Source organism: Bacteriovorax sp. BSW11_IV (assembly GCF_000447755.1).
Taxonomy (GTDB): Bacteria; Bdellovibrionota; Bacteriovoracia; order Bacteriovoracales; family Bacteriovoracaceae; genus BSW11-IV.
In genome coordinates this window covers 57672-114617 of the sequence record NZ_AUNE01000043.1, presented here as the reverse complement: position 1 = coordinate 114617, position 56946 = coordinate 57672, and the positions used below count along the sequence as shown (strand labels likewise).

Annotated in this window: 64 protein-coding genes (2 of these 64 running past the window's edge); 21 read left to right on the top strand and 43 right to left on the bottom strand. The window is 37.2% G+C overall.

What is annotated here, in order from left to right:
• The 4 genes in view from M899_RS11845 to glpX are tightly spaced (at most 9 nt apart) and all read right to left on the bottom strand, a layout consistent with a single transcriptional unit that may run on beyond the window.
• Positions 1-187 carry the start of a YggS family pyridoxal phosphate-dependent enzyme gene (locus M899_RS11845; protein ID WP_021271659.1) on the bottom strand. It extends 521 nt beyond the left edge of the window, so the window shows 187 of its 708 coding nt (coding positions 1-187); it begins with the start codon at positions 185-187; its stop codon lies off the left edge, out of view.
• Between the two features lie 5 nt (positions 188-192).
• Positions 193-519, bottom strand: coding sequence for a hypothetical protein (locus tag M899_RS11840; RefSeq protein ID WP_021271669.1), 327 nt, complete (start codon positions 517-519; stop codon positions 193-195).
• Positions 520-528: 9 nt separating this feature from the next.
• Positions 529-954 (bottom strand): type II toxin-antitoxin system RatA family toxin, encoded by a 426-nt coding sequence (locus tag M899_RS11835; RefSeq protein WP_021271597.1) that lies wholly within the window; start codon positions 952-954, stop codon positions 529-531.
• A 9-nt stretch (positions 955-963) separates the two neighbouring features.
• Entirely contained in the window at positions 964-1917 is a 954-nt protein-coding gene (gene glpX, locus M899_RS11830; RefSeq protein ID WP_021271616.1) for a class II fructose-bisphosphatase, read from the bottom strand.
• A 150-nt stretch (positions 1918-2067) separates the two neighbouring features.
• Here glpX and M899_RS11825 point away from each other — a divergent pair, with 150 nt between their 5' ends.
• Positions 2068-2511, top strand: a complete 444-nt coding sequence (locus M899_RS11825) for a hypothetical protein (protein ID WP_021271590.1) — start codon at positions 2068-2070, stop codon at positions 2509-2511.
• Positions 2512-2527: 16 nt separating this feature from the next.
• Here M899_RS11825 and M899_RS11820 read toward each other — a convergent pair whose 3' ends face one another.
• Entirely contained in the window at positions 2528-3262 is a 735-nt protein-coding gene (locus M899_RS11820) for a PilZ domain-containing protein (protein WP_021271598.1), read from the bottom strand.
• Positions 3263-3428: 166 nt separating this feature from the next.
• On the opposite strand from M899_RS11820, the gene pgsA reads away from it, so the two are divergent.
• Genes pgsA through panD form a run of 3 tightly spaced genes read left to right on the top strand, consistent with a single transcriptional unit; the run spans position 3429 to position 5672 of the window.
• A complete protein-coding gene (gene pgsA, locus M899_RS11815; RefSeq protein ID WP_021271601.1) occupies positions 3429-4094 on the top strand; it encodes a CDP-diacylglycerol--glycerol-3-phosphate 3-phosphatidyltransferase in 666 nt (221 codons plus the stop codon).
• Positions 4075-5280 carry a phosphoserine phosphatase SerB gene (serB, locus tag M899_RS11810; protein ID WP_155897201.1) on the top strand — a complete coding sequence of 402 codons (1206 nt, stop codon included), beginning with the start codon at positions 4075-4077 and terminating at the stop codon, positions 5278-5280. Before pgsA ends, serB begins: the two co-directional genes overlap by 20 nt.
• A gap of 50 nt (positions 5281-5330) precedes the next feature.
• Positions 5331-5672, top strand: a complete 342-nt coding sequence (panD, locus tag M899_RS11805) for an aspartate 1-decarboxylase (protein WP_021271668.1) — start codon at positions 5331-5333, stop codon at positions 5670-5672.
• On the opposite strand, the gene M899_RS11800 is transcribed toward panD, so the two are convergent.
• On the bottom strand, positions 5667-6092 hold the full coding sequence (locus M899_RS11800; RefSeq protein ID WP_021271695.1) for a hypothetical protein: 426 nt from the start codon (positions 6090-6092) through the stop codon (positions 5667-5669). The two genes, panD and M899_RS11800, sit on opposite strands and share 6 nt — an antisense overlap.
• 289 nt (positions 6093-6381) lie before the next feature.
• Here M899_RS11800 and M899_RS11795 point away from each other — a divergent pair, with 289 nt between their 5' ends.
• Both M899_RS11795 and M899_RS11790 read left to right on the top strand, forming a co-directional pair.
• The gene (locus M899_RS11795; RefSeq protein WP_021271582.1) at positions 6382-9789 is read left to right on the top strand and encodes a hypothetical protein; all 3408 of its coding nucleotides are present in this window, start codon (positions 6382-6384) and stop codon (positions 9787-9789) included.
• Positions 9790-9791: 2 nt separating this feature from the next.
• Positions 9792-10340, top strand: a complete 549-nt coding sequence (locus tag M899_RS11790; protein ID WP_021271647.1) for a leucine-rich repeat domain-containing protein — start codon at positions 9792-9794, stop codon at positions 10338-10340.
• Here M899_RS11790 and M899_RS11785 read toward each other — a convergent pair.
• The 3 genes from M899_RS11785 to M899_RS11775 form a co-directional block, all read right to left on the bottom strand.
• Positions 10337-10696, bottom strand: a complete 360-nt coding sequence (locus tag M899_RS11785) for a Crp/Fnr family transcriptional regulator (protein WP_034729058.1) — start codon at positions 10694-10696, stop codon at positions 10337-10339. The two genes, M899_RS11790 and M899_RS11785, sit on opposite strands and share 4 nt — an antisense overlap.
• Before the next feature lie 74 nt (positions 10697-10770).
• Positions 10771-13140: an ATP-dependent Clp protease ATP-binding subunit gene (locus tag M899_RS11780; RefSeq protein WP_021271680.1), complete on the bottom strand. Its 2370-nt coding sequence runs from the start codon at positions 13138-13140 to the stop codon at positions 10771-10773.
• Between the two features lie 72 nt (positions 13141-13212).
• On the bottom strand, positions 13213-14619 hold the full coding sequence (locus tag M899_RS11775) for a hypothetical protein (protein ID WP_021271697.1): 1407 nt from the start codon (positions 14617-14619) through the stop codon (positions 13213-13215).
• A gap of 85 nt (positions 14620-14704) precedes the next feature.
• Here M899_RS11775 and M899_RS11770 point away from each other — a divergent pair, with 85 nt between their 5' ends.
• Both M899_RS11770 and M899_RS18425 read left to right on the top strand, forming a co-directional pair.
• Positions 14705-15007: a (2Fe-2S) ferredoxin domain-containing protein gene (locus tag M899_RS11770; RefSeq protein ID WP_034729055.1), complete on the top strand. Its 303-nt coding sequence runs from the start codon at positions 14705-14707 to the stop codon at positions 15005-15007.
• Between the two features lie 114 nt (positions 15008-15121).
• On the top strand, positions 15122-15259 hold the full coding sequence (locus M899_RS18425; RefSeq protein ID WP_021271588.1) for a hypothetical protein: 138 nt from the start codon (positions 15122-15124) through the stop codon (positions 15257-15259).
• Between the two features lie 38 nt (positions 15260-15297).
• Here the strand turns inward: M899_RS18425 and hemB are convergent, their stop codons facing one another.
• The gene (gene hemB, locus M899_RS11765; protein WP_021271587.1) at positions 15298-16278 is read right to left on the bottom strand and encodes a porphobilinogen synthase; all 981 of its coding nucleotides are present in this window, start codon (positions 16276-16278) and stop codon (positions 15298-15300) included.
• Between the two features lies 1 nt (position 16279).
• Positions 16280-16714, bottom strand: coding sequence for a SufE family protein (locus M899_RS11760; RefSeq protein ID WP_021271674.1), 435 nt, complete (start codon positions 16712-16714; stop codon positions 16280-16282).
• Positions 16715-16843: 129 nt separating this feature from the next.
• Here M899_RS11760 and M899_RS11755 point away from each other — a divergent pair, with 129 nt between their 5' ends.
• Both M899_RS11755 and M899_RS11750 read left to right on the top strand, forming a co-directional pair.
• Positions 16844-17092: a hypothetical protein gene (locus M899_RS11755; RefSeq protein ID WP_021271684.1), complete on the top strand. Its 249-nt coding sequence runs from the start codon at positions 16844-16846 to the stop codon at positions 17090-17092.
• 168 nt (positions 17093-17260) lie between these two features.
• On the top strand, positions 17261-18565 hold the full coding sequence (locus M899_RS11750; RefSeq protein ID WP_021271619.1) for a PKD domain-containing protein: 1305 nt from the start codon (positions 17261-17263) through the stop codon (positions 18563-18565).
• A 41-nt stretch (positions 18566-18606) separates the two neighbouring features.
• Here the strand turns inward: M899_RS11750 and M899_RS11745 are convergent, their stop codons facing one another.
• Both M899_RS11745 and M899_RS11740 read right to left on the bottom strand, forming a co-directional pair.
• Positions 18607-19740, bottom strand: coding sequence for a CpaF family protein (locus tag M899_RS11745; protein WP_021271623.1), 1134 nt, complete (start codon positions 19738-19740; stop codon positions 18607-18609).
• An 18-nt stretch (positions 19741-19758) separates the two neighbouring features.
• Positions 19759-20208: a hypothetical protein gene (locus M899_RS11740; RefSeq protein WP_021271613.1), complete on the bottom strand. Its 450-nt coding sequence runs from the start codon at positions 20206-20208 to the stop codon at positions 19759-19761.
• 166 nt (positions 20209-20374) lie between these two features.
• Here M899_RS11740 and M899_RS11735 point away from each other — a divergent pair, with 166 nt between their 5' ends.
• Together M899_RS11735 and M899_RS11730 are read left to right on the top strand one after the other, a co-directional pair.
• Positions 20375-20794 (top strand): CBS domain-containing protein, encoded by a 420-nt coding sequence (locus M899_RS11735; protein ID WP_021271630.1) that lies wholly within the window; start codon positions 20375-20377, stop codon positions 20792-20794.
• A 23-nt stretch (positions 20795-20817) separates the two neighbouring features.
• Positions 20818-21207, top strand: a complete 390-nt coding sequence (locus M899_RS11730; RefSeq protein ID WP_021271705.1) for a response regulator — start codon at positions 20818-20820, stop codon at positions 21205-21207.
• Positions 21208-21220: 13 nt separating this feature from the next.
• On the opposite strand, the gene M899_RS11725 is transcribed toward M899_RS11730, so the two are convergent.
• From M899_RS11725 to M899_RS11690, 8 genes are all read right to left on the bottom strand, one after another.
• Positions 21221-21877, bottom strand: coding sequence for an Hsp20/alpha crystallin family protein (locus M899_RS11725; protein ID WP_034729051.1), 657 nt, complete (start codon positions 21875-21877; stop codon positions 21221-21223).
• Between the two features lie 93 nt (positions 21878-21970).
• Positions 21971-22372 carry a hypothetical protein gene (locus tag M899_RS11720; protein ID WP_021271625.1) on the bottom strand — a complete coding sequence of 134 codons (402 nt, stop codon included), beginning with the start codon at positions 22370-22372 and terminating at the stop codon, positions 21971-21973.
• Positions 22373-22374: 2 nt separating this feature from the next.
• Complete coding sequence (locus tag M899_RS11715) at positions 22375-23139, bottom strand: hypothetical protein (protein WP_155897200.1); 765 nt, start codon at positions 23137-23139, stop codon at positions 22375-22377.
• A gap of 205 nt (positions 23140-23344) precedes the next feature.
• Entirely contained in the window at positions 23345-24637 is a 1293-nt protein-coding gene (locus M899_RS11710; protein WP_155897199.1) for a hypothetical protein, read from the bottom strand.
• A gap of 87 nt (positions 24638-24724) precedes the next feature.
• Entirely contained in the window at positions 24725-25729 is a 1005-nt protein-coding gene (locus tag M899_RS11705; RefSeq protein WP_021271606.1) for an amino acid ABC transporter substrate-binding protein, read from the bottom strand.
• 56 nt (positions 25730-25785) lie between these two features.
• Positions 25786-26160, bottom strand: coding sequence for a methionine-R-sulfoxide reductase (locus M899_RS11700; RefSeq protein ID WP_021271692.1), 375 nt, complete (start codon positions 26158-26160; stop codon positions 25786-25788).
• A 20-nt stretch (positions 26161-26180) separates the two neighbouring features.
• A complete protein-coding gene (locus M899_RS17830) occupies positions 26181-26897 on the bottom strand; it encodes a class I SAM-dependent methyltransferase (RefSeq protein WP_021271655.1) in 717 nt (238 codons plus the stop codon).
• Positions 26898-26957: 60 nt separating this feature from the next.
• Positions 26958-27944, bottom strand: a complete 987-nt coding sequence (locus tag M899_RS11690) for a malate dehydrogenase (protein WP_021271661.1) — start codon at positions 27942-27944, stop codon at positions 26958-26960.
• A gap of 178 nt (positions 27945-28122) precedes the next feature.
• Between M899_RS11690 and M899_RS11685 the strand changes: the two genes are divergently transcribed.
• Positions 28123-28749: a hypothetical protein gene (locus M899_RS11685; protein WP_021271665.1), complete on the top strand. Its 627-nt coding sequence runs from the start codon at positions 28123-28125 to the stop codon at positions 28747-28749.
• A gap of 31 nt (positions 28750-28780) precedes the next feature.
• Here the strand turns inward: M899_RS11685 and M899_RS11680 are convergent, their stop codons facing one another.
• A complete protein-coding gene (locus M899_RS11680; protein WP_021271636.1) occupies positions 28781-29098 on the bottom strand; it encodes a helix-turn-helix domain-containing protein in 318 nt (105 codons plus the stop codon).
• Between the two features lie 561 nt (positions 29099-29659).
• On the opposite strand from M899_RS11680, the gene M899_RS11675 reads away from it, so the two are divergent.
• Positions 29660-30964, top strand: coding sequence for an NfeD family protein (locus M899_RS11675; protein ID WP_021271698.1), 1305 nt, complete (start codon positions 29660-29662; stop codon positions 30962-30964).
• A gap of 39 nt (positions 30965-31003) precedes the next feature.
• Positions 31004-31153: a hypothetical protein gene (locus M899_RS18420; protein ID WP_021271685.1), complete on the top strand. Its 150-nt coding sequence runs from the start codon at positions 31004-31006 to the stop codon at positions 31151-31153.
• A 30-nt stretch (positions 31154-31183) separates the two neighbouring features.
• Here the strand turns inward: M899_RS18420 and M899_RS11670 are convergent, their stop codons facing one another.
• The 3 genes from M899_RS11670 to M899_RS11660 form a co-directional block, all read right to left on the bottom strand.
• Entirely contained in the window at positions 31184-31459 is a 276-nt protein-coding gene (locus tag M899_RS11670; protein ID WP_021271608.1) for an HPF/RaiA family ribosome-associated protein, read from the bottom strand.
• An 81-nt stretch (positions 31460-31540) separates the two neighbouring features.
• Complete coding sequence (locus M899_RS11665) at positions 31541-31924, bottom strand: nuclear transport factor 2 family protein (RefSeq protein WP_021271603.1); 384 nt, start codon at positions 31922-31924, stop codon at positions 31541-31543.
• Positions 31917-32348, bottom strand: a complete 432-nt coding sequence (locus M899_RS11660; RefSeq protein ID WP_021271644.1) for a MauE/DoxX family redox-associated membrane protein — start codon at positions 32346-32348, stop codon at positions 31917-31919. Before M899_RS11660 ends, M899_RS11665 begins: the two co-directional genes overlap by 8 nt.
• A gap of 87 nt (positions 32349-32435) precedes the next feature.
• Here M899_RS11660 and M899_RS11655 point away from each other — a divergent pair, with 87 nt between their 5' ends.
• Positions 32436-33335, top strand: a complete 900-nt coding sequence (locus M899_RS11655) for a LysR family transcriptional regulator (RefSeq protein WP_021271648.1) — start codon at positions 32436-32438, stop codon at positions 33333-33335.
• Positions 33336-33356: 21 nt separating this feature from the next.
• Here M899_RS11655 and M899_RS11650 read toward each other — a convergent pair whose 3' ends face one another.
• The 3 genes from M899_RS11650 to M899_RS11640 all read right to left on the bottom strand — a co-directional run bounded on the left by M899_RS11650 (position 33357) and on the right by M899_RS11640 (position 36223).
• Positions 33357-33749 carry a nucleoside triphosphate pyrophosphohydrolase family protein gene (locus tag M899_RS11650; RefSeq protein ID WP_021271670.1) on the bottom strand — a complete coding sequence of 131 codons (393 nt, stop codon included), beginning with the start codon at positions 33747-33749 and terminating at the stop codon, positions 33357-33359.
• A gap of 289 nt (positions 33750-34038) precedes the next feature.
• A complete protein-coding gene (locus M899_RS11645; RefSeq protein WP_021271595.1) occupies positions 34039-35367 on the bottom strand; it encodes an MBL fold metallo-hydrolase in 1329 nt (442 codons plus the stop codon).
• A 19-nt stretch (positions 35368-35386) separates the two neighbouring features.
• Positions 35387-36223: a restriction endonuclease gene (locus tag M899_RS11640; protein WP_021271627.1), complete on the bottom strand. Its 837-nt coding sequence runs from the start codon at positions 36221-36223 to the stop codon at positions 35387-35389.
• Positions 36224-36309: 86 nt separating this feature from the next.
• Between M899_RS11640 and M899_RS11635 the strand changes: the two genes are divergently transcribed.
• Together M899_RS11635 and M899_RS17825 are read left to right on the top strand one after the other, a co-directional pair.
• On the top strand, positions 36310-37065 hold the full coding sequence (locus M899_RS11635; protein WP_021271658.1) for a slipin family protein: 756 nt from the start codon (positions 36310-36312) through the stop codon (positions 37063-37065).
• Entirely contained in the window at positions 37065-37547 is a 483-nt protein-coding gene (locus M899_RS17825; protein ID WP_021271620.1) for a hypothetical protein, read from the top strand. The genes M899_RS11635 and M899_RS17825 overlap by 1 nt, the downstream gene beginning before the upstream one ends.
• A gap of 41 nt (positions 37548-37588) precedes the next feature.
• Here M899_RS17825 and M899_RS11625 read toward each other — a convergent pair whose 3' ends face one another.
• Entirely contained in the window at positions 37589-38068 is a 480-nt protein-coding gene (locus tag M899_RS11625) for a hypothetical protein (protein ID WP_021271652.1), read from the bottom strand.
• A 157-nt stretch (positions 38069-38225) separates the two neighbouring features.
• Between M899_RS11625 and M899_RS11620 the strand changes: the two genes are divergently transcribed.
• Positions 38226-39047: a TIGR02147 family protein gene (locus M899_RS11620; RefSeq protein ID WP_021271693.1), complete on the top strand. Its 822-nt coding sequence runs from the start codon at positions 38226-38228 to the stop codon at positions 39045-39047.
• On the opposite strand, the gene M899_RS11615 is transcribed toward M899_RS11620, so the two are convergent.
• Genes M899_RS11615 through M899_RS11605 form a run of 3 tightly spaced genes read right to left on the bottom strand, consistent with a single transcriptional unit; the run spans position 39044 to position 42026 of the window.
• Entirely contained in the window at positions 39044-39595 is a 552-nt protein-coding gene (locus M899_RS11615; protein WP_021271687.1) for a DUF2799 domain-containing protein, read from the bottom strand. The two genes, M899_RS11620 and M899_RS11615, sit on opposite strands and share 4 nt — an antisense overlap.
• Before the next feature lie 15 nt (positions 39596-39610).
• Positions 39611-40756, bottom strand: a complete 1146-nt coding sequence (locus M899_RS11610) for a DNA alkylation repair protein (protein WP_021271681.1) — start codon at positions 40754-40756, stop codon at positions 39611-39613.
• A complete protein-coding gene (locus M899_RS11605) occupies positions 40743-42026 on the bottom strand; it encodes an aldo/keto reductase (RefSeq protein WP_021271656.1) in 1284 nt (427 codons plus the stop codon). The genes M899_RS11610 and M899_RS11605 overlap by 14 nt, the downstream gene beginning before the upstream one ends.
• Before the next feature lie 186 nt (positions 42027-42212).
• Between M899_RS11605 and M899_RS18580 the strand changes: the two genes are divergently transcribed.
• Entirely contained in the window at positions 42213-42623 is a 411-nt protein-coding gene (locus tag M899_RS18580; protein ID WP_021271657.1) for an RNA recognition motif domain-containing protein, read from the top strand.
• A gap of 30 nt (positions 42624-42653) precedes the next feature.
• Here M899_RS18580 and M899_RS11595 read toward each other — a convergent pair whose 3' ends face one another.
• The 9 genes from M899_RS11595 to M899_RS11555 all read right to left on the bottom strand — a co-directional run bounded on the left by M899_RS11595 (position 42654) and on the right by M899_RS11555 (position 51962).
• Positions 42654-43862: a hypothetical protein gene (locus M899_RS11595; RefSeq protein ID WP_021271592.1), complete on the bottom strand. Its 1209-nt coding sequence runs from the start codon at positions 43860-43862 to the stop codon at positions 42654-42656.
• A gap of 103 nt (positions 43863-43965) precedes the next feature.
• On the bottom strand, positions 43966-44718 hold the full coding sequence (locus M899_RS11590) for a DUF3050 domain-containing protein (RefSeq protein WP_021271605.1): 753 nt from the start codon (positions 44716-44718) through the stop codon (positions 43966-43968).
• Positions 44719-44770: 52 nt separating this feature from the next.
• Positions 44771-46549: a hypothetical protein gene (locus M899_RS11585; protein WP_021271637.1), complete on the bottom strand. Its 1779-nt coding sequence runs from the start codon at positions 46547-46549 to the stop codon at positions 44771-44773.
• Positions 46550-46705: 156 nt separating this feature from the next.
• A complete protein-coding gene (locus M899_RS11580; protein WP_021271671.1) occupies positions 46706-47128 on the bottom strand; it encodes a hypothetical protein in 423 nt (140 codons plus the stop codon).
• A gap of 82 nt (positions 47129-47210) precedes the next feature.
• The gene (locus M899_RS11575; RefSeq protein ID WP_021271585.1) at positions 47211-48401 is read right to left on the bottom strand and encodes a tRNA nucleotidyltransferase/poly(A) polymerase; all 1191 of its coding nucleotides are present in this window, start codon (positions 48399-48401) and stop codon (positions 47211-47213) included.
• A gap of 16 nt (positions 48402-48417) precedes the next feature.
• A complete protein-coding gene (locus tag M899_RS11570) occupies positions 48418-49317 on the bottom strand; it encodes a LysR family transcriptional regulator (RefSeq protein ID WP_021271662.1) in 900 nt (299 codons plus the stop codon).
• Positions 49318-49405: 88 nt separating this feature from the next.
• Positions 49406-50191, bottom strand: a complete 786-nt coding sequence (locus tag M899_RS11565) for a lipoprotein (RefSeq protein ID WP_021271618.1) — start codon at positions 50189-50191, stop codon at positions 49406-49408.
• A 34-nt stretch (positions 50192-50225) separates the two neighbouring features.
• The gene (locus tag M899_RS11560; RefSeq protein ID WP_021271610.1) at positions 50226-51173 is read right to left on the bottom strand and encodes a hypothetical protein; all 948 of its coding nucleotides are present in this window, start codon (positions 51171-51173) and stop codon (positions 50226-50228) included.
• The gene (locus M899_RS11555) at positions 51174-51962 is read right to left on the bottom strand and encodes a DUF4423 domain-containing protein (RefSeq protein ID WP_155897197.1); all 789 of its coding nucleotides are present in this window, start codon (positions 51960-51962) and stop codon (positions 51174-51176) included.
• Between the two features lie 227 nt (positions 51963-52189).
• On the opposite strand from M899_RS11555, the gene M899_RS11550 reads away from it, so the two are divergent.
• Positions 52190-53782 carry a cache domain-containing protein gene (locus M899_RS11550; RefSeq protein WP_021271586.1) on the top strand — a complete coding sequence of 531 codons (1593 nt, stop codon included), beginning with the start codon at positions 52190-52192 and terminating at the stop codon, positions 53780-53782.
• A 28-nt stretch (positions 53783-53810) separates the two neighbouring features.
• Here the strand turns inward: M899_RS11550 and M899_RS11545 are convergent, their stop codons facing one another.
• Both M899_RS11545 and M899_RS11540 read right to left on the bottom strand, forming a co-directional pair.
• On the bottom strand, positions 53811-56792 hold the full coding sequence (locus M899_RS11545; protein WP_021271596.1) for an alpha-1,6-glucosidase domain-containing protein: 2982 nt from the start codon (positions 56790-56792) through the stop codon (positions 53811-53813).
• A gap of 108 nt (positions 56793-56900) precedes the next feature.
• Positions 56901-56946, bottom strand: the 3' portion of a protein-coding gene (locus tag M899_RS11540) for a hypothetical protein (RefSeq protein ID WP_021271702.1). Its footprint extends 410 nt past the window's final position; only the last 46 of its 456 coding nucleotides appear in the window; the start codon falls outside the window, past its right edge; it ends in the stop codon at positions 56901-56903.

Here is a 56946-nt window from a genome sequence, read left to right as displayed (position 1 = left end):
CTAAAAGTTCGGCCACACGATTTTCACCGAAATCGCGATGACCGACATCATAACTCAATTCAATATCAGAAAAAGGTGAATACTTAGTAACAGCGACAAGATGAACATCTTTGGTCGTGCTCTTATGAGAGTCGATCTCGTTATAAACCTCTTGAAATTGAGATTTAAGCTGCGCCTTTCTGTCCATTAGGATTACTCTGAGTCTTTTGGATTTTTCTTTGTGAATTTAAACTTAGCTTCGACTTGAATATCGTATTTATCAATCAAATCTTCCACAAGCTTACTCGGATCAACCTTAGACATTTGCTTAGATAGTTCTTCTCTAATAGATTTAGAAAAATCTTCTTTGGCCGTCTTCGCATTTTGAGTAAGCCCATTGATAATATCTTTTGGAAGAGGCAAATCAGCGAGGATACCTTTGACAGATTCTTCAGTCATAAAAGCGGCCCCAATTCCAATTGAAACAACTTTTTTGATTACATCAGAAATACCACTGTCTTTTTTATTATCCTCGCTCATACTCACCTCTTAAGCTTCTTTAGCTCTTTTATTATAAGACTTCATCATTGCAGGCAAAGAGCTTTCTGTTAGTTTGTTAACGATTGCTCCAGGAACGAAACCTTTTACATCTACTTCAAGAGAGTATGTGACTTCAGTTGTTCCATTACCATTGTCTTTTAAATCCCATGAACCATTATTTAATTTAAATAGATCACCTGATTCAAAAGTCCAGCTAACACGATTTGGTTTTTCGTGCTTTAGCTTTAGGATATAAGAAAATTTCTTAATGAGATTCAGAGAATATTTTACCCTTGCCCCCGCTTCGTTTTGTTCAAGAACTTCAATAGAGCTCACGCCATCAACGAACTCTGGGTAAGATTTATAATTAACGATAACATCGTATATTTTATCAATAGCAACATCAAATGTTTCTGTTCTTTGTGCCTTTGCCATAACTAATCCTTAGTAACGTGGTTTTGTATCAAAGTGGTGTTCAGCTTCAATATGGCGAATCGTTCCCGACTGACTTCTCATAACAAGTGAGTGAGTGATAGCTCCCCAAGGCTTGAATTGAACTCCTCTTAGGAAACTTCCAGATGTAACACCTGTCGCAACAAACATAACGTGACCAGAAGCAAGCTCTTCGATAGAGAATACTTTGTTCATGTCTTTAATACCCATTTTTAGGGCCCTTTCAACTTCTTCTTCATTTCTTGGCTTTAAAACACCTTGAAAGTCCCCGCCCATACAACGAAGAGCAGCAGCAGCGATGACACCCTCAGGAGCACCACCGATACCAAAAAGAATATCAACACCAGAATTTGGGTTACAACAAGCGATAGCAGCAGATACGTCTCCATCACCAATTAACTGTATACGAGCGCCAGCACGTCTTACTTCTTCAATAAGATCTTTGTGACGAGGACGATCAAGAATTACGGCCGTTAGATCTTGAACGCGACATTTTTTTGCTTCAGCTAGACGACGAAGGTTTTCAGAAGCTGAATCATTGATATTAATACAGCCCTTACCTTCCTTACCTACAGCAATTTTTTGCATATATGTATCAGGAGCATTTAAAAGACATCCCTTCTCTGCAATGGCCATTACTGAAATAGAGTTGTAACCACCAACAGCACAAACTGTCGTACCTTCTAGCGGATCAAGCGCAATTTCAAGTTCAGGACCGTTACCAGAACCTACTTTTTCACCAATATAAAGCATTGGCGCTTCGTCTCTTTCACCTTCACCGATAACTACTGTGGCATCACAGTCTACAGAATCGAGCATTGCTCTCATGGCATCAACAGCTGCCTGGTCAGCGGCCTTCTCATCGCCTCTTCCCATTAAACGAGCAGAAGCAATAGCGGCCATCTCAGTTACGCGGACAAATTCCAAAGCTAAATTGCGGTTCATAAAACCATCCTTTTTATCTAGATAAATTGCGAAAAATATTCAAAATCAGTATACGTCTCTGATGACCTATCGAAAAGGGAGAAAGCAAAAAAAGTTGCTTTTAATGCCCCGCTATAGTATCCCCTAACAAAATCATAAAAGAGGAAATCAATGAAAGCTTTAATTCTTATGCTAACACTTTGCACAAGCACATGGGCCCAAAGTGATCTGCGCCAAATGGTCGCACGCTTTGAAGGTCTAACGGGAACAGGTTATGTGACGAAGGCCGATTTTGAAGATCAAAATAAAGGTGAGTGTTTTTTACAAGTGGATGATGGCAAAACATATTCTACATTTTGGCTTAAATTTAAGCGTGATTATGGTTACTTTGTTTTTTCAAATATGATCGACAGTATCAAAGAAAAGCGTGGGGAGACTGTTGTCACTTACCAGGCCACAGAAGATTTTGGCGGACAAATTTGTGGAAAGTGGGCACCTGCAAAAAAAGTTGTCTCGCGCATGATTCTCTCAGAAGATTCAATCACACTTGAAAGAACATATCGATGCCCTTATTTTATTTTCAAATCAACAGATCGTTGGATCTGTAAATTCTAAAAGACAATTAGAGGGCCTATTTGGCCCCTAATTTCATAAGAATAAATTCTTTAACTTCAGCTGTTAAATAATGTCCAGGAACGTTTTCAACAACCTTCGTTGCAAAGGAGAGCTTGTCTTTATCGAATCCTTCATCAATTTGAAAAACACACTCATCTTCTTGAAATAGAGGTGTGTCCAAATCTCTTTTAGAAAGAACGCGACCAGACTTTAGTCCTTTACCATCTTCCCATTCAATAAAGTTTTCCATTGTGATAACTTGAAATTTAGAAAGTTCGTGATCAGTGTGACTCCAGACAAACACTTCAAAAGGTCCATCTGCTCTTAACCAATAACGAAGATTGGCCGGTAGCTCAATACCCATATGTCCACCGTGGATTGGACGCATACAACTGATGGCATTTTCCACAGAAAGAAATTTCTTTAACGCCATTGAAAAAGTATCATTGAGTTCAAACTTTACACCAAGGCGCTGTTCGTTAATCCACTTAACAGTGCCCTTAACATTGATCGTTGCCCCTTTCCAGTGAACTGTGCCAGAGAGTTGAGAGTCTGTAGTATAATTATGGGCACCAAATTTAAGAAGCATTTGCATACCAGTATAAGAAATGTCGACAACTTCAAAAACATGATCTGTTTGCGCATCGCTTGCGTCACTTTTGAAAGTCAAAAAACTAAAAGGAAAGCGTGGGAAAATTCTTTTTTCCGTTGGCAATGTTTCGTTTTTAATTAAGTTTAAATGTCTTTCCATGTCAAAATTTCCTTTTTTACAGTACTTGGCAGCACAACTTTTACCCTATTAGGATAATACGAGATGCGCCCTGCCTTATAGAGGGAAAATTCGGTCAAAGTTTAACTTCACAAATGCCACCAACAAGCGCAAAATATTATAAACTCAATCAAAAAGAGGACTACTCATGTCAACTAATGACCACGAATGGGAAATCGATAACCTTCCCAATCGCCTCACTATATTTCGCATGATTCTTATCCCGATTATTATCGGGGCCCTATTTATCTGCTCTACAGATTTACTCGTTCCCTATCATAAAACTCTTGGTTATGTTGCTGCTTGGACTTTTGTTGTGGCATCGATTACAGATTTTTTTGATGGTTATATTGCCCGTAAAAGAAAAATTGTAACAGTATTTGGCTCTTTCCTAGATCCAATCGCTGACAAATTTCTCGTAGTCTCTAGTCTTATTCTTCTCGAAGCATTGGGACGCGTACACTCAATTATTGTTGTTATTCTTGTGTTGCGTGAAATGTATATTACAAGTTTAAGACTTCTAGCGACTGAAAGAGGACTGAGTGTTCCCGTTGGAAGTTTAGGTAAATGGAAAACAACTTTCCAAATGCTCGCCATTCCTTTTCTTATGGCCAATGACCATCCATTCGGTATCCCGATGCCGATCATTGGAACGATTTTTATTTTCCTGGCATCGTTTTTTAGCTTATACTCGGCCTTAGAGTACTCAAGTTCTACTATAAAGAAACTTGCCTCTGCTAGAAAACAAACTAAGCTTGCAAAGAAAGAAAAAGTTGCAGCAAAAGTGATGGAAAGTGAACAAAACGATGAATGAAAAAAAAATACTTTTTACAGTAAGTGGTGGTGACCACCCTGGTATTACAAGTGCGCTTATGAAAATCATTTCGCGCTCTAGTGTTCCAATTCTTGATATGGGACAGTCAGTAACCTACGGCCTCCTGTCCCTAAGCTTTGTCCTTTTGATTCAGGACACAGAACTTGAAGATAAAGACGATCACGTCATTAAAGACCTTCTTTTTCAATGCCACAAGATGGGCCTCAAGCTCTCGTACAAAATTCTTTCACCAGAAGATGACAAGCATGCAAGCTATGGGGAAAAGTTTATATTAAATTGTGTTTCAACTGAACCCATCACATCACATTTTGTCCGTGATGTCGCAAGTCTTCTGGCCGATAGAAATATCAATATCCATCGCATTGATCGCGTTTCACCAAAAGACTTTTCATCGTTAGAAATTTTGACGACTGTTCCAAAATCAATTGATTGGAATGAAACAAAATCTGAACTTTTAAAAATTAGTACTGATCATCAAATTGATGTGGCCTTTTTGAAAGACAATATTTTTAGAAGAAGCAAAAGACTTATTGTTTTTGATATGGATTCAACTCTTATTCAAGCAGAAGTCATTGATGAGATGGGTAAAGTTCATGGGGTTGGTGAGCAAATTGCTGAAGTCACAGAAAAGGCCATGAATGGTGAAATTGACTTCAATGAGGCCCTAAAAGAGCGCGTCTCAAAACTGAAGGGACTTGAAGTTGAGAAGATGAAAGAAATTCTCGACACTCTTCCCCTCACTCCGGGAGTAGAAGAATTTATCGCCACAATTAAATCCCTTGGATATAAAGTTGCGGTGATCTCAGGTGGGTTTAGCTTCTTTGCTAATGCCTTAAAAGACAAGCTCGGTCTCGACTACGCCTTTGCCAATGAATTAAAAATTATTGATGGAAAACTGACTGGCGAATTAGAGGGAACGATCGTTAATGCTGAACAGAAGGCCATGTTAACAAAACTTATTGCCCAGCAAGAGGGTATCAATATGGAACAAGTCGTGGCCATCGGTGATGGGGCCAATGATCTGCCGATGCTCGCTGCAGCAGGTCTAGGAATAGCCTTCCATGCTAAGGAAATTGTTAAAAAGAAGGCCTCACAACATATGTCTCACGGACCAATGACTTCAATTCTCTACTTCCTTGGAATTCCTGGGCCAGTCGTAGAATAAAGTTCAGAAAGTATTGCCAAAAAAAAGCGAAGGGGCCATAATCGGCCCCCATGAGAGAACTATTACAAAGTAAAATTCACAAGGCCACTGTAACTCAAGCTGATGTTAGCTACGTTGGAAGTGTCACAATTGATCAAGACCTTCTTGATAAATGTGATCTTTGGGTTGGTCAAAAAGTTTTGATCGTAAGTAATACATCAGGCGCCCGTCTTGAAACTTACGTCATTGCTGGGGCCCGTGGAAGTGGTGTTATTTGTATCAACGGCGCGGCCGCTCACCTTATTAAAAAAGGCGAAGAAGTTATCATCATTGGTTTTGAATTTTCTGAAAAACTAGTTGAACCAAAATGTATTTTGGTTGATGGCGATAATAGATTTGTTCGTTATCTATAGATTCATTTTTTCACGACATCGCGCTGGTAACTTACTGGCGCTCTCTTTGAGACATTGCTGATAGACTTCAGATTGTTTTTGTAAATAAGCGTTTAATTTTTTGGTATCTTTAAGTAGTGCTGGATCAAGCGCATTCATCTTACTCTTTTCTTCACAACCTGTATTTTTCAAAAATTCCATACACTCATATACTGGTTCTTTTTTAGAGATCTCATCTTGTTCACGCATAATATTGAAGCAGTCACTGCCAACACCTTGTTTGAAATCCACATTGCGAGACATTTCAGTGAAAGAACAGTCTTTAAGGCCTTTTTCTTTACAATAGGATTCTATTTTAGAAAAACAGCCATATACATCTTTGTCAGCGGCAAAAGTAAAAGGACCTACACTAAAGGCCAATGTCAAAAGGAGTGTTTTCATAAACTCACCTGTTACGTTCAATTTCCTATCTCTATTGAAACAGCTTTTCGTCTTAAATCAAAGATCCCTTAAAAAAATCAACTCATTTTCACTACTTATAAGCACTTGGCCTCATTTCACTAGCGCCTCAGGTTGTTGGCAAAAGAATTAAAGAAAATTGCTATGATTCACGATAAGTAACTAAGGGAAATTACAGAGTTTATTAAATGTTTTACGTCATTGAACTTAACAGTGAAGGCCCCAATAGCGCCGTTCATTTACAATGACTGTATATAAGGTAGAGGTCTTTATGAAAGATTTCATTAAAAAGTTACATTGTTTATTTATCACCACATGTTTGTTGTTTGCTTCAAACACAATGGTTATGGCCCAGGATAATATTGAGTACAATCAACAACTCAATTCTGACCGTATCGAAAATGCTGTTGATAATAACAAAGAGAATATTGAAAGGGCAAACCACGGCCTTGAACAGCTTAGAGTGATAAAACTAGAAGCTGGAAAAAATGTTTTGGATCAGTGGAATAAATTAAGCGAACAAGAAAGAGATGCTCTCTATCAAGAAACAGAATCAATTATCAAAACGAGTGGCTGTGATGCCCTAAGTGTTGAAGCTGAGAAAATTAAAAAAGATAAAGAGCTCTTTGAGCAAAGACTGGCCAATCAAAACTATAATGCTGAAACAGGACTCTTTAACCCAATTGAAAATCTGAGACTAGAACTTGATAGAAGAACTGGCGTGATGCAATCAGCGACTTCTGGAATTGGACCTCTTGCTCAGGATCAAGGAAGTATCATTAAGAAGCGCGAAGAAATGCAAAAAGAGCTGCAGCAAAAAGAACAAGAACTTCCTAAAAAAGAAAAAGATTATGAAGATGCTAAAGACTCACTTGCCTCTTGCTATAACGATGACAGTGGAAGCTATTCTCGTTGTAATAATGAAGAGAGACGAAAAAGAGAGCAAAGAGTAGCTGAAACCAAAAAGATCTATGAAGATCATATGGCCCGTATCAACTTCTTAAAAAATCGTATTTGGTCAATTGTTAACGTCGATGGTCGTCAAGCAACGGCCGGGGCAACTGCGGCCGTAAGTAAGGCCAATGCAAGAGGAGCAGAGGCCGAGCAAGTATACGAACAAATGATTAAAGAAATCACTCGTCAAACAAAAGAAAATGAACAGGCCCTAATCGATGCCATGAAGCGCTTAGAAGAAGCAAAAGAAAGATCGGCCAAGGAACTAGCGAATCTACAATTATCTAATAACGCAGATTTTAGACTTTGGGATCAAATTAAAAACTCTTACGGTGGAACAAGTGACTTTGATAAGAACAATCAAAAAAGAACAGAAAACGATATTGATGTTCTAGCAATGTCGAGTTCGGCCCTAAGTTCACTTCGTTGTGAAGATGTTTCTGATGTTAAAACTAAGTCATACAATCTTTTTAGAGCAGCTTCGGCCAACTATATGGCCGCACTCATTAATGAGAGAACTGAGTTTACACGTGTTAATCAAGGATGTTTTTTAGCTTGTGTAAGTATTGATGATCTAAAGCTCGATCAAAAAGATGGTTCAAAGCAATACCCTGCTTTTGCTAAAAAAGACTTCGGTACAACAAATCCAAATTGTAAAACATTTGAAGGCAAAGATGGAATGCTTGTCAACGATCCAAATCCAGATGATGACAAAGATGAACAAATTAAATCATTCGAGCGTGTGGCAAATGCTCAACATCAACTCGTAACAAATATTGAACTGAAAAAAGCACACAGAGAAGATGGTAAGAAGATGTTCCAAGATGCATTTAATGCTGCAATGATGGAATACACGACAAAAGTCTCTCGTGTTGCAGCCGCAAACGCCCAACTTCAAAGAGCAAAAGCATGGCAAAAGAAAGCTGAAAATTCAATTATCATCTATGTGGCCATTGTTGCAGGTCTAGCAGGTTGTGCTTGGGGTCCATGTGCAGGTGCATTTGCGGTGGCCGTTGCATTGTTGATGTGGCACCGAGGGGATAAATCAAAGGCCGATCAAGACGTTGCCAAATGGGAAGAAAAATTAAAGCACGCGAAGCTTCACGGTCATCTTGCTTGTAATTATCCAGGGGAAGTTGTTGACGATATCCCAGAAGTTAAAGGAAATAATGAACTTAATCTTTTCTTAGATGAAAATACTCCACTCATCTATCCTTATAGCGAGCTTTTACCTCTTACAAGTTCACCGCCTCCAATGAAAGGTGAAAAACAAATTACTAAAAAAGAAGATATGGCCGCTCACATGAGAAAGGTTGAAGGGCTAAAAAAGAAATATGATAACAATGCTCTTTTCTATCAAGAAGTTGAAAAAGATAGTGAAAGTATAGGTTTAAATCAAGGAACAAAATCGTTTCAAGATTATTTGAAAAAGAAACTTGGAGCATGGAGACTTCAATCATTCAACGCGAGTAAAATGATTGATTATTCTAAAGTAACTTTTACAACAGACCACCTTAATCCAATGTACCAAAACAATGAACTTGAGTACCGCTGGAATGATTCAAATTATATGAAGTCTGGTCAAAAGATGATTGTACAAAATACAGGTTACCCAGCTCCAGAGACGAGAATTGTCTATATGCAGGCCGTGATTAATCTACTAAATGGAAATCTTGATAATTTAGGAGATGCTCTTGCCATGTCGAAGATCTATGCGAACCAATACGCACAACTACTTTCGCGTGCTAGAAATCACTTAACTATGGATATGCAAGGTCTTGAACAAGACACTTCAAAACTCGATCAGTTCAATAAAAACGGCTGTCTAAAACAAAGTGAAAATGGAGAATTTGTACAAGACCCGACATGTGCTTGTCGCGAAACAAATTCTTGTTCGAAATACACTGCTGAAGGTTTTGGTTTTAAAGCTCCGTATATGAACCTTAATAGTAAAAATATTAAAAAGAAAGAGTATGCCCTAGACTCTGGAAGCTCTACAGAAAGTGCGAACACTGAGGGGCTAGAATTAGCAGGAAGTAAAAATGCTCTTGGGGGTCCAAGAACAACTCAGTTAAAACTGGATACATCTAATAGAACGCGTTTTAAAAGTGTTGGCGGTTCTGACGATGGTAGCAATGGAATTTTTGGAAAAAATGGCGCCAATGGAATTAATGGTGCTAATGCAAATGGTAGTGCCAACGGTTCGGGCCCAGGTAGTGGAAATGGCCTTAACCTTAATAATGAAAATGGAACTGGCGATAAAGTTCGTTATGTCATAGGAAATAATGAAAACAACGGGAAAAAAGATGGTAAAACAAGCGATACCAACACTGTTGCTGCAAGCTCACCTTCTTTGACACCTTCACAGGCCATTCAACTTGAAAGTTCTAAGCAAAAGGCCCTTGCTAGAAAGAAAAATGGCGAAGTTAATTCAATTGATTTCAGTCAATTTAACAATTCAAGCTTCGCTGATGTCCAAGGTGACTACATTGAAAAAGATGGTCAAAAATTTATCGCAAAGAAAAATAGTGATGGAACAATCTCTTACTACACAGAACAAGGTGTTTTAGTATCAAATCCAAATGACTACCAAAATCTTGATGCTAAATATAAGGACTATAAGTATATTCACCCTACCCGTGGACCTTCACTATTTAACATCGTGAGTCGTCGCTACAAAAATACGGCCTTTAAAATCTTCTTCCCTAAAGACGAGGCCCAGTAGTAATGAATCAGTTGATTAGTTTGAAACTAAAAAAAAATGAAGCTCCCAGTGAGGAGCTTCTTTTAAATACATTGGGCGTGGAATTCATATCGAAGAGTTCAAACGATCGCATTACTTCACTGCCAGAACATTTAAAAAAAGTTATTTTCAATATTGTGGATTTTAATTTTCAAAAAGAAATCCTAATTAATTGTCACAATCTTGAATACTTAAGAATTACATGTGCCAATTGTCCATTACTCGAACTTCCCGTTTTATCTCAATTAAAGACACTCATTGTGAGCAAAAGTAAAATTAACGACCTTGATAAATCAGTCTATACTCTTGAGAAACTTGAAGTACTCGATCTAAGTGGAAACCAATTGACAGAGCTTTTCCCAGTGGCCCATTTGCCAAATTTAAGAAGAATCAATCTTGATGGCAATAAACTTGAAGCACTTCCCGAATGGATTTATGAACTAGAAAATTTGAATCATTTAAGCTTGGATGAAAACCCTCTCACAGATTTTACCAAACAAAAACTCTACGATCGTTTTAAAATCGTCTTTTAAATTCGTATACGTTTGTTGGCCGTACGTAGCCTATCGAGAAGCGTGGTTATTAATATTTTATACCAACGCGGTTGAGAATCGTATATGCGCTGAAATTTCTCACGTGGAATGACTTGCAATACACATTTAGTCATGGCCTTTACGGATGCACTTCTTGGGTTCTTATCCAAAAAACTCATCTCACCAACAAGCTCACCTTCATAAATTGTGCCTATTTGAACTTCTTTTGCACTACTTTTCCCCGAGCGAGTATCAAAAACGGCAAGCATCCCCTCTTGTACGTAGAACATCGTACAAGATTCTTCCTTATGACGGATTAAATACTCACCTTCATTTAATACTAAAATATCACTCATAAATATATTTTATACGAAAAAGGCCCATCTTCAAATGGGCCTTTTGTAATAATCTTATTAAAAGCTAGAGGAAATTAATCAAACTTAATATGCTCATTGGCATTATCAGTCCAAGTACCATGAATTACACCCTCTTTGAGATTGCCTGTTAAAAGCTGCTTTGAAAGAGGTCGAGTTACAAGCTTGTTAAACACACTTTGTAAGGGTCTTGCCCCAAAGCGAGGATCATATCCACGTTTAGCAATTTCCTCAACAGACTGAACATCAAGGGACACATGTAATTTCTTGGCCTCAAGCCTTTTATTAAGAAGACGAACTTGCTTCTCAATAAGATTTTTCATAATAGAATCATCTAGTGAGTTAAACTCTAGCACAGCATCTAGGCGACCAAGAACTTCTGGTTTGAAGTCCTCCTCAATATTTTTTGAGTTCGTCGTTAAAAGAATAATTGTATTTTTAAAATCAATTGTTCTTCCTTTATTATCAGTTAAACGACCATCATCTAAAATCTGTAACAAGATATCACTAAAGTCATAATGGGCCTTTTCAATTTCATCAAAAAGAAGAACTGAGTACGGATGATTTCTCACGGCCTCTGTTAAAACTCCGCCCTCATCATATCCAATATAACCTGCAGGAGCACCGATCAACTTCGAAACAGAATGTTTCTCTGAGTACTCACTTAGATCGAAGCGAATCAAGTTTCTTTCGCTATCAAAGAGAAATTCTGAGAGAGCTTTTGCTGTTTCAGTTTTACCAACACCGCTTGGTCCCTTTAATAAGAATGATCCTAAGGGACGAGATTCGTCGCTCAAACCAGCATGTGAAGTTATTAATGTTTCAGTAATTTCATGAAGAACACTATCTTGTCCAAAAACACGGGATTTAAGATGATCTTCAAGTTTTAAAATATTGTCCTGTTTCGATTTTAAAATCTTCTCAACAGGAATTCCTTTTTGCCTAGAAATCACTGCGGCAATATGTTTTTTACCAAGTACCCAGTCATGAGTACTCTCGTTTAACTTGGCCTGAACTTCTGGCATTAGAGAATATTTAATCTTCGATGCCTCTTCATAATCAGCTTTCCTTTCGGCCTGTTCAAGTTCAAACTTCAAACGATCCATTTGATTTTTCAACTCACTAACTCTTTTTAGGGACATTACTTCTTGTTCCCACTGCGCCTTACCTTCATTAAATTTTGCTTCGAGATCTTCAATTTCTTTCTTCTCTTTATCCGTTGTATTTCCGACTTGTGCATAAATTTTCTTAGAGCGAATCTCTCCTTGCAGTTCTACAAGTTTTGCTGGCATGGCCTCAGCTGAAAGTTTGAGGGCACTGGCCGCTTCATCCACAAGGTCAATGGCCTTGTCAGGCAAGTTCTTGTCAGTGATATACTGATCAGAGAGAAAGACTGAGTTAAAAATTGCATCATCAGAAATTTTAATTCCATGATGAATTTCTAATTTTTCTTTGAGACCCATTAAAATCTCAATAGCATCTTCTTTACTAGGTTCATTAACAGGAACTGCTCTAAATCTGCGATCAAGGGCCGAGTCACCAAGAATATATTTTTGATATTCTTCGTTAGTAGTCGCACCAATACAGTTAAGCTCTCCGCGAGCAAGGGCCGGTTTTAGGAGATTGGCCGCATCCATAGCGCCATCAGTTTTTCCAGCACCAACGAGTTGGTGCATTTCATCGATGAAGAGAATTGTGTCTGCGGCATGGTTTTTAATATATTTTAAAAGCTTTTGTAGTCGCTCTTCAAACTCTCCTCGATATTTTGTACCGGCCATCAATGAGCCCATATCTAATGAGTAAACTGTCTTTCCTTCAAGAACATCCGGAACACGCCCTTTTACGATGGCCTCAGCAAGGCCTTCAACGATGGCCGTTTTACCGACACCTGCAGGACCTACAAGAACAGGGTTATTCTTTCCCCTACGACCTAATATCTCCATCACTGCACGAATTTCTTTTGTGCGCCCAATGACAGGATCAAGCTTTCCTTGCTCGGCCATTTCATTAAGGTTCACGAGAAAACTTGGAACTTCTTCATCCTCGTTTTCTGCTTCAAGTGAAAGATTATTGTAATCAATATTTAATTGAGAAAGAACTTGCGGCATAAATTTAAGAAGATCCTTTTCAGTGACTTCTTGTCTCCCATTTTGTGCCACATGTCCTGATGCTAAAGTCAGCCATTCGGAGAATTTTCCCGAAGGGCGAAGATTATCCATTGATATATTTCCTACAGTAGGAAGTGCATCAATTTTTGTTTCAATTTCTTTCTTATATTTTTTCAGTGCTCTTGCACTAAAAGAAGATGGGTTGCTAATTAGCCCATAGGCCAAATGCAGAGCATCCAGTTCTGAATTTTTCTTTTTCAGGGCGTGGGCCTGAGCGATATCAAGAGCGCCCGTCACGATTGAATCAAACTTATTCATAGAACCTCCTCACTTGTTCTAATAACAAGATGGAGGCCCTAGAATAAATGTCAATGTTTGGAATTTATTTTTTTATTTCAAGAATAGTTTCTTAGACTTAACCGTTTTGGCAACGATTTCGGGAACCATTTTTTCCCAGCCTTTTTCACCTTTTTGGATCATTGAAAGAACTGTTCTTGACCAAATTTGTGAGTATTCAGGATTGTAGTTATCAATATTTTCAATCAATCCATTTTCATAAAGATAAAGGAATAAGAAGCTCAAACTATCATCGTAATTTATAGTATCAAGAGTCTTCAACTCCCCTTCACGCTCATCATCTTGAACAGGGTAAACGTATAACTTAGAACTGTGGCCAAAAAGTTGCCCTAATCCACCAAGGATACCAGCTGGATTACTTTCATATTTCTTAAGATCAAGAATTTCCTGAACATTATAAACACCTGTGACAAAAGCGATGTTCTTTTTTGAATATTTTGTTAAGTATTCATTCAATGGAGCATAATCATCAAAACTAGTAATTAAAACTTTTTGTCCCATGGCAGAGAGAAGTTCTATACGTGCAAGAAAATCATCGTGATCCACTTCACCTCTTTCAATAAGCTTAGACATCGAAATCTCTGGAAGGACCATTATGCTATTATGTTCTTCTTTTGGAAGCTGTTCTTTAAATTTTTCTAGACCTGTTTTTAACATATCTAAATTAACATGAGTAAGCGGTCTGAACGAGCCTCTAAGAACAAGGAGATTCTTCTTGTAGATATAATCTGTGGCCTGCAAAATATCGCCATTTTCATCAAACATAATGGCCTTGCAAAATTTTCTTTTTACAAGTTCAAGCGATAAGATACGTGAATCAACATGTTTGAATGCAGGACCTTTTACTCGAATCATATCGATACGAATTCTTCTCGTTGTAAGACCATCCATTAAGCTTGAAATAAAGGCCTGTCTATTCTCAGTAAGTCTAAAACAAGCATAAATGAGATTCACACCAATAATCCCAAGGGCCTCTTGTTGTTGAACATTTTCTTGGTCACGCATTCTTACGTGGATAATGGCCTCGGAATACTCAGCACCAGGCTTATCTTGGAATCGTACTCCAAGCCAACCGTGACAATCTCCTTTACCACTATATGATTTTGCCGCAACTGTATCGGCAAAAGCAAAGAACTGCGTATTGTCTCTAACTTTTGAAAGTCTGGTAATATTTTGTTCGTATTCGCGAGATAACATTTTTTCAAGTCGAGCATCACAAACGTAACGACCACTTTTTTCTTTGCCGTAAATATCATCACTTACAACCATGTCGTATGCAGATATAGTTTTAGCAATTGTTCCGGCGGCACCACCGGCCTGAAAGAAGTTTCTTGCTACTTCTTGTCCGGCCCCAATTTCGGCAAATGTACCGTAAATATGGTGGTCTAAATTTATTTCTAGGGCCTTCTGTTTTGCTGTTAGAATTTGGCAAAAACTCATATATGATTCCTCTAAGTCTTATTTTCAATTTATGATATGAAAATATACTATCAAACACTTAGTAATTCGTAAAAGGTCTGAAACAATGAGCGATAAAAAAAATCCAAACTATGAATGTCATTTATTTATATGCACATCATGTCGGTATTCTACGGGAAATAATGAGTACTGCGCCCCTGAAGTGGCGGCCGATATGCGAAAATCCCTCAAAGGTCGCCTAGGCGAGCACTACCCAAAAGATCGCCTAAGAGTCAATTCTGCCGGCTGTTTAGGGCACTGTCAGCGTGGCATCAACGCTGTAATCTATCCCAGTGGGCAATGGTTTCACGACCTCACAGAGAAAGACGAAGATTCGCTATTTGAAAAAGTTAAAGAAATCATGGGTTAAGACGCAAAGCTTTAGAATGTGAACTTTACGTCAATTCTCGCTAATTTAATTGAATGAATCCTCCGATAAGCACTATAATAGTCCTAGGGACAAAACACTTTGGAGGATTGCCCTATGATCGCACAAGAATACCTACCATACATTATTGCAGGGCTTTTAATGGCCGCCTTTGGATTCGTTCTCGGGCAACCAAAAATGAAAAAACAGAGGATTCCAGTAAGAGTAAAAAAGAATGATGAAAATCGTAGATAAATAAGAAGGCACTCAAAAGAGTGCCTTTTTTATAGATTCTATTTTGAGTAAAGCCTCGCCATTTCTTCGGCAAAGTAAGTTAGGATCATATCTGCACCTGCACGCTTGAAGCTTGTGAGCATTTCCACCATAACCTTTTCACCATCTAGCCAGCCTTTTTCATGGGCGGCCTTAACCATGGCATACTCCCCAGAAACGTTATAGGCCGCAATTGGCAGAGCTGAATTGATGCGTAATTCTTTGATGACATCAAGGTAGCTCAACCCAGGTTTAACCATTAAGATATCGGCCCCTTCTGATTCATCGAGACTTGCCTCTAAGAGAGCTTCACGAACATTGGCATAATCCATTTGATACGTTTTCTTATCCCCTGCTTTAGGAGCACTGTCGAGTGCATTTCTAAATGGACCATAGAAAGCAGAAGCATATTTTGCGGTATAACTCATGATAAGAGTATTAGTGAATCCTTCATCATCGAGGGCATCGCGAATATAACCTACGCGGCCATCCATCATATCACTTGGACCAACGATATCTGAACCGGCCTTTGCTTGGGCAACGGCCATATTTGCAAGGATCTCTAATGTTTGGTCATTTAGAATCTCCCCTGATTTATCATCTACAAGACCATCGTGACCATCACTCGAGTAAGGGTCCATAGCAACATCTGTCATGACAAGCATTTCAGGAAGTGCGTCTTTGAGGGCCTTTACTGTATTTTGAAGAAGGCCGTTATCATTACACGATTCAGTGGCGTACTTATCTTTTTTGGCCTCGGCAATCGCTGGAAAAAGTGAGACACAAGGAACGCCTAGGTCCCAAAGCTCTTTCGCTTTTTTAACGATGAGATCACTTGAAAGCCTTGCTTGACCTGGCATCGAAGCGATAGGAATAATTTCATTTTTCCCTTCAACGATAAAAAGAGGAGCAATTAAATCTTTTGGAGTAATTAAATTTTCACGAACAAGACTTCTAATGGCCTCGTTCTTTCTGTTTCTTCTTGGTCTTATTGTCATCATATTATGCTAATCCCATTTTTAATTTTGTATCGTATGCAAGAGCATACATTGAAATTTGTTTCACCATACTCGTTAAACCATTCGCTCGAGACATAGAGAGGTGTTGTCTAAGTCCAATGTCATCGAGAAAATCAGGTTTTGTCGCAAGAATTTCTGCAGGTGTTGAACCCGAGTAAATGCGAACAAGAATGCTGACAATTCCCTTAACGATAGCGGCATCACTATCAGCTTCAAAAGTGATCACGCCATTATTTAAATGAGCAAAGAGCCAAACTTGTGACTGACAACCTTTAACCTTATTGGCCTCAACTTTATGAGTCTCATCCATAGGAGCGAGATCCTTTCCAAGTTGAATGATATATTTGTAGCGTTCTTCCCAATCAGAGAAGCTTTTAAACTCTGTAATGAGCTTTTCAATTCTTGCATTAATTTCCATATGTATCCTCTTTGTCATTTTACTAACACAAACCCTAAAAATTGTTAAGAAATGATCTTCCCATTTTTAAAATTTTATTTATACTTAGAGATAACTAACCATTGATACATACAAAAGGTCACAGGCCATATGAAATTAGACTTTGATATCGATAAATTTTCTGGAAATTACCTACTCAAATTCAACGTCGATCAGTTTAAAAGTGATATCGATCACAAAATGGCCATCACAATCGTTACTTGCGTCTCTTTGGACTATGACCTAGATCCAGAACTAGAAGTTGAAGATATGCAAGATATCCTTGATAAAACACTAGAACTTGGTAAAGAAGAGTTCACGTTTGAAATTGGCGAAGACGGAATAGAAGTCGATATTTAAGGGTCAAAGCCACACTTTTGTTGCAACGGCCCCCTTTAATCGTGAATAAACACTATTATTTTAATTCAATAATTTTAAGCACTTGCCTTAAACTTTAAAAAAATACTCACATTTAAACTCAAGACCTTCTTAAAATTGACCCATACCAATTTTGAAGAGGGTTTCGCCATGAAGATTTTCACGTTAGTACTTCCATTCTTGGCCTTACAAAGCTTTGCAGGGGAATGCCTAGTCGATAGTGCCCCCCAGAACTCACTACGCTGTAGCGGCCAATTTAAGGCCCGCTCGTTAAAAGATTTAGATAAATATCAAAAAGAGCTCGATAAGCTCAGCAAGAAAAAGCGAGCGAAAAGTCTCATTATCGATTTTGATCTGGTTAGCAACGAAGATATTAATATTGAATCTCCTTGTAGTATTCGCGTGCAAAACAAACAAAAAATTGAAACGCCAAAAAATGTCTGCCTTAGAGCGAGAGATAATATCATCATTGATCATTCAAGTTCACTGAAGGCCTTTGACTTCAATATGATTGCAGGTAAAAGACTCGCAATTAGAAAAGGCGCAAAGATAGATGTTGATTCGCTTATGTTAAATTCTCTAGAAGAAAATGAATTTTCTCGTGCACATATTCGTCACTCAAGCTCTATTAAGGCTAGAAGCTTGCTTTTAAATGCTTACTCACTCTCCACATTGGGTCACACATCAAGCTACATTGTGAATCAAGACATCACGCTTATCTCTAGAAATAATGAGGCCCGCATTTATCACAAATCGAGCGTGCAAACTCCAAAATTAACAATGAATGCAAAAGAGGCCATTCGTATCTCCTCAAGAGTATCATTTCTTGGAGATATCCTCTCAGCAAGTGCTGAACAATGTTTAATATCTCCCAATGCCGTTATGGGAAATCATAGTTATATTGGATCGTGCTACCCTGTTGAATCAAGTGCACCCAATGTCATCGTAACTGCAGATAGAACAGAAGGAAAGGCCCCTCTTACTGTTCGTTTTGATTTGTCACAAAGTTTTGATGAAGACCAAGATATTGCCTACTTCGAATGGGATTTCGGAGATGGCAGCACCCTTATTTCCGAAGATTACTATGCTGGATACACTTATTATGAAGAAGGTGAATACACGGTTGTCGTAAGGGCCTATGATTCACTCGGAAATGTTGGTAGTGATGACATTCTCATTACTGTCTTCGTTGAAAAAGCTCCAGTACTTCAATATGAAATAAGAACTGTTGCAGATAATCCCTTTGATCGCATTATTGATATGAGATCATCCTATGACCTTGACGGAAGTATTGTTCGCTACACATTTGATTTTGGAGATGGCCAATCGTATTCAAGTCCTTTCATTGGTTCAGTAAGACACAAATTTCCGGGGTACGGTACATACACTATCACTTTAAAACTTGAAGATAACGATGGTAATATTTCAACAGAAGTCTTTGATATAGAAATTTAATCAATAAAAAAAGGCCCGTTTCATACGGGCCTTTTTTTTATTTAAGAAGCTTTTCTTTTCAAATCAGCGACCCAATCAGGAGCAATGAAATTACTCTTTGGAAAAGGTAGTTTATTAACAATAATATCTTCAAAAAACGAAGGGACATAATTACATGGAACCATCTCACCTAAATACTTTCCAGTATCAGGATCTTTTCCTGTTTGTACCCATTTGAAAATATCACGACAAATATAATTACCTTTACTATCAACACCTAAAATTTCTGAAATGTGAGAAGTTCTTCTTCCTCCATCATGGTAACGACTACACTGAACAATAACTTGCATAGCAGAGCCAACCATTTTTCTAATGGCATCAGGTGGAATCTTCGTTTCTCCCATTAAGCACAACGTCTCAAGACGTGTACAAGCATCAATTGGATTATTTGCGTGGACAGTACCCATTGAACCATCGTGACCAGTATTCATAACTTGAATAAGATCCAGGGCCTCGTCTCCACGAACCTCCCCTACAATAATTCTATCAGGACGAAGTCTCATGGCAGAAATAACGAGATCACGAATTGATACTTCTTCAATACCCGCATCAGGATTTCCCTTTCTCGTTTCAAAATTCACCACGTGTTCGGCCTTAACTTGAAGCTCGGCCGCATCTTCAATAATTATAAGACGCTGAGTTTTTGGAATTCGACTTCCTAAAACGTTTAGCATTGTCGTCTTCCCAGAACCTGTACCTCCAGAAACAACAATATTTTTTCCTAGATAAATACAAATATCTAAGAATCGAGCAGCGGCCTCAGAGAGTGATCCAAATTGAATTAAATCTTTTAACGTGAGTTTTTCTTTTGAGAACTTACGAATAGCGACAGTCGTTCCATTTTTTGCCATTGGAGGCAGAACAACGTGAATACGAGAACCATCAGGAAGTCTCGCATCTAGTCTAGGGTTATCGTCATCAATCACACGATGAACTGATTGAGCAATGGCCCTCATCGCCGAGATAAGTGAATCTTCACTCGGAAATCTATTATCAACTTTATAAACAAGACCTTTTTTTTCAACAAAAATTTCATATGGGCCATTGATCATGACCTCTGATATTCCTGGATCATCCAAAAGATTTGCTATCGGTGAAAGTAGTGAACGTATCGCGTCCTGAAAAACTCCAGACATGGTCTTCTCCTTACCCTACTATTCGTCTCTTGGAATCCAGACCTTTACCTTTTTTTCAGAAGCAATTTCACGGGCCTCACGTCTGCGACGTTCATCGGGATGTTCGAAGACCGAAACTTTGCCTTTAAAGTTATTTGACGGACAATATAACTCAAGATTTTCTTCTCTATCAAAATAGATATCTGCCTCACTTACAACGCCTTTCTTTGCCGGAACAAAGAGATCTTTACCTTTGAGCATTAAACAAGTGGGCCTATCCGTGGTCGAAGTAATGTAAAATCGAACTTTTTCACCCTTGAAAACAACAAGTTGATTTGGAAAATAGCCAACATCACTTACGATCAAGGCCACTTCACGAGTAGGCACATCAAACTTCTTTCCAAGAAAACGCGTTTCTTCAATAGCGTAACTTTGCAGTGAAATTAGGGTCATGGACAATGCCAACATTCTTAAGATGATTTTTCTCATAAATCCTCCAATTACCTTATCGGTTCAATCGGGTATAGACTTTAATAATACGCTTTCAAGGGGTTAAGCACCCTCCTTCAATCCATCTATAATTTAATAAGCAAAGGGCCATCTTCTCGAAATTTAAAGTAAAATAAGAAAACTAATTTTAGTTAAGGAGTTATACATGAATGCCCTCTTAGATCTTCTTGAACATACCATTGAAGAAATGGGCTTTAGCGCACCCAAGTACGTTCTTGTAGATGACTCTCTTGAGAAGGCCATCAAACTTATGCAAGAACATAAAATTGGCTCAGCCCTAGTCATCGATGACAAAGTTCATTTAAAAGGAATTCTCACAGAAAGAGACGTCTTAATGAAAGTGGCCGCTCGAGAAATATCACTTCAAGATAAGGTTAGTCAGTTCATGACAAAAAACCCAATGACAGTAAAAACTAACGAATCTGTTTTTATCGCATTGGCCATTATGTCTAGAGAAGGCTTTCGCCATTTACCAATTGTAAATTTTGACGGTAAACCTGTCGGAATAATTTCGATGAAAGATGTCATGGGTTATTTTGCCAACCACCTGCACGAGAGAATTTGATCTAATTAGAATAAGGAAATTCTATGAATATATTAGTAGTTGATGATGAAAAAATGATAACAGATGCGTTGCAGTTGATATTAAAAAATTCAAATAACAAAGACAAAATAACAGTGTCCACAAATGGTGAAGATGCTTTTCGCAGAATGAAAGAGACCACATATGATATCGTAGTGATCGATATTAATATGCCCGAAATAAATGGGCTAACTCTTGTAAAGAAAATAAGAAATGAAATCAACTACACACCAGAAATTTTGATGATCTCAGGAAACTTTACACCGGAGAATGTTCAAATTGCCTCGGATTTTAATATTCAATATACTCTTGCTAAGCCTTTTAATGCGCAAAAATTTTTAGAAAAAATTGAAACCGTAAAAAAACATCTATCAAAAGTAAAAAGGGCCTCTTAGGCCCTTTGGTGGTTTAAATTGAAAGTCCAAATGGATCCATTGGCCTTTTCTTATCTTTTTGAACTTTATTTTTAATATTAGATTTTTCTTTCCCAACAGATGCACCATCTATTTTAGGAAAACGAATCCATAATTCACTGCCCTTTTGCTCAAACGTTGCCTTATCACCATCGACATCCTCAGGGAGTGTTTGTGTCTCATCAAACGAATAAGTGTAGACACGAGCATGAATAGAGCCTTGTCCTTTATTTTCTTCCTTACGAGTGACTTCACCCTTAATTCGAATTTGTTGATCTTTGATTTTGATATCTAGCGGTTTTTCACCACTGCCAATATCAACAATTAATATTCTCTCTTTTTCACTATCTTTCCACTTTAAATGACTTTTACGATCATTGTTTTGAAAAAAAGATTTTCCAAATCCTTTGAATATATCTGAACTATCTAGACCCTTTAAAAAATTCTGTCGATCATCGTCAAGTTGATTGAAAAAATCTGAATCGAGCATTTGTTCCATAATCTTGCGATTGCGCTCTATCGCCTCTCTCATGGCCTCGCGGTAGTAATCCATATCTTGTTGAAGTTGTTCTTCAGCACTACGATTATCTTGAGAGTAAACGGGTGAACTGAGTATTGATAAAAAGATAAATATTATGGTCATTAACTTCATAAATCCCTCATCTTCTTAATTAAGTTGACCTCAGAATATCAAATATAGGTTTAAATTTTATAAAAAAATTGTCAATTTTTTGCTAAAAATTAATTAACCATTTCCTTCTTTATCTTCTCTAAGGGCCGTTTTTAAACGAAAGAAAAACTCGTCAGCATCTTTTTTGTTAAGGATTTTTTGAACAAGGGCATTTATTCGTGCCTTATTCTTATAGTAGAAGGGTAAAAAAGGTTCGAGATGATTATGTGAAGGGTTAACTTTGAAAAGCTCAGAATAGCCCCTAATCACTTCACTAAGAAGATCACCATTTTTATCAAAGTATTGCTGGCACTGTTCCACTTTTGTATAAAGCTCTAATTGCATTTTCTTATCAGGCCTATTTACACCTTTAAAAAATTTGGTACAACTATTAACATCGACAGTAGAACTTTGAACAGTCATGGCACATGCGCTATTAAAAGTTAGAAAAATAGAGAGTCCTAAAATTTTTTTCATAATTATCTCACATAAATCCCAATGATTTTTCTTGGTAAATTTAATTCGTCATAAATTGGCCTCTCACCAACATAGTCACTAATAAATTCGTTCTCTGAGGCCTTCACTTCCACATGTCCATATCGTCCACCTTCATAGACAAGTATCGCCCCTTTTGGAGCAGTGTATGGAGTCATGTCTTTATATTTTTTGTCATCTAAGAGATTCTTAAAACCCATATCAATCCAAGTCTGTCCAGATAACTTCGCAGAAACACCCATGGGGTATGTGTCCGTGAATGTTCCAGCAAGAACACCATGCTTTACATAACTCAAACAATAACCAGTAGGTTTATTATCATTTTTTCTATTCTCAGGAGGCCCTCGTTCACAGATATAAGTGTTTTTTGGTGTTAGGCATTTGTTTGTATTTGATCTCAATCGTTCAATCATTTTTTGAACTTCGATACTATTGGAATAGTTAAAAAACTCGTCCTTATTTAACTTAGAAACAAGATGCCCTTCTTTAACAATACATTGTGCAATAAAATCTTGTAGAGAAACGCCCTGAGGAATGCGATAATTTATATTATTATAAATGTGTTCAGTGTAATTTTCTGTACTCAACACATCGCAATCGAATTCTACATCTTGGCCTTGTTCATGCTCTTCGGATAAAAGAAGATCTTTTACACGATCAAATTCACAATCAGTAAAGGCCCTAGGAGAAACTTGTTCATTAATGAAGCTTGTTAATTCATCTCCCGTTGGCATATTAGTATTTTCCATACCAAAGTCTAGACGGTTGAGTGTCTCTAAAATATCTGAAGAAAGTGTAGATGTGCGGCCAGCACGAATAGCAAAAGCTGAAAGACAAAACAGAAATAATAATACGCAAGTAATTGACCTGATCTCGTCCTCACTGACAAAAATTCTCTTCTACTATCATATACAATTAAGAAATGATTTTCATCACCTGCAAGATATACCAAGCCTACTTGGAGCGCCTACTACGAGTAGGGACTACTTTCATAATATTTGACAAAGATGGTCTAATAGAGAGAACTGTCACCAGATAATTTGAGCCATGTCGAAGAGAAAGTTTTGAAAGTTGAAACTTACGTGCCTGAAAAATAAGGATGAACGCCAGAGCGAAACGAGCAATAGTTGAAATATTGAAGATATCAAAAATTGAAAATCCACTATCAAGCAAATAACCACCACATAATGCCCCTAAAACTGAGAATACTGTGAAAATAGCTCCTTGCATGCCTGTAAACTTACGAGAGCTTCCATAGGCATGATTTTGAATCATAAGAACTTGAGTTAGCTCTATGCCACCCCAAAAAATTCCCGACATGATCTGCAGGGCGATGAGATAGTAGTAGTTGGCCGAAAAAGTCCAAAGTATAGGAAGTGCAGAAATGGCCAAACATGCTACTTGAATCCCATAATATGAGCGACCTTCTTCTGTGGCCTTTACCCAATTGGCCTGAAATAGTGCACGTCCAAGAAAGGGAATCGCAGATAAAACAACAAACTCAGGTGTTGTTAATTTTAAATCGTTAATCATATAGGTAATGAAAAAAGGTGAACATAAAGTTACACCAAAGCGAAAAAGCCCCCCCCAACAAAAGAAACTATACAGGACATCTTTATCCATCACCTCTTCACAGGGTTTATCTTCAACAAGCTCACTTGCACTATGAAAAACATTTCGTGTTTTAAAAATAAGAAAACCCTGAACTATCGATGAAATCAATCTTGCAATAAGACCTAGGGAAAAGACCTGAACAAAGGACATTCCATTTTCCAAAAGAAGTGAAAAAAGTAAGAAGAAGATCATAGTCGCAAAAACGACAAAAGCATTTCTTTGACCGAGATAGCTGGCAAAGGTACTTTTTTTACAGTGATGACTTACCCAATCAAGCCATAAAGGCGCGGCATTTTGGCCACCTATCCAATAGAGAGATAACCCAGTTAGTACGGCCAAAAACGGCGAATCAAAAAGAACACAATGAATGATTAAACCAAGACCTAAGAATTGAATTAAATGTGTGAGAAGCAGAAAACCTCCCACATTCTTTTTTACCAGTCGTGGGATGATCAACTGGCCAATTGCTCCGAGAAGTACAGGTAGAGTTGTAAGAAGTGCGAGTTCAGTTCCACTGATGCCTTTTTTAGTGAAGTAATAGATGGCGTAGGTTTCAGTGCTTGAAACCATAAGAGCATAAAAAAGGCCCTCAAGGTAGGTTAATTTCAAAACATTCTTTGAAAACATACTCATGAGGGCATTGTAGATGAAAACAGAAATTAAATCTTTATAAGTTTCCTAGATGAAAATTTTTATCATCAACAAAAAAAATGGACGACCCTAAAGCATTGGCGGAGCATACATAATACCGCCTTTATTCCAAAGAGCGTTGTATCCCCTTTCAATTTTCAAGGCAGAACCCATCCCCACATTTCTCTCGAAGACTTCTGCATAATTGCCAACTTTTTTAACGATCCAATAAGACCATCTTTCATCTAGACCTAGGGCCTTGCCATTTCCTGTATTTTTTCCCATAAACCTTTTCACTTGTGGCGACTCACTATTAGCAAAAGAATCAATATTTTTTGAATCAATTCCTAGTTCTTCGGCCGTAACAAGGGCGAAAAGTGTCCATCTTACGATATCGGCCCATGAGTCATCCCCATGGCGCACAGCTGGCCCCAGGGGTTCCTTAGAGATAATTTCTGGCAAAATAAAATAAGCATCAGGATTTGAAACCTTGGAGCGTTCGGCGGCAAGGGCCGAAGCGTCGGCAGTGAGAACATCACAACGCTTACTTAAAAAGGCCTTTGTAACTTCTGTTACATCTTCAAAAACAACGGGCTTAAATTTAAGATTATGTGCTCTAAAATAATCAGAAAGATTTAGCTCCGTAGTTGTTCCTTGCTGTAAACAAATAGAGGCCCCATTAAGATCCTTGGCCGTTTTAATTCCGTCACTTTTTCTGACCATAAAACCTTGGCCGTCATAAAAAAGAGTCGGACCAAAATTTAAGCCAAGAGCAGTATCGCGTGAAAGTGTCATTGTCGTATTTCTTGAGAGGACATCAATCTCCCCAGATTGCAAGGCCGTGAAGCGCTGCTGGCCGGAAAGAGGAATGTATTTAACTTTGGCATCATCACCAAAAATTGCGGCGGCCAAGGCACGACAAAAATCAACATCGATACCTTTCCATGCTCCCTTACTATCGGGAACAGAAAAACCGGCCAAACCTTGATTGACTCCACATCTGACAACCCCGGCCTTACGAACATTTTGTAAGGTACTTTCAGCATAAGACCAAGAACTCAATCCCATGAGTAAAACGATCAATCCAATCTTCATAATAACTCTCCTTGATAATGAGTCTATTTTATCATGGAGGCCCTTTAAAACTGGACTTAAGATTTCTTAGAGATCTCTGTAAATTCAAGGGATATGGAGTTCACACAATGGCGTGTATTCTTAGGTGTAAACCCCTCTCCTAGGAAGACGTGACCTAAGTGACCACCACAAGCATGGCAAACAATTTCTGTGCGTCTGCCATCGGCATCCGGGATACGCTTAACCTTGCCAGGAATTTCATCATCAAAACTAGGCCAGCCACAGCCTGACGAGAATTTATCTTCTGAGCGGTAGAGCTCTTCTCCACATTGTTTACAACTATAAATTCCAACTTCCTTATGGTCGTTAAATTTCCCTGTATAGGGCGCCTCTGTGCCTTTATGGAGGATGACGTATTTTTCTTCTTCAGTTAGTTTAGTTAGTTTTTTCATAAATTTATATTATCAGAATTTTATCCATGGACAAAAGAATGAATACTGATATCTCTTGTCTCTCCATCAAGAGTCACATTTTCAATACTTGAAGTTTCAACCATGGAAAGCTCTTTCATGGCCGCAAGAAATTTCGGTAAAAATGAGCGACCTGGATCAGCAAGAATAATTTCACCATCGTCTTTTAAATAATGACAAAGGGCCTTAGGGACATCAAGAGGATGCTGACCTTCATAGAGAATATCAGAACCGATGACAAAATCGAATTTAGGAAGTTCCGCCTTTTCTTTTCGCCAATTCACTTGGAGAAAATCGACGTGGGCCTTATTTAACTGCAAATTTCTTTCTAAAAACAAAGGCACGTCACGATGGAAGTCTGTAGCGAGAACTTTGGCACCAAAAGACGAAAGAACTATTGATGGAAGCGCTAGACCGCAACCAATTTCAAGAACTGTTTTGCCCGCAAATTTTTCTTTATTCTTTAAAAGATATTGAACAAGTCCCTTGGCGGATGGCCATACAAGACCAAAGTAAGGACAGTAGTCTTCACTAAGAGGATCAAGTTGTGTTCCTGTTTCAACAGACTTTTTATCAAGGGCCTCACACAAACGATCAATGGCATCGTCTAAATTATCAATGATATGAAAATTTAGTGATAAATTTTCTTTTTCAGAAGGAAAATCAACAGTAAGTTCTCTTAGAGTATAATCAAAATCGTGATGGCTTTTTAGTTTCATTTTTTTGCACAAAAAAGCGGCCCGATTAAAGGCCGCTTCCCTAGTTATACTAATCTTAAATTAGATAAGACCAAGCTCTTTTACTGCTGCTCTTTCTTCACGAAGCTCGTTAAGAGTCGCGTTGAATTTTTCAGTACCAAAAGCATTGTGCTCTTGTCCTTCAACAACAATAAGTTTTCCATTTTCTACACGACATGGGAAAGAGAAGATTAGACCTTCGTCTACACCGTATTGTCCCTTAGAAGAAAGACACATTGAGAATGTCTCTCCAGCAGGAGTGTCATGAGTTAGGTTGTATACACCTTGAACACAAGCGTTTGCCGCAGAAGCTGCAGAAGAAGCTCCACGAGCTGCGATAATAGCAGCACCACGTTGTTGAACAGTCTTAATGAACTCCCCTTGTAACCAAGCTTCATCAGTAATAACTTCATGAGCTTTTTTACCACCGATTTTAGCATTGTAAAAATCTGGGTATTGAGTTGCAGAGTGGTTACCCCAAATAGTCATATTTGTAACTTCAGTTACATCAACACCAGCTTTTTGAGCTAATTGAGTTTTTGCTCTGTTCTCATCAAGAGTTGTCATAGCAAAGAATCTGTCTTTTGGAAGACCTGAGTTTTCCATAGCGATCAGACAGTTTGTATTACATGGGTTACCAACTACGAAAAGTTTTGAATCAGCTGCTCCGTGAGCGGCCATAGCTTTTCCTAATGGTCCAAAAATTCCACCGTTAACTTTTAGTAGGTCAGCTCTTTCCATTCCTGCTTTTCTTGGAACTGCACCGATAGCAAGTACCCAGTTAACATCTTTAAAGGCAACTTCCATTTTGTCAGTGCAAGTCACTTTTTTAAGACGTGGGAAAGCACAGTCATCAAGTTCCATGCGAACACCTTCAAGGGCCCCTAGAGCTTGTGGAAGTTCAAGTAGAGAAAGTTCTACATCAGTATCTTGGCCAAACATTTGACCAGAAGCAATTCTGAAAAGAATCGCGTAACCAATTTGTCCAGCAGCACCTGTTACAGCTACTTTTACTCTTTTGTTTGCCATAAAAAAAACTCCTTTTGGCATCTATAAAATTAAACAAAAAGTCTCCCTTACAGTATCAGAATTTCTTCGTTTGGGTAGTGCTTTCTTCTTATGCCTAGTGTAATTGACGTGACGTGCCCATAAGCATATCATGATCAACTGAAACTCAATTTAAGAAATATGTAAGAAGGTCAGTTCAATGAACAGTACTAATGAGTCAGGTAATTCTGGTCAATCTTCAGGACAAAATTCTGGACCTAAAAGAAACAACAGAAACCGTAACAGAAATAGAAACCGCAATAGAAATAACAGTAATAACTCTCAGGCCCCACAAATAAAAAGTGCTGGGCCAGAAAATAAAGCAACGAGTTCTAACGCCAATCGTCGCAGAAGACGACCTCGTCGTGGTTCTGGAAACAAAGCAGTACCAGAGCAGAACAAAGTCATTAGCAAATACCTAAACCTATTAGAGCAACACTTACATGCGCGTAGAAAATACTTTGCCATGTATCACAGGGCCGATGACAGACAGCTTAATAAACTTGAAAATAACTATTACGGCACAATGGAAAAAATTCGTGAATTTGAGGCCACAATGACTGAGGCCGATAAAGAAATTTTTAAGAAGCATTTTGATTCTTTAAAAAGTGATACAACCTACTCTGAGAATCACCAGATTAGCCGTCTGGGCGATATTGAAGTTAAAGAAGGTGAAATTCAAGACCCCCATTTACTAATGGCGCAAATGAATTCTGACTTTAAGGATGATACGGAAGAAAGTGTTGGGACGTTAGATGATTACAAGGCCTACAAAGGCATTCCATAAAAAGAAAGGCCTCCGATTGGAGGCCTTTTTTTTACATTACAGTTTGAGCAACTTCAGCTTCTTTTTGAACGCTAGATTGTTGCTTACGACCTTTTTCAAGGTAGTTTTCTAGAGTGATCTCTTGATCCTTAAGAATGGCAGACTTAAGTTCAATTGGATCGATGTCTAGAACTTCAGATACTCTTGTAAGCATCTTTAGAGGAATGTTACAAAGAGCTCTCTCTACGTTAGAGATGAATTGACCATTCTTGTATCCAAGAAGGTGTGAAAGTTCAGATTGAGAGTAACCTTTTGGGTGGTTGATTCTCTTAGTTCTAATCAGTTTAGCAATGTTTTCAAAGCAGCGCATAAAATATCTCCTTAATAATCTCCGTTTTAATTTGTCTAACTAGACAATATCAAAAACTCTATATAAAACTCAAAACAATTTTTGGTTATTTTTTAAAACAACAAAAACGAACTTCTTTTTTATTTCATACATTTAGCATGGCAACTTTAAGATAGTATCTACTCAAAAGAAGAGGCTTTTTTGCTAAAAATTAAGGTTTCGACCCTTATTATTACACATATCCAAAAACTTACAAGTGCTATCTAAAGATCACCTTAAGTATAACTTAAATATAAATCAACTCTTTTTTTTTAGCAACACCAATTTATTTATAAAAGAAAAATTCAATAAATAAAGGCATTTGTAATAAATACCTATAGGTAATGTTCCGAAATGCAAAATATAAATTATAGAATAGTGAGTCAGTATTTTTATTTGTTAATCATAAAAATACATTGGACCTTAAACCTTAATTTTGAACACTTAGTCAGTGCTAAATGAAAGAAGTTGTTATCGAAATATCAATGCGTTAGAATTCAGTCACTGCCAACAATTAATGGCAACAAAGCTCGAGGATTTCCTATGAATAGACTATTTTATCTTTATGCTCTCATTGCCCTATGGGCCTCATTGGGTGAAAGTTTCGCCAAAGAGTATGAGATCAACTCTTTGGTGCGCTTAAAAGTTCATACAAGTATTAATCCGGCCACCCTTAACTATATTCAATCAGGTCTTGATAAGGCCGTAAAAAATAAAAATGATGCTCTTGTCATTGAACTTAATACTCCTGGTGGACTGGTTTCTACAACAAAGGAAATTCTAACGACAATAGGACAAAGTGATATTCCCGTTATTGTTTGGATCACACCAGAGGGAGCAAGCGCGACCAGTGCTGGAGCGATTATCGCCAGTGGCGCTCATCTACTTTTTATGAGTGATGGAACAAATATCGGTGCAGCTACCCCGATTCAACTAACAAGTGAAATGGAAAAAGATGTTAAAGCTAAAGCGCAAAATGATTTAATTGCTCTAGTAAAAAGTTTATCTGAACTGCGTGGAAGAAATGCAGACCTCTTTGCAAGTATGATTTCCGATGCCAAAAGCTACACAAGTAAAACGGCCGTCGAAAAAAAGATCGTCGATGCCATTGCAAACTCGGACAAAGATCTCATCAATCTAATCAATAACAGAATCATTATCCATCATGGAGAGGCCCTTCAGCTAAAAACAACATCGGCCACTTCCATAATTGAAATTTCAATGGATCTAGGGCAACAGATTTTAAATATTTTTGCCAATCCTAATCTCGCCTATATTCTCTTTCTTTTAGGTGCTGCCCTTTTGTATTTTGAATTTCAAACGCCAGGGGGAATGATCGCAGGCTCACTGGGAGGATTATGTCTTATTCTTGCAGGAATTAGCTTCCAAGTTCTTCCACTAAACTTTGGAGCATTAGGGCTACTCGTCTTTTCTTTTGTTCTTTTTATTTTGGAAATTTATATTACAAGCTATGGACTACTCTCTCTCGCAGGCGTGGCCTCACTGGTATTAGGTTCTTTATTTTTATTTCGAACAGAAGAAGGCCATGTTGAAATTAGCAGCGCACTTATATTTTCTAGTACGGCCGCCATTGTCGTTTTTCTTTTATTCGTAACATTTGTCATTTTGAGAGATATAAAAAACATAGGCGCCAAAAAATTCAACAAAATGGACAACAAGGAAGCGCAAATTGTTGCCTTTATCCAAAAGCATGGTGATAAATTTATTTATCAAGTAAAAGTTTCAGGTGAAATTTGGAATGCACAGTGCGACAAAGAACTCGAAATTGGTTCATATGCAAAAGTTATTGGCCAAGAAGGGATGAAGCTGATCGTGTGGCCAGTTTAAAAGATCTATGTTAAAAAATTTCATTATTGGGAGAATAAAATGAGTCAAAGAATTAATCTAAGTTATGTTTTTAATATTGCCTTAACGCTTACGAAGCAGGGCCATGTCACTGCTGAAGAAATTGGATGGCTAAGAAAAGAAATGAACAAATGGTTCACAGGACTTTTCACTTTCAAGTCTCTCTTCTAAAAAAGGGCCTTTATTAGGCCCTTCATTTTTTTAAGCTTTCACTTTTACTAACTGCGCTTTCATTTTTTCCGTGGCAAGATCTATTACTTTGTAGAGGTTTTCACCTTGTGCCTTCGCAAAGAGTACTGGTCCATGATAACCACTGACTCTTACTTCAGAACACAAATCTTCTTTTTCTTTCCAAAACAACCATTGAATGTTCAGCTTCTTGCTAAAAAGACGTTGAAATTTTTCTGACTTTCGCTCAATTCTCTCTAACACTTCAGGTCCACTCTTAACGTTTTTGAAAGTTGTTTGAATACTCATAAAAAGTCTCCTTTTCTTATGGTGTGAAACCATTATGGCAAAGGAGACTGTTAAGAAGGTTCTAGCTTTGTAAAATCTTTGTCAACTTAGACATGACCATAATACTTGAGTATCGGTGTACTGCCAAAAAGACTGAACTTTATCATCTTTTATTTTAAAAACATGGACAGTCTGAGCATGAGTTTTCTTGCCGTTATGAGACTCAACATCATAAGTTCCTTCAACGACAACATTGTCCATACCCTCGAAGATTGTATGTTTAGAAAAAGAAAAACTTTTCCATCTCTTTCTATTGGCCTCATAGACATTATCAAGCACACTTTGAATTCCTCTATGCACACCACCACCTGGAAAACCTGGGCACTGATGCCAACTAATATCTTCATGACAAATTTTTTCAAGGGCCCCCATGTCCTCTACAGAAAAAGAATCATATAACTTCTCAATCATTTGAATTTTATTCATGGGAATGATCTCCTAAAATTTGTTGTAAACCGAAATTGTCAAATTTGCTAAGAAGTAAACCAAGACAACAAAGGGCCGCATATAAATAATTATCTGATGCCACATCAAACTTATGAATAAAAACCATTCCAAAGGCAAAACTTATTAGCATCAACCCAGAGGCCACCCATGCTTCTTTTAGACGAATGCCACTAATGAGCCAAAAAGCAAGTATGAACTCCAAAAACATCACCACACTCGCATGCACCTTGACCATAAACATAGGCAACATAGATTTTTCAAACAGAGAACTGTAGTAAGCAATAGTTCCTGAAACTCCGCCAGAAACTTTAATAAGGGCAGCTCCAAGAAATAATGAGGCCACAATAACTCTGAGTAATACTGATACAACTTTTAAATTTTTCTTGTCTAATAAATCATTCATTTGAACTCCTTGATGATTTTATTTGCTCATTTTAATGTGTTCATATATGTTATGGAATGTGTTTATTTCAAAAGGAGCTTTGCATTTATGAACAACGATCTTAACTGGGAAGACCTTAAATTCTTCTTGGCCCTGGCCAAATATGGCAAGCTCCAACAAGCGGCAAAAGCATTACAAAGTAATCACACTACAGTTTATCGCCGAATAAAAAGCTTTGAAGAAAAATCCAATAAAAAATTTTTCAACAGCACTCCTGGCGGTTATATCTTGACAACAATTGGTGAAAAATTTTTACAAGAAATACTAGATTTAGAAGAGAGAATGGATGGTATTAACCGTTACCTTGATGGTATTGATGACTCTCTACACGGCAATATAACACTTACAACGACATCATCAATGGCCATGAGTGTGATACCGAAAATTTTAGCAAATTTAAAATCAGCGGCCCCTGATCTCATGATAGATCTCAAAGTGAGTGCCGGTTTTTTTAACTTAACAAAAAGAGAGGCAGATATTGCGATTAGGCCTTGCTTAACTCCTCCAGAACATTTAATAGGGAAAAATTTAGGAAAAGTTCAATTTGCCCTTTTCGCAAGTGAAGATTACTTGAAACACTCACCTGCAAGTACAAAAATACTCGATAACCTGGCACGACATCAGCTCCTATGTCTTGACCATAATTTCTCCCATCTCCTGTCAAAGCAGTGGTTTGATAAATTAATTGTGGAACAAAAAAATATCTACTACGTAGATGATCTGACCGTTATGGCACGCTTATGTGCAGAAGGACTGGGTCTGGCCGTTCTTCCAACTTATTTCACAAGTGTCTATCCAAATCTTAAACAAGTACTCAGGCCAAAAGAATTCATTGGTAGCCACTTATGGCTTCTTACCCATAAAGATATTAGTAAAACGCAGAAAATTAAGTTTTGTATGGATTTTCTCGCACGAGAATTGAAGAAAAATATGAAGCTCATAAACTAGCTATGAGCTTCAATAAAAAGATTAGTTGAATTTTTGACCTTCAAGAATTTCTCTTTCTTTATCTAGGTCTCTTTTCTCGGCCTTTTCTTCAGAGAACTTTTCTCCATAACGGGCCTTTAGTTTCGTAATATTTCTATCCATTACAGATTCAAATTCAATTCCAAGTTCATCAGCAAGAATGGCCATATACCAAAATAGATCCCCAAGCTCTTCAGCAAGGTTTACCTTATCAAGTTCTTTACCATAGAAAATATGCTTTTTAAGAGCGTCTAGAACCTCTCCGGCCTCTGTTGAGATTCCAATACCGGCATGAAGTAGTCTCTTTGTACCATCATTCATTAAACGCTCATTCATGGCCTCAAAATTTGTGGCCTCAGTTTTGATTGCGTCTTTAATGTAATTTTTTGAATCCATAAGCTCCCCCGTTTGAAATTGAATCTATTTCTAGCATAAAAAAGGCCAGCTTGAAAAGCTGGCCCTTTTTCTAAACTAACCTAATAAGCGAGGGACGAAGGACTTTATTATGGGAGAGAGAAAATCAGAAACACGCATGACAAGTACCTATGGGTTGGGATGGTCTAGTTGTACTTTGGGAATGTCATACCTTCGCCCCTTTCTTGTATTTCATTAAAACAAAGTTTTTAAAGAAATCAGTCATCCCTTTGTCAATTAATTGTCAATTCACACAACGACACGTCGCGCACTACAAAGACTGACTTTTCCCCTCTGCATTAATTTCGACTATACTCTCCAAATTTGAAGACAAGAACTCTTTAAATGGCCCTAAACTCTCTGGTTCACCATGAACAAGAAAGATTTTATGTGGATTTTTACTGGCCGTTTGAACCCAGTCCAAAAGTTGCTCTTTATCTGCATGGGCCGATAAAGATTCAAGCATTGAAACTTTGGCCCTAATCTTTTGTCGATGACCATTGATACGAATTTCGCGAGCTCCTTCTAAAAGCTCACGTCCAATAGTCCCTTTGCCTTGATATCCTGTCAGAAGAATGGTGGTACTTTCATATTTCCCCAATCTCTCGACATGGTTCATGATGCGACCACCGCTAATCATTCCACTTGAAGCGATGATTATTTTAGGGCCTGTCATCTTATGCATTTTTTCAGTCTCTTTAGAGAATTCTAATATTTTTGCGCTCTCTAAATAAGTGAGAAACTCTTTTTCCGTAGGCCTTAACAAGTAATGAAAATCTTTATAAACTTTTGTCATGGCACTTCCCATAGGACTATCTACAAAAGCGGCAATTTTTAACTCAGGATAAATTGTAAAGACTTCATGTAAATAGGCCAAGAACAATTGTAATCTAGCAAGGGCAAAGACCGGCACAAGCAAAGTTCCACCATTGGCAATGACTTCTTTTAACTCACTTGCAATATGATTGATGGTATTTTCTTTGCTGTGAATACGATCTCCATACGTCGACTCAAGAACAAGATAGTCTGTTTGAATAAGTGGCGCAGGTGAAGGCATTAACATATCATAAGGCTGCCCAATATCACCTGAAAAAGTCAGTGACTTTCCTTCAAGTTCAACTCTTAAAAATGCGGCCCCCAAGACGTGTCCTGCGGTATGGAAAGAAAACGTCAAATGCTCACAATGATAAGTTTTATCAAAATCACAGGTATCGAAAAAATCAAGCGTTCTTAAGACGTCTTCTTCTTCGTAGAGAAGATGCTTCTTCGTTTGTGACTCTTTGGCCTCATACTCTTGAATTTTTGCTGAATCTAGGAGAATAATTTCGGCAAGTGAACGTGTGGCCTTAGTACAATAGATTTTTCCGTGAAAGCCACTTTTAACTAGAACTGGCAAATAACCGCAGTGATCAAGGTGGGCATGAGTAAGAAAAATTGCCTTTATCTCATGGGCCTTAAAAGGCAGAACATCCTCATTTTTTTTCTCGACCCCTTCTCCTTGAAATAAACCAGAATCCACTAAAAAATTAAGCCCCTTACTCGTTAGTAAGTGTTTTGAACCAGTCACAACACCGGCGGCACCATATGAAGTTAATTCCATACCATCTCCAATCCTATCATTAGGCCAACAATTGGTTGATCTCATCGATCACCACTTTAATTTCACTCTTATCAAGTCCGTATTCTGCAAGAACTCTCTTGCGCTTTTTCAATTGGCGAATGACAATAATCTTGCGATGAATAAGGTCTCTTGCGATGCTTTTTTTCAAACTTCTTAAACAAGTAACAGGATAAGTACGATACTTGCTAATACTTTCTATTAAATTAAATTCGTGAGGGTGATTCATCGATATCAGGATTAATCCAACACCTTCAGCATAAGCAATGGCATCTTTAGAAAAATAAGTATTTGTAATAATCATGTATTTATCGAAATTCAAAGAATGAACATTATTCTTAATGTCTAAAGAGCGTGCATAGATATAAAGTGCTGTCTTTATATCATTTTTGTGCGCCCGAGAATTATGATACTTACACTCGGCCATCACAGTTAAATCGGGCCTTACTCCAATGACATCAACTTCATGCTTAACGAACTCCCCTTCCACTATAACCCCGACTTTTACATCGAAGCCTTTCATGCGTAAAAGTTCTGCGCACAGCATTTCAAAAGGGAAACCCGTTGGTCCTAATTCCTCAACACCCCTTTTGATATGATAATTGGCCGCAGCAATTTTAGACTTCTTATGCAAAAGCCTATAGGCCATATTGTGGAGCTTTTTCGTTGTAAAGTTATTCTCTAAGCGATCTTCCAAACTTCCGTAAACATCATCGCAGACATGCTTTGGCGCTCCCGATAGCTCAAGACTTCGCTTTAATTTTTTGGGATCAAATTTCTCGAAATGCTTTTGCCTTTTTTGCAGCCACAAGTTGCGAGGAGCTTTTCTTTTAGTCACAAATATTCCTTAAAAAAAAATTATCCTGTTTATTTTGCCAAAAAGTTTTCCATCGGGATAGAATTATCGCAGTTAAAGGAGCTTTTATGGAAAAACTTATGACGATGTTACCGTTTCTCTTCATTATTATTATTTTAATCGCCAACACAATCAAAATTCTCACTGAATATGAAAGAGCGGTGGTCTTTCGCCTAGGGCGCTTAACAGGAATAAGAGGACCGGGCCTAATCATTCTCATTCCTGGTATTGAGAAGATGAGAAGAATAGATTTAAGAACAGTTACAATGGATATCCCTTCGCAGGATATTATTTCTAAAGATAACGTGACTTTGAAAGTTAACGGAGTCGTTTACTTTAGAGTTGAAGACCCAGAAAAGGCCATTATCGCCATCGAGGATTACTGGGCCGCGACTGCACAAATCGCACAAACAACTCTTCGCTCTGTTATTGGCCAATTCGAACTTGATGAGATTCTTTCACAAAGAGATAAAATCAATTCAAAACTTCAAGTCATTCTTGACGAACAGACAGAACCATGGGGTATCAAAGTTACTGCAGTAGAAGTTAAGGCAATTGATCTACCCATTGAAATGCAAAGAGCAATGGCAAAACAGGCCGAAGCAGAAAGAGACAAAAGAGCAAAAGTTATTTCTGCTCAAGGTGAATTAGAAGCATCATACAAATTAGCAGAGGCCGCAAAGATACTAAATGAGCAACAAAATGCCATCACTCTTCGCTACCTTGATACAATGAGAGAGATCTCTGCAGGAGATGGTAAGACAACTACTTTCTTCCCACTACCTGTTGATTTCTTAACTGGAATTCTTAACAACAAAAAGTAATGAAAAAAATACTTTTAAGGCCCTTTTCTAATAAAAAAGGGCCTACGATTTACTTTGATATTGATCTTGGTCATGAATTAATCTCTTGCCACTATGAGATCATTTGTGATGACGAACTCATTATCCCTCCACCAATTTCAAATCCAATTGCAACAGACAACTTATGGCAACATACGTGTTTTGAGCTCTTTTGTAAGAAAAAGGGATCTGATGAATATCTCGAATTTAATTTCTCTCCGTCGGGAGAATGGAATTGTTATGAGTTCTCTTCTTATCGCGAGGGAATGAAAACCATTCACTTGAGCTCGACACCCAATAGTGAATACAACAATCATATTTTTAAAGTTACTTTTAGTATGCCTGAAGGGAAAGAAGAATTTTTAGAAGTATTACACCCATGTGCTGTTATCGAGTGCGAGAAAGAGAAATATTACCTTTCAAATGAACATCTAGCAGATCGACCAGACTTTCATAGATTTTGAACGAGGCAGAAAACCATCCACGTCCTCTGCCTCATCAAAACCTACTTACACACACCACTGGAAGAGATATCAACAACTTTGAGATTATCCAGTGTAGGCTTTATCGAATCTTCACTTTCGAATTTAATTTTAATTTTTTCTAGAGAAAGAGACTTTCTCACAAGATTAGAAGAACCTTCTACAACTGGTCTTTCTAATTTAATTTCAAGATCCATTTGGAATTCTTTTACTCCCAAACCTTTCTTTGCAATCTTGCTACTTACTTTGAAGTTTTTAAGAACAACTTCTTTCCCAAAATTAAGAGCATCACCACACTGGTTAACGAGAGTATCAATAATAAGATCACGAAGCTGACAGTAAATTTCTTCACTCACTCCGAAATTACCAAGATTGTAAACGACTTGAGAATCGCCATAGATACCAGAAGTATTGGCACAATTATACACGACCTGGCTGTCGGCCTTGACGTTTTGAACAGTAAAATTTAAGGTAAAAAGCACTGCTAAAATTAGCCTAATCATAGTAATTCCCCCTCTTTAGAGAAGCTAGTTGTAGAATGGGACACCCATCTTTGCAAGGCCCTTGAAAAATGTTTAGGGTAAAATCCCTTCACAGAAAATGTGAAAAAAAGCTAAGGCGGCATAACTATGATCCGATAAGAGTCTAAACAGGTGAAAAATGGACCAAAAAGAAATAAATATTCTCAACTACTCCGATTATCGTGAATTTCTCAAAGACAAATTTGAGGAAAAGAAGTCGCAATCAGGTAATTGGTCTTATGGAATGTGGGCCAAACAATTAGGCCTAAACTCTGTTTCAGCAGTTACGATGATCATCAATGGGCAGCGCCATGCTGGAAAAGGCATCATTGATAAATTGTGCAAATACTACAACTTTAATGAAAAAGAAGAGCGATACTTTAGAGAGCTTGTAAAAATTCAAAAATCTGCAAAAGATGACCCCTCTTATGTTGTTTTAATGCTTGAGCAATCACAAGAGATTAAAGACCTAAAAGGAATCACTGAAGATAAGATCGATCTTATCTTTAACTGGGCCTCATATGCTTTAAGAGAGATGACTCAGCTTAAGGATTTTAAAAACGATCCTGAATGGATGGCGCAAAGACTAAAGAGTAAAATTACACCTGAGCTTGCATTGAAAATTGTCGAGCAAATGAAAAAAGAAGGTGTCATTGAAGAAACAGAAAATGGCCTAGCTCCTCTTGGTACCATTGTTCCAAAAACAGAAATCAATCGCACTCATGCAAGGCAATATCATCATGATCTTTTAGAGAGTTCAAAAGATGCTTTTGAGTTACCTATTGATCAAAGGGCCTTTCATGCTTCAACTTTAACAGTAGATAAAACTCAGCTTGCGCAGATGAAAGAATTTATTCGTGATTTTCAAATTAAATTCAGTGAAAAATTTGAAGTGAATCCTGGAGATGAAGTCTTTCAACTCAACCTCCAGTTTTTTCCACTGACTAAGAAAATAGATTAGAAGTAATCTACTAAATTTTCTAGCTTACGACCTGACTTAACAGTAAGAAGAACAAGTTTATTTTTTAATTGTGATCTTTTATATTTTAAAATTTTTATCTCTTTTCTTAGAGTTTGCTTGTTACTTGCAAAACCATTTGAATTGGCACCTTCTAGATCAACCTTTAAGCGCTCAATTTCAACACTAATACGTTCAATTTCTTTTGAAATATTATGGATCTCAAATCCTAATTGATACTCAGTATTGAATTTTTTATTGGTACAAACGTTATTATACTCTTGTCCAGAATACCCTAAATCGAAGGCCTTATCAGGATTGCAGAAAAAGCGCAAACCTTTATCATAACCCCTTCTGTATAATTTGGTATCAAGACTAATACCATATTCAGAACACGAGTTAATGTGTGAGTGAATAACATCTACTTTTTCGCCTTTGTGACCATCGGCAAGTCCAATTTCTTCCCATTGACCTTCTTTACAAGCAGATTCAGATAAAGAAGCACAACCAGTTAAAAGAGAGAAAGATAAGAGTGCAATATATAACTTCAAGAATCTCTCCTTGTTCTATTTTTTCAAACGCAAATCAAAGGTCAGTTTATCATATGACCGACCGTTAACTACAAGTTCAATATGGTGAGCTCCCTCGTAGTATGTGCGTGTAGTAATAGGTTTAATCGATATCTTTTTTGTAACAAAAGTGAGCTCATTTGGCCTCAAAAGAAGTTCTTTTAACCTGAAGACTTTTTGCGAATATTCTCCATTTTTTCGCGGCAAATGAAGAACATAATCAATCAATGCTGTCTCAGAACTACTCTCATTTAATACAATTGAGAACTCGAGGTTTAACTCTCCTCCTAGCACTAAAGAGGATTTATCTAAACTCGCTTTAGATACTGTGAGAGCAATATTTTGCTTATGCCCGATAATGGCAAGTGCCCTTACATGTCCTTTTTTTAAAAGAGTTCTTAGACCATGACGGATTAACTTTTTACGTTCAATTGATGATGATATCCAATGCTGTTCACAAAATGAAATCACCTTATCTGAATCAATTTTTGAGAGGTCATTGAGATGATTCGAAACACTTTTTCGAACATACTCAGAAGGATCATTAAGAAGTCTTTCTAAAAATTGCAGATGAAAATCAACATTTTGACTTAAGGCCAAAACTTTTCGTGCCCACGGCAATGAAGGTCTTGTCCCCTCACTAACAAGGCGACGCACATGATGATTTTCATCATCAATCCACGACAATAATAAAGTCATGGTTTCTTCATAATCGTTATGCAAAAATTCTCGGATGGCAAATTCACTTGTAAAACGAGAGGTCATCTCTTTAAGAGCATCTAGAGATAGATCAAAGAATGCGAGACCATTTTTTTCGATAAAGTGAGTGTAGGGCCACACGAGAAATCCACTTATCCCAAATGACTTAGTTGCATCTTTACCAGTCCAATTATTATCAATGTGATCCTCTTCATTTTTAAGAGTGGCCACTAATGTTGAAACTTGTTTTCCAAAGTCTCCAGAAACATATAAAGAGATGGCCTCACTAATAGTGACCACCCTCTCTTTAAGTTCTTTTGTTGAAATATCTTGGAGACAGTATTTTAGAAAGGCCTTTCTATCAAATTTACTATCAACAAATAAAAGATGATCGGCCATTAAAGAAATAGAATTAACGTTAAAAACTTCTTTAAACGGTTCCATTAAAATACTCTTTTAACTGCATTACATAGTCGGGCTTTTTCATTCCCACAAGAACGTAATCAATGCCACTTTGTAGGTAGAAATCAATGGCCAATTTAGTTAATGAAGCCTCTGGAGCATTTGGTAAAAGTCCCATATTTACGGCCTGAGTACGAAATTCATTTGCAAGCTCAGTCATATTGCCACGAGATAATCTCTCGTTAAGTTCAAATAATTTATAAAATGGAGCCGAATCATTGGCATCAAGACCTTCTCCACCCCAAATTCTAGCAATCAATGGAAAAAGGTGTCCAAAATAGACTTGCTCCACAGCATCTGGAGATTGTAAATCAGGCCATAGCTGAATGAACTGCTTGATCAAAGGGATGTCATAAACAGATTCTTCTTCATCAAATTCCGACATCTTCTTTTCAACAAGCTCTAGGCAGTAGTGAACGTGCTCTCCAACTTCTTCTTTTGTGGGAATTGGATAGAAACTATCATAACCAGCAAGTCTGATAAGCTTGTCGTCTTTAAAGGCATTAAATGGTCTGTTGCCAACTAAGATTAATCCTTCTTCTTTGGCCAATTCAATAACTGAACTTAAATCTTGAAATCTCTCTAGGGCGCCAATTTCAATGAGGTTAAAAGGAAATTGGATCATCTTAAAATGCTTGGCCTTAATCCTACGGGCGATCTCCAAAATTGTTTGTAGATTAACATAAGTCTTATCTTCTGGAGAAAGGGCAAGTCCATTAGAACTAATGCCGTAGGCCCCAATTTCACCCTTTTCAACTTTTGATTCTAAGAAAATAAAGGCCTTTTCAATTCTGGCATAGAATTCTTTATCACTAAGGTTCTCATCATCTTGCATAAAGTAATATTCAGGATTGTGAAGAAGGTAAAAATCAATTGAGGCACCTTCTAATCGTTCGCGACTTAAATCAATTTGAGATTGAAGAAATTCTGGATGAATACTGTGCCAAAGATCGTCGTTAATTTTAACAAGGCCATCCAAGGCCAATCCATCAGCATTAAGAGCACCCATTAGCTTAATGCAATCTCCTTGAACATAGCCCCCTTTAGTAATGATGACAGGATTATATTCAGGATGTTCTTTTAGAACTTTCCCAATAAGTTTTTCAGACTCTCCATTTGTATAATTTGCAGAGGTATCAATAAGGTCTAAACCATTTTTAAGGGCGATCACTAATGAATCATAATGCTCTTTTGAGCGAACGCTCATACGATATGTTCCCATCCCTACAGATGAATTTGCTCTGACCTTCAAGGTCTCCCCCTTTATAAGTTTTATTTGTTTATCATATCACAAATGGCATGAATTGACGGTTGGAATAATCCCAAAATGGTAAAAATGGATGATTTTACAGGCGTTTTTACTTGGCGCACAAATAAAAGAGTGACAAAAAGAGAAATTCAAGTATAAGCAATCAGAAACAAATTTTAAGAGGTCATTATGACAAACGATAAAGATAAGCTGCCAAAGAGCACGTTCTTACAAAAGAAGATTAAATTAGAAAATAAAAAGAAATTCTTAAAAGAAGATCGTGATTTTGAAAAAGAAGAAAAGAAAGACACAAAAGTTCAATACGATAAAAGAGATGTGACAATTTACGTTGCGAATCTCAACTACAAAAGAGACGAAGACGGAATCAAAAGACTGTTTTCACCTTTTGGAAAAGTAAAAGACGTTTATATCCTTACTGATAAAAAAACGAAGCTTAAAACAGGTGTTGCATTCGTTAGAATGTTCAACAAAGACGAGGCCAAGGAAGCAATAAAAAAACTGAATGGCAAAGAAGTTGACGGCAGAAGTTTGAAAGTAAGTATAGCAGAAGATAATAAAGACATTAAGTCGAAGAAATAAAAAGGCCGGGTTAAAATCCCGGCCTTCTTTTTATAATTCAGTTTCGAATGGATTCACCATTTGTTCAACAAGTTCTGACTTCATAAAGTCGTTACCAACTAAATCAAAGTGAGCATAAAGAGCGCCCTCTGTTAGCGACTGCTCTTCATAGTAAGACTTCATAAATTTAGTTACCATATCTTTAATTGTTGCAGATACTGGCACAAAGCTGATTCCAAGTTGTCCCAGTTGAAGAATCGTTCTTAATCTTTTAACTTTTTTAGGAGCATCATAGCTGTAACTAATCGCTGGCATAGAGTTAAGCATAGATTCCTTATTAACAAGATTCACAATAACAGATTCATCTTTGTAAACTGCCTCTTGGAACGCGTAATTGATTCTCTCTCCTGTAGAAGTGTATCTGAACTTGTTATTTCTAAGAACTGTAGAACCTGCTCTAAACTCACCAAAGAATTTATTCACTCCATACTTTTCCCAGTCAGCTTTTGCAGCTTTTGATTCCCAAATAGCAAACCATGGAATTCTTGATTCATAGATTGAAGAGTAGGCCAAATCAACCTCGGAATTTGTCATACCAATTTCTTTAGCATCAATTCTTTCAAAGTAGTGAAGGAGCATGTTTTGGTGATAGACACGACGATTTGCAATAAGTTTTTCAGATTCCTTTAGAATATAAGCAACTGTATTAAGAACAGGAATACTGCTTAATTTCTTTCTAGCAAAGTCTAAGGCCCAAACAAGAACTTGGTAAGTCACATTTCTTTGGTAGAAAAAAACCGGATTATCAAGACGTGCTACAACCGTAGGGTTAAAAGCGGCCAGAACTTCTGTAATTCTCTTTTCAAAACCATTAATAACTTCATTAACTGCTGGATCTTGCAGCATAGCTTTAAGATCAATATTTTGAAGCTGCTTCATAGCAAGGATCGTTTTTTCAACTTCTTCAGAGTTTACAAGTCCCATCTCCATTGCGTTTTCAGTAAGTAGAGACTCAACTTCATAGTCATAATCACCTTTTTGCGCCATTAGGTCTTTTTCGGCCTCAAGTGCCTCAGTGATATATTCAACGTACGGCCAAATAGAAAATGTTCTAGATAAAGAGGCATCTCTGATCTCTACAACTTTCCCGTCATCATTTCTTACAACTTGAAATCTTTTATTGAAGTTTTGATTAGTGGCAAATGAGCTAACGCTCATAATGATAGAAGTAAGCACTAACCCAATCATTGGTAGTCTCATTATTTCCTCCGTGAAATTTTGATCTAACAATTATCTTAAACTAAAAGAGTGATATTAAAAGATGTGTAAGAAAAGAAAAGAATGACCGAGTACTGCACTCGGTCTAAGAGAATTGTACCTTATTTTGTGTTTGGATGAATTTTTGAACTTCATCCCAAAGGGCATATCTTAACTCAAGAGATTTTAAACCCGCTTTTAGGGCCTCTTCTTCTTTTGTCTCGTCACCATTGCAAAGAGCATCTAAGCACTTTTTAGCGAGAATTGAATGTTCTCCCCCATCAAGTTCAATATGACGTACGAAATAATATTCTAAGGCCTTAGTTTGAACATTTGCGGCCCTAAATTTTTCAATGATCGCCGTAAACATATCTGGAATCAGTTTTTCTCGCCCATAGAAAAAAGCAGCGGCCACTTCATGAGCACCACCATTTGTTGCCAAGTCTAAATTAAAGCGAACAAAATTTCTAACTGCAGGAGTCAGTGTATCGAAGTCCAATGATTTCATAAAATCAAAAACGAATGAAGTATCTAGGCCAACTTCCTCCATGGCATCAATATACATGGTGAAGTGATCTTTAGGGTTTCCATCAAAATCTAAATCACTTTCTTCACCAAGCACAATTTCATTGATCATACGAACAACTTCTTTCGGATATGGGCTTGGACGCCATGGAAGTTCAACGCAAGTGATCGTTCTTTGAAGTGACTTTAATAGCGACATGAAGTCCCATACGGCGAATACGTGTGACTTCATAAATATTTGTAGTGTATCCATATCATTCACGAGGGAATAGACTGGATGGTAAGACAATTCTTTGTGTGAGTGAGCAAGCTGCTCTTTTAATTGAGTAGTCATGAAAGAAATTTAGCAAAAAAATGGAGCTTTGAATAGACTATGTAAAAAGGTGTTAACTCTCTTCTTCAGATGAACTTGAGTCATCTTCAACTTCTTCAGAATCGATTTTCTCTTGTAATTTCTCTGCGTTAAGCTTCATAAATTCTTCGAGTTCCTTCTCGGCAAGCTCAGTTTCTTTCAATTGGAAAATGGCGTTCACAAAACGTCTAATTTCTTCGATATCTTCCACGTCAACGCCATGAATCAAACCTTTGTAAAGATTTTTACCACTCTCTCTTTGGTACTTCTTCCCGTCAATAGGTATGAGGCGAAAATAAAAGTTCCCTGGCCCAACAAAACGATATGTCTGGAGTTCTAATTCTTTATCAGTTGAAAAGCTAATTGTAGTTTCAGACAATGATCGCAATTGAACCTTATGCTCTAGAGAAATAACACTTTGAGGATTTGTTTTTTTGACAAAAAAGCGCGGCTCTTGAAGATCAGACTCCGTCCACTTTCCATACTTGGCCGGATCTTTTTTTCTTAGCTCTAAAAGCTTATCTTTAATGAGTCGCTTTTCTCTTTCCTCATGTTTTGTCTCATAAAGCTCGGCCATCTTTACAACAAGATTCAAATCTAGTGTCGTGCTATTGGCCATTAGAAGTGGGTAGCGAAAGCTATCTTGAATTGCTTTAGATGAATAAGTCTTACAATTAAATACAATCACAAAAGGTTGATAATCAGGAGTTGATTTTACCTTTTTAATAATGATCTCTAGTTGTTCTATTTGAGATTCCGTTCCCATAGTTGTAACGACATCAGGGTCTGGGAAATTATAAACGATTATATGAGGAAGAAGTTGATCAATTTCTTTGGCCTCTGAGGTCACTTTATCTAAGCAACGAATCGTATAGGGAAAGCGATCCACAGGCTCTTCTTCTTTATTCATAAAGCCCATTGTGAAATCAACAATCATAATCTTCGTCTTTTTTGGAGAAGAAGAGTAAATACTATCTTGTAGCCACTTCTTATATTTTCTTTTAACAAGCTTCAACTCATCCGCGTAGCCTACGCTTTTTAATTCAATATCTTTTTCGTAGCTTGCACGCTTTTGATCGCGCTCCATGGGGTCTTTGATATTTTTGATCTCTTCTAAAACTTCTTCAGGAATCTCTGGCGGATCTAAAAACACCATTTCAAGATCGTAAGAATTTTTGAAATCGTAATATAAATTCTTATCAGACTTTGCCCTGAGCTTAAATTTTTTAGAAGGAACAAGATGTTTATCAATTTGAGTGTTAAATACCGCTGTATCACCAATTTCTAAATTACAATTTCCTTCGGCGTGAATATAGTCTGGGCCAAAAAATCCCAAACGCATATCTTCTTGGACCGTATAGGGTCTATTAAGCTTTGCAACGGCGAACTCATGCTTGGCCGCACTCTCTGGATATAAAAGATTGATTGGGTGATGAACGACACCAAAAGTTTCGTGAGATTTCACAAAGTAAAAATCAGCATTCGAAGACCATGCTAAAGGGATTTTAGAAACATTATCAACTAGTGCAACAACACATGCACCAGTGAGACGATTCATTCGTTTTAGCATTTGGATAATTAACTTTTGAGAAGCTTCATTTGTAGAGAGATCAACGTAAATAATATGGGCACCGCGATTAAGGATATCCACATAGACAGTATGATATTTTTTAGAATTGGCATTAAAAACCGTTTCGCAGACGAATTCAAACTGCGGATAAGATTTTTCAAATTGTGACTGCAATTGAACAAAAAAACCCCTATCACTGCCACAATAAGTTATGTACTTTTTTTTATCAGTAGCCTCGGCCATTAAGTTCCCAATATTAAAAAATTTTAAGCATACCTACTTAAAACTATTATTAACTATCAATCAGATAATAAAAATGGGGCCAATAATTCCCACAGCTTATTGAATGCTTAATAGACATCATATTAAATTATGACTAAGAATTGAGGCAATTTAAAGTTAATTTTCAAAGTTATCGTAAGTTTGTTCGAAACGATCATCGAGATCTTTTGTGAAATAGCGGCGAACAAAATACTGACCAGAGCGGATGATCTCGATAAATGCGTACTCTTCGAGCTTTCTTAAGGCCACATGAATATCTTCAATAGGCAGTGCTAGAAAGTTTGCCATCTCTGTATGGGATAAAAGCTGAGAAATGCCATGCTTTTTAAAAATATTATTTGAGGCCCAAACTTTGCGATATAGATACATAAGCACAAGAGTTTCTGAGCGCGATAATTTATAGCGGACAAGAATATCGTCAAAAAATATATCGGGAATTTCACTAAAAGAAGGTGAGTAAACCTTAGGGTTCTGGTCACTACTTTTCTCTCTAGCGAGCTTAGAGCGGTGACCTGCAAGTATAGATTGTAAATCAACCACGACGGCCTCCTGAATTGAGGTTTTTAAACATACCTCAACTCCATTGTTACATTTAAGCACAAAATGGGCCACTTGATTTTATTTAGGTAATAATTGCCCCTGAACGAAGTAAGAGATAACTTCTGAGCAAATGACGTTCTGAATGTTCGACTTCAATGTGTATCTCGCCAATATCTCCAAGTGAAACTTTCTTATCAACTAAACTCATCGCAAGTTCAGCTGATTCCGGATAGGCGTCTATAAAATTTACGACAGAATGAGCAAAGAGAAAATCCGGAAGATTTTTTACCTGTTGAAAATCTTGAGTTTTTATTAACTCTAGAAATTCTTCATCTAATCTCTTTAGACTAATCATAAAAGTATAGAGAGACTGAGCAATCTTCTTTTTTATACCAAAAATCGCGGCCTGTTCTTGAATTTCTTCTTTTGTAATATGACCTTGATAAGAACTTTGCATGAATATTTCAATTTCATTTTTCGCAGATTTAAACTTCACATTTCCAAGATAACAAAGTGACGCCATAGTCTTAGATAAAATAAGTTCGAACTTATTCACATAGTGAAAGAACTCATTGAAAAAAAGAAGACTATTTGATTTTTTATTTTCTGAAAATAAATAGTACGTACTAAGACCGATGAGATTCATAGAACGAAACGAAGCGACCAACGCATTTGAAAGTTCAAATTGCAGTTTTAAGTGAAAGCGTATGGCCCTCAAAAACCGAACAGGGTCTTTAGTAAAATCATCACTGCAATAATGAAGACGCTTATTAGCAATATCATTTAATCCATTAAAAGGATCAACGACATTCCACGACTGAGGAGCTTCACCTCTAATTTCTAACCCAATTGCATTACATGTAAAATCACGTCGCTTAAAGGCCTTATCATAGGAGTGATCAGAGCTAAAAACACAATCGAAATTGGAATGTCCATGCTCATCGGCCCTGAAAATCTCAAGCCTTGGCGAGGAGAATTCTAATTCACATGAGGTCAATTTAATTTTATAGACGTTATAGGCAAGCTTTTCTACAGGAAATTTCTTAGATAGTTCTTGGAAAAAGTTATTGAGAAAATATTCCCACTTCTCCCCTTCTATAGAATCTTTGTGACGAATTTCAAAATCCAGATCATTGGAAAGCGACTCATTCATAATAAAATCTCGAGTCGCACCACCAATTAATGTCACATGAAATGAGTGTTGGAATAATTCGCGCAATACGGCCCAAACGTCACTTGAGAAATGCTTGGGCAATTGGGCCAATGTACTCATAGGAGAAACCTCTTAATTATAGAAGAGGGTTATTTTCGCTTGTAAGTCTCTTCAATGTTTCTGTGATTCTCTTCAATTCTAAAGCATCTTTGTGATAAACAATATAAAATTTTCCATTAGATACTTCGAAAGTTCCACCTAAAGTTCCGATTCTGTCACGATAATATGACCTTTTAAGAACGTGATTAGGAACAACAGCAACACCAAGCCCTTGCTCTACGGCCTGAAGCATATTTCCGTGTGAATTCACAATAAAACGAGCAATAGTCTTCTTAGGTACTTTGCCGTAGCGTTCGCGGCACCACTTTAGAAAAAGATGATCTTCTTCCTGGAAAAGAATTGTTGGAAGCTCTGAGAGCTCTTCAATTGTCATTTCTTCGTGGATATTAAAGTTGTGTTGCTTTGGAAACACAAGACTGATCTTTTCTTCTGATAGAAAAACTTTTTCACCAACACTCGGAAGAGCATCCTCCGGTAAAATAAGAAAATCTAATCTATAATTTTCAAATTCTCTAACGAGATCTTCTTGAAAACCAAGGTGAACTGAAACAGTTAGGTCTGGGTTATTTTTTGAAAGTTCAAGAAATTCAGGGGCCAACCAAGACTTACCAACACCAATAAGAGTACCGATACGAACCTTACCAGACATCGAATCTTTGTCGTGTTGAATTTCTTCAAGGGTATCATCTAGGTTTGTTAAAAAGCCGGCAGCAAGAGAAAATAGTTTTTCCCCTTCTGGTGTTAAGACAACTTTTTTTCCAGAGCGCTTGAAAAGTTTAACTTCAATTTTATTTTCCAGGTTTTTAATTGACTGGGAAATAGCAGATTGAGTAACATTCAAATCCTCAGCGGCCTTTGAAAAGCTTTTTGCTCGGGCAACGGCCACAAGTGTCTGTAATTGGCTAGTTTCGATCATATTTCATCCAAAAAATAGTTATAGAAGGCATTAGTCTTAACTTATACTTCTAAATTCTCTTTGAGTCCATAGATAAGAAACAATTACCCTACATTTCACTCAACATATCTTGATAGGCGCTTTCAAGTTCTGTTTTAGTTTTAAAGCGGCCCCTATAGAGCATCGAGATATACAGAGCATCTACATATGAAATAACACTGCTCCCCTCAATATCCTCGCCTTTTTTGAGGTATTTCCCGTGGAAAGAATAGTGCATAACTGATTTTTCATCATAATCACTAAGAGTGGCCTCATACTGAGAAACTTCTCCTAAAATTTGCTGAGAACAATCATCTTCATCTAGGTGAAAATCACTACACATCTGCTTGATCATCTTAGGTTCAAAAATGCCACCGCTTCTTGAGTTTTGATGCTCATGCCCTAATCCCAAAAGATGACCAAACTCATGAAGAACAACTCTTCTATCTGCTCTGACGTCCCCTGTAACAGCTGGCAAAGTCATCGAGGCCCTAAGACCCCCAACTCTTTGACCAATGACACTTTGATTGGCATTTCCAAAAAATGAAACTTTGGCCGAACTTTTAAGGAGGTGTGATTTTTTGAGAACTTCTAGTTTTTCTAAATCTTCGTAGTCATGAAATTTAAAATCTATATTGGCAAACTTTGACCACAAAACAGCGCTCTCTTTCACGCTTTGTCTTTGTTCGTCTTTCCCGTCCATGAAAACAACATCAATGGTCTTTATCTTCCACTTATGTTTTGCGTAAACAACAGCTTCCCCAATAAGAAAGCTGTTGTTTTGAACAGAAGGTAAATTTGTTTTAGCGCAACTTACAAATAGTAAAGAAGCAAAAATCCAAAATAGTTTTTTCAAATATATTTCCTTGATCTTTAAAATACTTTAAAAATTATTTTTTTAACGAACTAAACTTTTCAGAGACATCTTTTTTAAGCGACGTATTTAATTCATAAAGCATTTCCAATTTCTTTTTCAAAGCTTCATCAATTGAAGAATATTCGCCAACTAAGGCAATATAGAACTGCATTTCAAGTTTTCCCATTTCCATATTAAGTGCACTAATAATCTTCTTCTTTTCTTTACTATTGTGAGACTCATTAAAATCTTTTAACTTCTGCTGAACTACGTTCAATCTTTCTTCAAGTTCAGGAATAATCACTTTCAATCTTTGAGTAGAGGCCTTTTCCTCTGAACTCAATGGTCCGTATCCAGATGAAATCCCAAGACGAATAAGAGTCTCTTTCACTTCTTCTTCACTTGCTTGAAAGAATTGTTCAGAGTGCAGATAAGCATTGATAATTCGAATAACATCAGAATCATTTACATAATTTCTCAACCATTCATGAACAAACAACCAAGATAATTCATCTGCATTCTTTGAGAGTTGATCGATCAAAGATGCATCATAGTAGTATCTTTTGAAGGGCTCTTTCACTAAGACAACGACTTGCTTAACTTCATCATCACATCGACCAGGAAGTTCAACAAAAAGGTTCTCATCTGCAACATTTTTAAGTTTGCCTTTTACCCAAAACACTCCCTCTTCAACATTTCCCTTAGTTTTAAAATTATCGAGAAACTTATTAAGAGTTTGTTCCAAAAGAGGCAATGTCGTTTTCAAATGATTTTGAATTCTCTTAATTGAGATTTCATAATGATCTTGCCTAATAATATCGAAGTACCTCTCTTCCATCATGATTACAGAATCAAGAGTATGAATATTTCCTTCACAATAAACAACATCGCCCCCATTTCCTTTTTCGTTTAGAAGGGGCTCTTTTGCATTTGTGATAGGACTCATCGAGAGAAGGGCCATTAATCCAATTAGTTTTTTCATCTACATCTCCATTAATTTTTCAGTTTTCGTTAATGGATAAAATTGGATGGCCAATTGATAAACATCCGTTTTATTACCATCTCTAAGCAGTGCCATCATCTTTTGACGAAACTCTCTAATAATGGTTTTGGCCTCCGTGAGCTTTTCTAGATCAACTGCAACCGTCATTGCAGAGAAGTCTCTAAGCATCACCTCAACTTCATCAAGCTTTAATTTCCCCATTTCTAGGGTTTCTTTATGTGATTCTTTAAGAGCAAGACTGCTAATATCCTCAGTCGTTCTTACTCTAGGTTTTGATTTCTTAAACTGTCCATCTTCAAGGGACAGCAGACCACTTACTTTTAAATTCTCAAGGACAACTTCGGCCCTTAGCTCAGAGATCCCTAACCTTCTTGCTACTTCTTGAACAGAACAGTCAAAACTATCAATATCAAAAAGCGTAAGAACAGCGTAATGCTCCCACTGAGCGATGACATTAAAATAAGATTCATCCAACATGAAACGATCATCAGCTTCATCAATTTTAATATCATCAATAGTTGTTTTAGAACGGTAGAGGCTCTCTAGAAATAAAGTCCTCTCTTTTGGTGCCAAGGCCAACTTTTCAACAACGACATGTGATGTTTTAAGCGGCAAAGGTCTATTTCCCTTCATAACTTGAGATAAAGTCGCAGGATGAACACCAATATCTCGAGCAAAAGCACGCAATGAATACTGCGGATTATGCCTTTGCCTATTGGCCAACTCCTGCTGGATTTTATGAATGTGATATTTTTTCGTTTCAAGCATGGGAGGGTTATAGCACTTTTTGTAAACAAGGTGTTGCACTTTGAAAACAAAATGAAGCAAGCGGCCGCAACATATATTTTTTACACAAATTCCACTTAACTACATCGTATATACAGGCACTTACAACATGACAAGACTCCTTCCGAAACCTGACGCAAGTCATCATTTAAAACTTTAAGCAAACTTAAGATATAGACGATAGAAACTCGAACAGTTGTGGGAGGCCTATGCAAAATATAAATAAAACGACTATGAAAGAGCGTGTGAAACAATTTTTCCAAGCTTCAATTTTTTCATTCTTATCTTCAATTACATTTGTTTTACTTATTATTTTCTTCACCCTTCCCTCTGTTGAGCAAACGGCGAGAAAAGGAAAGACAGAGGCGATTCGAGTCGCTATCGAAAACGCTTATACAATGATTGAAAAAATTCACAAAAATGCTGAGCAAAAAATCATCACTGAAGAAGAGTCCAAAATTCAAGCGAGAGAACTTCTTCAGGCCTTGCGCTTTAATGGTAACAATTATTTTTTTGTAACAGATCTTGAATACAACGTTGTGGCCCATGGTGCAGAACCAAAGAAAGTGGGAAACAATATGAAAGAATACAAAGATTCAAATGGAGTGTTTCTCTATCAAGAATTTGTTAAAATTGCCAAAGATAAAGAGGAAGGGCCAATAAGTTACTTTAGACCAAAAGCAGGTCAAAACGAGCCTCTTGAAAAAATCTCATATGTAAAATTGTTCAAACCATGGGGTTGGGTTCTTGGTACAGGTGTTTTTATTGATGACGTTAATTACACTGTTGCCCAAGCAAAGAAGACGACTGTTATCGGTCTCATCATTTGTGTTGTTATTGCCCTTATGCTGTCATTTGCGAATTCAATCATTCAGTACAGAAGTTTTATTCTTCCTATCAAAAAAGTTATTAATAATTTAAAAGCTGAATATACAGAGCTTGATAAGGTTGCCTCACATATTGCAGAAAGCTCAGAATCACTCATCGTGGCCACAGAACAACAGGCCGCTTCAGTAGAGAATATGGCCAGTGCCGCAGACGAAGTAAGACAAATGTATGAGTCCACAAAAAATAGTGCGACAACTTCTAGTGAGATGTCTAACCAAGCAGCTTCAACATCACTAGAGGGTAAATCTAAAATTGCTGAACTTATCGAGTCTTTCAAAATTATTGAAAAAGATAATAGTGATATCATTGAAACAATTAAAGAAAATAGTCAACATCTTGAGAAGATTGCTGAAACCATCACAAATATCAGAGATAAAACAACTATTATTAGTGACATTGTTTTCCAAACGAAACTCCTCTCTTTTAATGCATCCGTTGAAGCTGCAAGAGCTGGAGAGCACGGTAAAGGCTTCAGTGTTGTGGCCAATGAAATTGGAAACCTTGCAAAAGTAAGTGGTGACTCTGCCATTGAAATTGCTCAAATTGTTGAAGAAAGTACAAGAAATGTTAGAGAGCTTGCAACATCGACAACTCAAAAAATTGAGAAAATCATTAAGACGACTTCCGTAAATATGAAAGAAGGAAATCATTTGATGAACCAATGTGAAAGCGCATTAATAAATCTCAATCAACAATCTCACCTAACAAGTGAAATGGGCCAAGAGATTTTGGGTGCCCTTCTTGAGCAAGGAACAGGAATTCACGATATCAATAAATCAATTAGTATGCTCTATGATACACAAAACGAATTAAAGAGAAGCCAAAAGCTTTCAGATGAACAAGTAAAAGTTTTGATCGAAAAGAGTAAGTCTATTAAAAAGGCCGTATCTTATCTTGAAAAAGTTGCCTCATAAAAAAGGCCCCTAATTGGGGCCTTTATTTTTATTTCATAAAATAAACCATTAAACTCATACAAGGCACACTAATTTTACCAGCTCTTTTATCCACAAAAGCTTCGTCTCTTTTTGCTCCCGACTGATCAAGAAGACGTTTTAAACGTGGTTCCTGGGATTGAGTCAAAGAATTTGCAAGCTTAATATCATTGTGTTTAATATCCTCATCATAAAAGTCTAACCAATCATGCCACGATGTATTGAAAAGAATATAGGCCCCTTTGTTGTCGGGATCAATTCTCTGACCAACTCTATCATCAAGCTTCATTACCAGAAGACGCGGATCAAAGTCACCAACTTGATTTCGAACATTATCATTAAACGACAACTTCTGAGCAATTTGTTCTTTAGTCTGCATTCTAAAAAGACCAGACTCTTTACGTGTTTGCAACATCGTTTTAAACCACTCTAAATTGCCCATGATCTGTTCTTTAGAAGGCGCAGGTATTCTTGTTAGCCTCTCCTTCCAATTTGGCCACGCATGAAGATTCTCTTCCTGCCATGCTGGAGGGAGTCCCTTGGCCCAATTATTTGTTGTATAAGTAAAATCAAGGCGGTTAAACCAATCACCTGAATTGTACGAATTCTCATCTCCTGATTTTGATCTTAAAATCTCAACACCCGCATGAAAAAACGGAATTCCTTGCGCGAGTGAAATAAAACCGATTCCCATCTGCTGCATTTGAACAACTTTTTCCATAGGTGCCCACATTCCAACTTTTGCCATCAAATGATCAAACATCGTGGCCTTATCATGGGCAGTTAAGTAATTAATTGATTCGGCCGGTTCATTATAGATCCCACCATTCCAATCATTCAAAGTTGCTCTCAATGCATTTTTTACTGTTTCTCTATTATGTGTTTTATCTGTTAAATAAGAGTCATCAATAAAGAGCTCTCTCTCATTTTGTCCCTTACCTTTAATGGCATCTCTAAAAGTAGAATTGAAACTTCCTAATCCCATTTTTAAAGAAGCTGCACCCCATTGGTGAACGGTCTCACTAGGCAAGAGCCATCTCAAAGAACCGAAGTCCCAACCTTCTCCATAGAGATAAATTTTCTTACCATCAACTCCATCTTTGGCCAATGTTAGTGTGTCGAGCTTTCTGCGAACTTCTCTCATTGTATCTTTCGTTAGAAAATTCATAAGATCAAAGCGGATACCATCTAACTTATAGTTTTTTACCCATTTATAAGTAGAATCAGAGATCAGCTTTTCTACCATTTTGTTTTCACTTGCCGTATCAACACAACAAGAATCTTTAGTGGGATTTCCAAAGTGATCTAAACGATAAAAATAGTCTGGGACAACTCTATTTAATACAGTGTTATCAAAAGTATGATTATAAACGACATCGGCTATAACTCTTAAACCAGACTCATGTAAAGACTGAACGGCCTGTCTTAGCTCAAGAACTCTAGCTGCCCCCATACTATCTGTAGCATAGGCCCCTTCAGGTGCCATATAGTGATGGGGGTCATAACCCCAATTAAACCCATCGCGATCTTTAATTTTTGCAATGATTGCTTGTTGCTTGTCACTATCTTTTGGTAGAGACTCTAGAACTTCTAAAATTGTTTTCTCAGCATCTGGCGAGTCAGGTTCAATATCTCCATACTTATTAAATATATCTATCCTCTCATCTTTATTTTCATTTACTGAAGCCATGTCATTAATAGGAAGTAAGTGAATATGTGTAAGCCCAGATTTTGCAAGCTCAGACAAATGCTTCATACCATTCGAGCTTTTTTGTCCAAAGGCCGCAAAAGTACCACGCATTTTTTCTGGGACAGTTTCATCAAAGATAGAAAAATCGCGCGTATGAAGTTCATAGATTGTCATATCTGTAGGATGGACCAAAGTATGGTGCTCACGAACAGTATGGGTATCCCAACCTTGTGGACGGTAACTGTTTTCTAAGTCAACAATCTGACTTTTTTTACTATTTGTACTCAATGAAAGAGAATATGGGTCTGTCACTAAGTGAGTTTCAATTTTTCCACTTTCGCGATTAAATTGAGTAATCTCATAAAGATAAAATTTTCCATTAAGATCTTGATCTGACTTGGCCACATATACGCCATTTTCTTCATTCATTATCAGTGTTTCAAAAGATTCCTGACCATCTTCATGATAAAGACGAACTGAAACATTTTTCGCAGTAGGCGCCCAAAGCTTAAATTGAGTGCCTTCTTTAGTGACCACACTTCCTAAATCATCACCATTATAATAAAAGAGTTCATCTAAAACACTGGCCTTATGAACACCTGAACTCTTAACAATTTCACCCTGTGAATTTCTTATAACTATGGCGATGTGATCTTTAGAAAGATTGCGAGCACTTTCTTGATTAATGTCGCCGGTAATTTTTGAAAAACCGTGACTTCTTAGATAATCAAAGCGCTTATAAAAATCTTCGCTTTCAGATCTAAAGTCTCCAGAAAAAGACATTTCGAAACCATGGTCAACTTGACCATCAACGATGACATCTTTATCTGAAACTCGAATATCACCTGTTTCACTATGATATAGATAGGCCTTATAATCTTGATTATCATAGTGGCCAAGCACCCCAAAGGTCTTATGATCAATCCAACGAAATTGTACATCATAAATTTTTTGAGAGGCCATAAGGGCCTTATCATAAGAATCAAAATATTCACTGGCCCCTTGGACAAGATAAATATCCTTAGTATCGCCAAGGTCTTTGATATGAATTGGATTAATATCAATTTGACCATTATTATGAACCATCAAATAGAATTCACCATCGCCAAGATCAAGGGTTACCTTTTCAGATTTAAAACCAATTGTTTCGGGCCACACAGTGCGATCTTTTTCAGAGATAGCATCACCCCAAACATGGACTCCAAAATCGGAGGCCTTCCCATCTTTTCTCATATAATGGATTTGAATCTCTTTAGAAAAAGAACTAAGAGTGAACAATGAAATGAGCAGGAACGTTAACATTTTAAAATTTTTCATTCTGTTTAAATAACAAGAAACATGCCAAAATTTTTCAGTCAAATTAACTACTTACACTGCTCAAATATTTATCAATGACTAATTAGTTATCACTTACTTTTGAACAAGGTCTACACAAGTCATCGTGGACTGTGTACAG

Coding starts and splice junctions, on each gene's coding strand:
- M899_RS11760 (WP_021271674.1), bottom strand. CDS start 16,714: ATGGAAATTAATGCAAGAATTGAAAAGCTCATTACAGAGTTTAAAAGC.
- M899_RS11685 (WP_021271665.1), top strand. CDS start 28,123: ATGAACAGTACTAATGAGTCAGGTAATTCTGGTCAATCTTCAGGACAA.
- M899_RS11635 (WP_021271658.1), top strand. CDS start 36,310: ATGGAAAAACTTATGACGATGTTACCGTTTCTCTTCATTATTATTATT.
- M899_RS11735 (WP_021271630.1), top strand. CDS start 20,375: ATGAATGCCCTCTTAGATCTTCTTGAACATACCATTGAAGAAATGGGC.
- M899_RS11670 (WP_021271608.1), bottom strand. CDS start 31,459: ATGAGTATTCAAACAACTTTCAAAAACGTTAAGAGTGGACCTGAAGTG.
- panD (WP_021271668.1), top strand. CDS start 5,331: ATGAGAGAACTATTACAAAGTAAAATTCACAAGGCCACTGTAACTCAA.
- M899_RS11570 (WP_021271662.1), bottom strand. CDS start 49,317: ATGATCGAAACTAGCCAATTACAGACACTTGTGGCCGTTGCCCGAGCA.
- M899_RS11720 (WP_021271625.1), bottom strand. CDS start 22,372: ATGAAAAAAATTTTAGGACTCTCTATTTTTCTAACTTTTAATAGCGCA.
- M899_RS11780 (WP_021271680.1), bottom strand. CDS start 13,140: ATGAATAAGTTTGATTCAATCGTGACGGGCGCTCTTGATATCGCTCAG.
- M899_RS11645 (WP_021271595.1), bottom strand. CDS start 35,367: ATGGAATTAACTTCATATGGTGCCGCCGGTGTTGTGACTGGTTCAAAA.
- M899_RS11710 (WP_155897199.1), bottom strand. CDS start 24,637: ATGAGTATGTTTTCAAAGAATGTTTTGAAATTAACCTACCTTGAGGGC.
- M899_RS11770 (WP_034729055.1), top strand. CDS start 14,705: ATGAGCGATAAAAAAAATCCAAACTATGAATGTCATTTATTTATATGC.
- hemB (WP_021271587.1), bottom strand. CDS start 16,278: ATGATGACAATAAGACCAAGAAGAAACAGAAAGAACGAGGCCATTAGA.
- M899_RS11775 (WP_021271697.1), bottom strand. CDS start 14,619: ATGAGTTTTTGCCAAATTCTAACAGCAAAACAGAAGGCCCTAGAAATA.
- M899_RS11560 (WP_021271610.1), bottom strand. CDS start 51,173: ATGAAAAAACTAATTGGATTAATGGCCCTTCTCTCGATGAGTCCTATC.
- M899_RS11715 (WP_155897200.1), bottom strand. CDS start 23,139: ATGGAAAATACTAATATGCCAACGGGAGATGAATTAACAAGCTTCATT.
- M899_RS18580 (WP_021271657.1), top strand. CDS start 42,213: ATGACAAACGATAAAGATAAGCTGCCAAAGAGCACGTTCTTACAAAAG.
- M899_RS11660 (WP_021271644.1), bottom strand. CDS start 32,348: ATGAATGATTTATTAGACAAGAAAAATTTAAAAGTTGTATCAGTATTA.
- M899_RS11790 (WP_021271647.1), top strand. CDS start 9,792: ATGAATCAGTTGATTAGTTTGAAACTAAAAAAAAATGAAGCTCCCAGT.
- M899_RS17825 (WP_021271620.1), top strand. CDS start 37,065: ATGAAAAAAATACTTTTAAGGCCCTTTTCTAATAAAAAAGGGCCTACG.
- M899_RS11625 (WP_021271652.1), bottom strand. CDS start 38,068: ATGATTAGGCTAATTTTAGCAGTGCTTTTTACCTTAAATTTTACTGTT.
- M899_RS11620 (WP_021271693.1), top strand. CDS start 38,226: ATGGACCAAAAAGAAATAAATATTCTCAACTACTCCGATTATCGTGAA.
- M899_RS11550 (WP_021271586.1), top strand. CDS start 52,190: ATGCAAAATATAAATAAAACGACTATGAAAGAGCGTGTGAAACAATTT.
- M899_RS11690 (WP_021271661.1), bottom strand. CDS start 27,944: ATGGCAAACAAAAGAGTAAAAGTAGCTGTAACAGGTGCTGCTGGACAA.
- M899_RS11820 (WP_021271598.1), bottom strand. CDS start 3,262: ATGGAAAGACATTTAAACTTAATTAAAAACGAAACATTGCCAACGGAA.
- M899_RS11610 (WP_021271681.1), bottom strand. CDS start 40,756: ATGGAACCGTTTAAAGAAGTTTTTAACGTTAATTCTATTTCTTTAATG.
- M899_RS18420 (WP_021271685.1), top strand. CDS start 31,004: ATGAGTCAAAGAATTAATCTAAGTTATGTTTTTAATATTGCCTTAACG.
- M899_RS18425 (WP_021271588.1), top strand. CDS start 15,122: ATGATCGCACAAGAATACCTACCATACATTATTGCAGGGCTTTTAATG.
- M899_RS11750 (WP_021271619.1), top strand. CDS start 17,261: ATGAAGATTTTCACGTTAGTACTTCCATTCTTGGCCTTACAAAGCTTT.
- M899_RS11700 (WP_021271692.1), bottom strand. CDS start 26,160: ATGAAAAAACTAACTAAACTAACTGAAGAAGAAAAATACGTCATCCTC.
- M899_RS17830 (WP_021271655.1), bottom strand. CDS start 26,897: ATGAAACTAAAAAGCCATCACGATTTTGATTATACTCTAAGAGAACTT.
- M899_RS11595 (WP_021271592.1), bottom strand. CDS start 43,862: ATGAGACTACCAATGATTGGGTTAGTGCTTACTTCTATCATTATGAGC.
- M899_RS11680 (WP_021271636.1), bottom strand. CDS start 29,098: ATGCGCTGCTTTGAAAACATTGCTAAACTGATTAGAACTAAGAGAATC.
- M899_RS11545 (WP_021271596.1), bottom strand. CDS start 56,792: ATGTTAACGTTCCTGCTCATTTCATTGTTCACTCTTAGTTCTTTTTCT.
- pgsA (WP_021271601.1), top strand. CDS start 3,429: ATGTCAACTAATGACCACGAATGGGAAATCGATAACCTTCCCAATCGC.
- glpX (WP_021271616.1), bottom strand. CDS start 1,917: ATGAACCGCAATTTAGCTTTGGAATTTGTCCGCGTAACTGAGATGGCC.
- M899_RS11825 (WP_021271590.1), top strand. CDS start 2,068: ATGAAAGCTTTAATTCTTATGCTAACACTTTGCACAAGCACATGGGCC.
- M899_RS11725 (WP_034729051.1), bottom strand. CDS start 21,877: ATGAAGTTAATGACCATAATATTTATCTTTTTATCAATACTCAGTTCA.
- M899_RS11785 (WP_034729058.1), bottom strand. CDS start 10,696: ATGAGTGATATTTTAGTATTAAATGAAGGTGAGTATTTAATCCGTCAT.
- M899_RS11730 (WP_021271705.1), top strand. CDS start 20,818: ATGAATATATTAGTAGTTGATGATGAAAAAATGATAACAGATGCGTTG.
- M899_RS11755 (WP_021271684.1), top strand. CDS start 16,844: ATGAAATTAGACTTTGATATCGATAAATTTTCTGGAAATTACCTACTC.
- M899_RS11590 (WP_021271605.1), bottom strand. CDS start 44,718: ATGACTACTCAATTAAAAGAGCAGCTTGCTCACTCACACAAAGAATTG.
- M899_RS11650 (WP_021271670.1), bottom strand. CDS start 33,749: ATGGATTCAAAAAATTACATTAAAGACGCAATCAAAACTGAGGCCACA.
- M899_RS11835 (WP_021271597.1), bottom strand. CDS start 954: ATGGCAAAGGCACAAAGAACAGAAACATTTGATGTTGCTATTGATAAA.
- M899_RS11745 (WP_021271623.1), bottom strand. CDS start 19,740: ATGTCTGGAGTTTTTCAGGACGCGATACGTTCACTACTTTCACCGATA.
- M899_RS11555 (WP_155897197.1), bottom strand. CDS start 51,962: ATGCTTGAAACGAAAAAATATCACATTCATAAAATCCAGCAGGAGTTG.
- M899_RS11585 (WP_021271637.1), bottom strand. CDS start 46,549: ATGGCCGAGGCTACTGATAAAAAAAAGTACATAACTTATTGTGGCAGT.
- M899_RS11665 (WP_021271603.1), bottom strand. CDS start 31,924: ATGAATAAAATTCAAATGATTGAGAAGTTATATGATTCTTTTTCTGTA.
- M899_RS11740 (WP_021271613.1), bottom strand. CDS start 20,208: ATGAGAAAAATCATCTTAAGAATGTTGGCATTGTCCATGACCCTAATT.
- M899_RS11800 (WP_021271695.1), bottom strand. CDS start 6,092: ATGAAAACACTCCTTTTGACATTGGCCTTTAGTGTAGGTCCTTTTACT.
- M899_RS11795 (WP_021271582.1), top strand. CDS start 6,382: ATGAAAGATTTCATTAAAAAGTTACATTGTTTATTTATCACCACATGT.
- M899_RS11675 (WP_021271698.1), top strand. CDS start 29,660: ATGAATAGACTATTTTATCTTTATGCTCTCATTGCCCTATGGGCCTCA.
- M899_RS11705 (WP_021271606.1), bottom strand. CDS start 25,729: ATGAAGATTGGATTGATCGTTTTACTCATGGGATTGAGTTCTTGGTCT.
- M899_RS11840 (WP_021271669.1), bottom strand. CDS start 519: ATGAGCGAGGATAATAAAAAAGACAGTGGTATTTCTGATGTAATCAAA.
- M899_RS11575 (WP_021271585.1), bottom strand. CDS start 48,401: ATGAGTACATTGGCCCAATTGCCCAAGCATTTCTCAAGTGACGTTTGG.
- M899_RS11655 (WP_021271648.1), top strand. CDS start 32,436: ATGAACAACGATCTTAACTGGGAAGACCTTAAATTCTTCTTGGCCCTG.